This is a genomic window from Mucilaginibacter aquatilis (assembly GCF_009755275.1).
GTDB lineage: Bacteria > Bacteroidota > Bacteroidia > Sphingobacteriales > Sphingobacteriaceae > Mucilaginibacter > Mucilaginibacter aquatilis.
In genome coordinates, this window is record NZ_WQLA01000004.1 from 57,672 (window position 1) to 115,342 (window position 57,671).

General features: G+C 42.4%; 45 protein-coding genes (2 of these 45 cut by a window edge). 27 read left to right on the plus strand and 18 right to left on the minus strand.

Annotation, left to right across the window (positions count from 1 at the left end):
- From GO816_RS11225 to GO816_RS11255, 7 genes are all read right to left on the minus strand, one after another.
- On the minus strand, nt 1-1,848 hold the 5' portion of the coding sequence (locus GO816_RS11225; protein ID WP_157542026.1) for a response regulator. The gene continues 1,593 nt to the left of window position 1, outside the view; only the first 1,848 of its 3,441 coding nucleotides appear in the window; its start codon is at nt 1,846-1,848; the stop codon falls past the left edge of the window.
- A gap of 114 nt (nt 1,849-1,962) precedes the next feature.
- Nucleotides 1,963-2,340, minus strand: coding sequence for a DMT family protein (locus GO816_RS11230; protein WP_157542027.1), 378 nt, complete (start codon nt 2,338-2,340; stop codon nt 1,963-1,965).
- Nucleotides 2,341-2,352: 12 nt separating this feature from the next.
- Entirely contained in the window at nt 2,353-2,787 is a 435-nt protein-coding gene (locus GO816_RS11235) for a hypothetical protein (RefSeq protein WP_157542028.1), read from the minus strand.
- 48 nt (nt 2,788-2,835) lie between these two features.
- Nucleotides 2,836-3,165: a gliding motility protein GldC gene (gene gldC, locus GO816_RS11240; RefSeq protein WP_157542029.1), complete on the minus strand. Its 330-nt coding sequence runs from the start codon at nt 3,163-3,165 to the stop codon at nt 2,836-2,838.
- An 11-nt stretch (nt 3,166-3,176) separates the two neighbouring features.
- On the minus strand, nt 3,177-3,446 hold the full coding sequence (locus GO816_RS11245) for a hypothetical protein (protein ID WP_157542030.1): 270 nt from the start codon (nt 3,444-3,446) through the stop codon (nt 3,177-3,179).
- 12 nt (nt 3,447-3,458) lie between these two features.
- Nucleotides 3,459-4,802 (minus strand): DEAD/DEAH box helicase, encoded by a 1,344-nt coding sequence (locus tag GO816_RS11250; protein WP_157542031.1) that lies wholly within the window; start codon nt 4,800-4,802, stop codon nt 3,459-3,461.
- A 172-nt stretch (nt 4,803-4,974) separates the two neighbouring features.
- Nucleotides 4,975-5,502, minus strand: a complete 528-nt coding sequence (locus GO816_RS11255; RefSeq protein WP_157542032.1) for a DUF4142 domain-containing protein — start codon at nt 5,500-5,502, stop codon at nt 4,975-4,977.
- Between the two features lie 186 nt (nt 5,503-5,688).
- Here GO816_RS11255 and GO816_RS11260 point away from each other — a divergent pair, with 186 nt between their 5' ends.
- The 3 genes from GO816_RS11260 to GO816_RS11270 all read left to right on the plus strand — a co-directional run bounded on the left by GO816_RS11260 (nt 5,689) and on the right by GO816_RS11270 (nt 8,954).
- A complete protein-coding gene (locus GO816_RS11260; RefSeq protein ID WP_157542033.1) occupies nt 5,689-7,023 on the plus strand; it encodes a dihydroorotase in 1,335 nt (444 codons plus the stop codon).
- A 45-nt stretch (nt 7,024-7,068) separates the two neighbouring features.
- Nucleotides 7,069-8,076: a N(4)-(beta-N-acetylglucosaminyl)-L-asparaginase gene (locus GO816_RS11265; RefSeq protein ID WP_157542034.1), complete on the plus strand. Its 1,008-nt coding sequence runs from the start codon at nt 7,069-7,071 to the stop codon at nt 8,074-8,076.
- Nucleotides 8,077-8,165: 89 nt separating this feature from the next.
- Nucleotides 8,166-8,954: a copper homeostasis protein CutC gene (locus GO816_RS11270; protein WP_157542035.1), complete on the plus strand. Its 789-nt coding sequence runs from the start codon at nt 8,166-8,168 to the stop codon at nt 8,952-8,954.
- On the opposite strand, the gene GO816_RS11275 is transcribed toward GO816_RS11270, so the two are convergent.
- Entirely contained in the window at nt 8,922-11,756 is a 2,835-nt protein-coding gene (locus GO816_RS11275; protein WP_157542036.1) for a TolB family protein, read from the minus strand. The genes GO816_RS11270 and GO816_RS11275 overlap by 33 nt on opposite strands.
- 195 nt (nt 11,757-11,951) lie before the next feature.
- On the opposite strand from GO816_RS11275, the gene hscA reads away from it, so the two are divergent.
- Nucleotides 11,952-13,811: a Fe-S protein assembly chaperone HscA gene (gene hscA / locus GO816_RS11280; RefSeq protein WP_157542037.1), complete on the plus strand. Its 1,860-nt coding sequence runs from the start codon at nt 11,952-11,954 to the stop codon at nt 13,809-13,811.
- A 39-nt stretch (nt 13,812-13,850) separates the two neighbouring features.
- Here hscA and GO816_RS11285 read toward each other — a convergent pair whose 3' ends face one another.
- Nucleotides 13,851-14,480 (minus strand): WG repeat-containing protein, encoded by a 630-nt coding sequence (locus GO816_RS11285; RefSeq protein WP_157542038.1) that lies wholly within the window; start codon nt 14,478-14,480, stop codon nt 13,851-13,853.
- 200 nt (nt 14,481-14,680) lie between these two features.
- A complete protein-coding gene (xth, locus tag GO816_RS11290) occupies nt 14,681-15,451 on the minus strand; it encodes an exodeoxyribonuclease III (RefSeq protein WP_157542039.1) in 771 nt (256 codons plus the stop codon).
- 437 nt (nt 15,452-15,888) lie between these two features.
- On the opposite strand from xth, the gene GO816_RS11295 reads away from it, so the two are divergent.
- The 9 genes from GO816_RS11295 (at nt 15,889) to GO816_RS11335 (ending at nt 33,482) form a co-directional block, all read left to right on the plus strand.
- Entirely contained in the window at nt 15,889-17,736 is a 1,848-nt protein-coding gene (locus tag GO816_RS11295; protein WP_157542040.1) for a glycoside hydrolase family 13 protein, read from the plus strand.
- 161 nt (nt 17,737-17,897) lie between these two features.
- Complete coding sequence (locus tag GO816_RS11300; RefSeq protein ID WP_157542041.1) at nt 17,898-20,909, plus strand: SusC/RagA family TonB-linked outer membrane protein; 3,012 nt, start codon at nt 17,898-17,900, stop codon at nt 20,907-20,909.
- Nucleotides 20,910-20,934: 25 nt separating this feature from the next.
- Nucleotides 20,935-22,527, plus strand: coding sequence for a RagB/SusD family nutrient uptake outer membrane protein (locus GO816_RS11305; protein ID WP_157542042.1), 1,593 nt, complete (start codon nt 20,935-20,937; stop codon nt 22,525-22,527).
- Nucleotides 22,528-22,547: 20 nt separating this feature from the next.
- Nucleotides 22,548-23,294, plus strand: a complete 747-nt coding sequence (locus GO816_RS11310; RefSeq protein WP_157542043.1) for a SusE domain-containing protein — start codon at nt 22,548-22,550, stop codon at nt 23,292-23,294.
- A gap of 52 nt (nt 23,295-23,346) precedes the next feature.
- Entirely contained in the window at nt 23,347-25,812 is a 2,466-nt protein-coding gene (locus tag GO816_RS11315; protein WP_157542044.1) for a glycoside hydrolase family 31 protein, read from the plus strand.
- A gap of 89 nt (nt 25,813-25,901) precedes the next feature.
- On the plus strand, nt 25,902-27,524 hold the full coding sequence (locus tag GO816_RS11320; protein ID WP_157542045.1) for a DUF6377 domain-containing protein: 1,623 nt from the start codon (nt 25,902-25,904) through the stop codon (nt 27,522-27,524).
- A 10-nt stretch (nt 27,525-27,534) separates the two neighbouring features.
- Complete coding sequence (locus tag GO816_RS11325) at nt 27,535-28,728, plus strand: anhydro-N-acetylmuramic acid kinase (RefSeq protein WP_157542046.1); 1,194 nt, start codon at nt 27,535-27,537, stop codon at nt 28,726-28,728.
- A gap of 118 nt (nt 28,729-28,846) precedes the next feature.
- Nucleotides 28,847-29,581: a DUF6683 family protein gene (locus tag GO816_RS11330; RefSeq protein ID WP_157542047.1), complete on the plus strand. Its 735-nt coding sequence runs from the start codon at nt 28,847-28,849 to the stop codon at nt 29,579-29,581.
- A 193-nt stretch (nt 29,582-29,774) separates the two neighbouring features.
- On the plus strand, nt 29,775-33,482 hold the full coding sequence (locus GO816_RS11335) for an ATP-binding protein (protein WP_157542048.1): 3,708 nt from the start codon (nt 29,775-29,777) through the stop codon (nt 33,480-33,482).
- A gap of 58 nt (nt 33,483-33,540) precedes the next feature.
- On the opposite strand, the gene msrA is transcribed toward GO816_RS11335, so the two are convergent.
- Both msrA and GO816_RS11345 read right to left on the minus strand, forming a co-directional pair.
- On the minus strand, nt 33,541-34,029 hold the full coding sequence (msrA, locus tag GO816_RS11340; RefSeq protein ID WP_157542049.1) for a peptide-methionine (S)-S-oxide reductase MsrA: 489 nt from the start codon (nt 34,027-34,029) through the stop codon (nt 33,541-33,543).
- Between the two features lie 49 nt (nt 34,030-34,078).
- Nucleotides 34,079-34,762 (minus strand): DUF421 domain-containing protein, encoded by a 684-nt coding sequence (locus GO816_RS11345; protein WP_157542050.1) that lies wholly within the window; start codon nt 34,760-34,762, stop codon nt 34,079-34,081.
- 129 nt (nt 34,763-34,891) lie between these two features.
- Between GO816_RS11345 and GO816_RS11350 the strand changes: the two genes are divergently transcribed.
- From GO816_RS11350 to GO816_RS11415, 14 genes are all read left to right on the plus strand, one after another.
- The gene (locus GO816_RS11350) at nt 34,892-35,968 is read left to right on the plus strand and encodes a spore photoproduct lyase family protein (RefSeq protein WP_157542051.1); all 1,077 of its coding nucleotides are present in this window, start codon (nt 34,892-34,894) and stop codon (nt 35,966-35,968) included.
- Between the two features lies 1 nt (nt 35,969).
- Nucleotides 35,970-36,449: a DUF4385 domain-containing protein gene (locus GO816_RS11355; RefSeq protein WP_157542052.1), complete on the plus strand. Its 480-nt coding sequence runs from the start codon at nt 35,970-35,972 to the stop codon at nt 36,447-36,449.
- A complete protein-coding gene (locus GO816_RS11360) occupies nt 36,436-36,588 on the plus strand; it encodes a DUF2256 domain-containing protein (RefSeq protein ID WP_157542053.1) in 153 nt (50 codons plus the stop codon). The genes GO816_RS11355 and GO816_RS11360 overlap by 14 nt, the downstream gene beginning before the upstream one ends.
- A 114-nt stretch (nt 36,589-36,702) precedes the next feature.
- A complete protein-coding gene (locus GO816_RS11365) occupies nt 36,703-37,449 on the plus strand; it encodes an NUDIX hydrolase (protein WP_157542054.1) in 747 nt (248 codons plus the stop codon).
- A 222-nt stretch (nt 37,450-37,671) separates the two neighbouring features.
- Nucleotides 37,672-39,351 (plus strand): GMC oxidoreductase, encoded by a 1,680-nt coding sequence (locus GO816_RS11370; RefSeq protein WP_157542055.1) that lies wholly within the window; start codon nt 37,672-37,674, stop codon nt 39,349-39,351.
- 23 nt (nt 39,352-39,374) lie between these two features.
- Nucleotides 39,375-40,805 carry a Gfo/Idh/MocA family oxidoreductase gene (locus tag GO816_RS11375; RefSeq protein ID WP_157542056.1) on the plus strand — a complete coding sequence of 477 codons (1,431 nt, stop codon included), beginning with the start codon at nt 39,375-39,377 and terminating at the stop codon, nt 40,803-40,805.
- Between the two features lie 26 nt (nt 40,806-40,831).
- A complete protein-coding gene (locus tag GO816_RS11380) occupies nt 40,832-41,404 on the plus strand; it encodes a gluconate 2-dehydrogenase subunit 3 family protein (RefSeq protein ID WP_157542057.1) in 573 nt (190 codons plus the stop codon).
- Nucleotides 41,405-41,422: 18 nt separating this feature from the next.
- Complete coding sequence (locus GO816_RS11385; protein ID WP_232336557.1) at nt 41,423-42,574, plus strand: Gfo/Idh/MocA family protein; 1,152 nt, start codon at nt 41,423-41,425, stop codon at nt 42,572-42,574.
- A gap of 6 nt (nt 42,575-42,580) precedes the next feature.
- Entirely contained in the window at nt 42,581-43,636 is a 1,056-nt protein-coding gene (locus GO816_RS11390) for a sugar phosphate isomerase/epimerase family protein (RefSeq protein ID WP_157542058.1), read from the plus strand.
- A 6-nt stretch (nt 43,637-43,642) separates the two neighbouring features.
- Nucleotides 43,643-44,092 (plus strand): c-type cytochrome, encoded by a 450-nt coding sequence (locus tag GO816_RS11395; RefSeq protein ID WP_157542059.1) that lies wholly within the window; start codon nt 43,643-43,645, stop codon nt 44,090-44,092.
- 11 nt (nt 44,093-44,103) lie between these two features.
- Nucleotides 44,104-45,357, plus strand: a complete 1,254-nt coding sequence (locus GO816_RS11400; RefSeq protein ID WP_157542060.1) for a nucleoside permease — start codon at nt 44,104-44,106, stop codon at nt 45,355-45,357.
- A gap of 30 nt (nt 45,358-45,387) precedes the next feature.
- Nucleotides 45,388-46,272: a hydroxypyruvate isomerase family protein gene (locus GO816_RS11405; protein ID WP_157542061.1), complete on the plus strand. Its 885-nt coding sequence runs from the start codon at nt 45,388-45,390 to the stop codon at nt 46,270-46,272.
- Nucleotides 46,273-46,296: 24 nt separating this feature from the next.
- Nucleotides 46,297-47,169 carry a sugar phosphate isomerase/epimerase family protein gene (locus tag GO816_RS11410; protein ID WP_157542062.1) on the plus strand — a complete coding sequence of 291 codons (873 nt, stop codon included), beginning with the start codon at nt 46,297-46,299 and terminating at the stop codon, nt 47,167-47,169.
- 7 nt (nt 47,170-47,176) lie between these two features.
- Nucleotides 47,177-47,959: a 3-keto-disaccharide hydrolase gene (locus GO816_RS11415; protein WP_157542063.1), complete on the plus strand. Its 783-nt coding sequence runs from the start codon at nt 47,177-47,179 to the stop codon at nt 47,957-47,959.
- A gap of 95 nt (nt 47,960-48,054) precedes the next feature.
- Here the strand turns inward: GO816_RS11415 and GO816_RS11420 are convergent, their stop codons facing one another.
- The 6 genes from GO816_RS11420 to GO816_RS11445 form a co-directional block, all read right to left on the minus strand.
- The gene (locus GO816_RS11420; RefSeq protein WP_157542064.1) at nt 48,055-49,392 is read right to left on the minus strand and encodes a Gfo/Idh/MocA family protein; all 1,338 of its coding nucleotides are present in this window, start codon (nt 49,390-49,392) and stop codon (nt 48,055-48,057) included.
- A gap of 137 nt (nt 49,393-49,529) precedes the next feature.
- A complete protein-coding gene (locus tag GO816_RS11425; RefSeq protein ID WP_157542065.1) occupies nt 49,530-50,762 on the minus strand; it encodes a glucuronyl esterase domain-containing protein in 1,233 nt (410 codons plus the stop codon).
- A 79-nt stretch (nt 50,763-50,841) separates the two neighbouring features.
- The gene (locus GO816_RS11430) at nt 50,842-52,377 is read right to left on the minus strand and encodes a DUF4832 domain-containing protein (protein WP_232336558.1); all 1,536 of its coding nucleotides are present in this window, start codon (nt 52,375-52,377) and stop codon (nt 50,842-50,844) included.
- A 65-nt stretch (nt 52,378-52,442) separates the two neighbouring features.
- The gene (locus tag GO816_RS11435; RefSeq protein ID WP_157542067.1) at nt 52,443-53,639 is read right to left on the minus strand and encodes a SusE domain-containing protein; all 1,197 of its coding nucleotides are present in this window, start codon (nt 53,637-53,639) and stop codon (nt 52,443-52,445) included.
- A gap of 62 nt (nt 53,640-53,701) precedes the next feature.
- The gene (locus GO816_RS11440) at nt 53,702-55,348 is read right to left on the minus strand and encodes a RagB/SusD family nutrient uptake outer membrane protein (protein WP_157542068.1); all 1,647 of its coding nucleotides are present in this window, start codon (nt 55,346-55,348) and stop codon (nt 53,702-53,704) included.
- A gap of 18 nt (nt 55,349-55,366) precedes the next feature.
- Nucleotides 55,367-57,671, minus strand: partial view of a SusC/RagA family TonB-linked outer membrane protein gene (locus GO816_RS11445; protein ID WP_198171500.1) — the 3' portion only. Its footprint extends 716 nt past the window's final position; 2,305 of the gene's 3,021 nt are visible here — the last part of the coding sequence; its start codon lies beyond the right edge, outside the window; it ends in the stop codon at nt 55,367-55,369.

Consider the following 57,671-nt stretch of genomic DNA (forward strand, 5'->3'; position numbering starts at 1 on the left):
TGAAAGAAGGTTTTTGATGACTTGCTCAACCCTTACCTTATCAGTAAATATAATGTCAGGAACATTAGTTACCTGATTGGTGAAGCTTATATTTTTATTACCGGCAACTTCGGCAAAAAGCATCTCCATGTCTTTCAATATCTCAGACACACGGATGTCGTCATAATTTAAATCAAGCTTGCCCGATTCAATTTTTGATAAATCAAGGATATCATTTATAAGTGTAAGCAGATCATTACCGGCATTAAAAATTACGCTGGCATATTTAATCTGATCTTCACTTAAATTATCTGTCTTATTATCTTTTAATATGCGCGCTAAAACCAATATACTATTCAACGGCGTGCGCAACTCGTGACTCATATTAGCTAAAAACTCCGATTTGTATTTGCCGGTAGTTTCCAGCTCCGTAACCTTAAGGTTTATGGCTGCACGAGCTTCTTCAATAGCTTGATTTTTTTCTTCAAGCAAGCTGGCCTTTTCCTCAAGCTCGGCGTTGATGGTACGCAGCTCTTCCTGCTGAACGCGCAACTCCTCTTCAGAGGCCTGCAGCATTTCAGTTTTGTTCAGAAGCTCCTCATTAGTAACGCGCATTTCTTCCTGTTGGGCTTCCAGCTCCTCGGCCTGTTGCTGCGTTTCTTCAAACAAGTCATGCATTATGGTGCGGGCCTGCGCAGTATTTATTGCAATACCAATATCATCCGCCGCAGCTAAAATGTATTCTTTGTCAACCTCTTTCACCTCCTTTTGGAAAGCAACTTCCATTACGCCTTTTAGCTTTTTGTCAAAGAAGAATGGCACAATAAGGATTTCGGCAAGTTCCTGATCAATAATGGACGTTTGGAGTTTCAGTTTATCGTTCAAATTACCTTTGATAGTAGCCGATTTTTGATCTTGCGCTACCTGCCCCATCCAACCTTCAGACAATTTGATTTTAGGCTTTAATACACCTAAATCATGAAAAGCGTAGTAAGAATATAGGTCTAAGTTTTCGTCATTCTCGTTATAAAGGTATAGGGTTCCGCTTAGAGCGTTGGTATACTTGCAAACCTCATTTAATACATTTTCGGCAAGTTCTTTTTCATTTTGCTGCCCCTGCATCTTTTCGTTCAGCAAGCCTATGCCTGTGAGTAGCCAGTTTCGCTGTTCATTCTCAGCAAGTACTTGGCCCAACTCAGTATTTGTATCCTTAATCTCCGCCTCTATCTTCTTTTGTTGTTCAAACGTTTTTTGAATATAAAAGAATAATACAACGATGATGATCAAAAATATTACTGAGCCCGTAGTTATGGTTAAAATAGTTGAATAGGCCGCCTGAGTAGTTTGTGCCTTACCAATGGTTAACGAGCGTGTTTCAACCCTATTAATTTCGTCAATTGTTGTACGAATGCTATCCATTAACGCTTTACCGTTAATGAGCATATCATGAGCCACCATGTACTCAAGGCCTAGGTCGTCACGCTTTTCAACATTGGTTTTCATTAGCCCCAACTGGTTGTTGGTTAACGTAAACAGCATGTTTACGTTGCCTTGCTGGTCGGCATCGTTAATAACCAAACTCTCGAGCTTTGATAAGTTTTGACTGATACGTGGCAAGGCAGCGTTATACGGATCTAAAAACTTAAGCTTGTTCGTTGCCACGTAACCGCGCATACCGGTTTCAGCGTCAATAAGGTTTTGTAATACATTGCGTGATGTAGTTACAATTTCCTGGCTATGCTCTACAGATTTTTGATTATCTTGAAGCTGGTTGATGCTGCGGAAAGAGAATATACCGACTATAAATACCAGCACAATGGATAACGCAAAGCCAATTAAGACCTGCGTGCGGAAGTTTAACTTAAGCATTTTATAGGATAAGAATGTAATATCAGCCCTTGCGAGACTAACGAATCAAAGCTAACAATAAATCAAAATATGTTGAAATAAAAATCTTTTCGTACGAGGAATTACCTATAATAGTTACCACTTCTTGAAAACTACAAATACGGCAAGCATAATCAACCCAAAACCTACCATATGGTTCCAGGCAATTTTCTCGGTTTTAAAAAACAGCGTGGTAAATATCATAAAAATGGTAATGGTAAGTGCCTCTTGAATTACTTTGAGTTGTAATAAGCTAAAGGGGCCTCCCTCCTCCTCGAAACCGGCCCTGTTTGCAGGTACCTGGAAAAGGTATTCAAAAAAAGCCATACCCCAGCTAAGCAAAATCACCATTATAAGCGGAAGGTTTTTTGCCCATTGAAAATCTTTAAACCGCAAATGCCCATACCAGGCAAACGTCATAAACGTATTAGAAATAATAAGGAACAGTATTGTTTTTATTCCACGCGCCAGCATATTAAATCAATTTCATGACTTAACATCGGTTACTGTGGTTTGTTGCGTGAGCGGAAATCTTTCTTTGGGATTGGCAAGGATGCTTAAAACAGGACCGGCAAAAAGCAAGTACCAGCCCCATTTAAATTTTATTTGATGTGTAAAAAAACCGGCAATTCCCTTAAATGGTATGAAGCTGAAAAAATCGTGCACCTTTAACTGCGCTGCAGTAAATACCAATAACACCAATGCCAAACCTATCCACGCCACAAGGCGGGCTATTGAAAATTTGCGCAGTATAACGCAGGCTACGCCCACTACAGCCATTAATAAGACAACCATGGCAAATGCCTTTTCCAAACCGTACAAATTGTAAGTTTTTAAGCCAAAAGCGGTAATTAAGGGGCACCATGTACCGGCAAGCAGCAATATAAATCCAAAAAATGACAAAAACGATTTGGGCGACATACGTTTTGGGTGGCTGAGTTTTGTAAAAAGGTTTTTAGCAGTTAAAGATTACTTTGTGATTTCCATTTTTTCGGCAAAGTGAGCACAATAGTCGCGCAAATCTTCTACAATATTCGTTTCACCTGTAGCACGTAAAAAGCTATCACCCATAGTTTGCAACGTTTCAAAGAAAAACTTCTTCATTTCGTTAACCGGCATATCTTTAGTCCATAAATCAATACGCATGGTATTTTTATAATTATGATCCCATAAAGCCAGCATGAAAGATTTTACCGGAACAGCATCTTTGTTAGCGGCATCGGTAGACTCCCAGGTAATTTTTTCAGGAACGTTATTATCGTCAAGATCTACAATTAATTTAATCTCAGCTCTTTTCATTTATTCAATTATTATTTTACAAGTAAATATATAACCACTGTAAGCGCTATAAAGCTGCCTTCAATAAGCCAAAGGGTTTTTAAGTCTTTAAAAAAATTACGAAAAATCATATCCAGGAAAGCCGAACCCACCGCATAAACCAAGAAAACCAGGGCAATTGCGCCGGTAAGCTGCTGTGGCTGGTTATCAATAATACTTGCCGGTTTAAACAGCCATGTAATTAATGCCAGTACTAAAAAAAAGGCCGTGGCAAAGTTTAAGGGGGTTATTCTAATTTTCATTCTTTCGAAAAGTTATCTTTTACGCAAGGCCTTACCGCGGGTTGTTTTGGGTTTACCATGTTTTTTTGCCAACTGCTGTTTGTGGCCAAGCTTCGGCTTCTTCTCTACACGCTCTTTTTTCTCATGAAATGCCCCTTTAAAGTCAGGGTCTTCTCTGCGTTTCTGCAAGTCAATTTCGCGTGCCTGCTCCTGGCGTTCTTCATAAGGTGTTTCTTCAATGAAAACATCCTCGGGTATTTGCTGCACGGCAATTTGCTGCCTTATAAGCTTTTCAATTTTCCCAACGTAATACTCTTCTGCAGGGTTACAAAAGGTTACTGCTTCGCCACTTTGATGCGCACGGCCGGTGCGCCCTATACGGTGAACATAATCTTCAATAACAATAGGCACATCAAAGTTAATCACATGGCTTACATCGCTCACATCAATTCCTCGCGAAGCTACATCAGTAGCCACTAAAATTTTAATATCATCATTTTTGAATGAATTGATAGAGTTTATACGGGTGTTTTGGCCTTTATTGGCATGCAACACCTTAACCTGCTGATCATCATATTTACGAACTAAGAATTTGTAAACATCTTCGGCAGCATTACGGGTTTTAGTAAACACAATAAGCTTCTTAATATCCTCGTTACGGTCAAGCAGCTTTTTAAGCAGGTTAATTTTGGTTTTTACGTTAGGTACGTGAAACAGTGATTGCGTTACGGTTTGTGCAGGTGTAGCCTGCGGTGTAACTTCAATTACCGTAGGAAATTCAAGAAAATTACCAGACAGGGTTTGAACCTTATCAGACATGGTAGCCGAAAACAATAAATTTTGCCTTTTGCGAGGTACCACTTCCAAAATGCGGTTAATTTGCGGCATAAAGCCCATATCCATCATTTTGTCGGCTTCATCAAGTACGAGTACCTGTAATGGCTTGGTAACAATGTGCCCGGCAAGATAAAGATCCATAAATCTACCAGGTGTAGCTACAATTATATCAACGCCCTTTTTTATGTTTTCTATCTGGGTTTTAGGTCCCAAGCCTCCATATAGAATAACGGTACGCAAATCGGTATTGGCAGCAAAGCTGCGTATGTTCTCCTCAATTTGCATAGCAAGCTCACGGGTTGGAGCTAAAATTAGTGCACGTGCATCGTTACCCTGTGCATACTTTAACTTCATAATTATTGGCAACACATAGGCGGCAGTTTTACCTGTACCCGTTTGCGCAATGCCCATCACGTCCTGACCGTTTAAAATAGGCGGAAAAGCTTTTTCCTGTATCGGTGTGGTTTCGGTATAGCCGGCATCAGCAACAGCATTTAATATCTGCCGGTTAAATTTAAAATCATCGAAAGGTACGCCCATAGCGGGCAAAGATACGCTTTTAGTGAAGAAGTGGGAAAGTACTTGCTTACTGAGTTGGTCGTCAAGCAGTCATTTTACTGGCAAAAGCATTAGCTTTTATTATATGGAACAAGTATTTGCTCAAAAAAAGCCCGGGGCCCTACCAAAGCCCCAGGCAAATCAACAATTATTATTATTGTGCGTTTACGGTGGTGTTCAATTGGCGTGCTTCCTCTAAATGAGCTTTTAGCGTAGGCAGTTTTTCGCGTGCAAAGTTTTTCAGGTCGTCATCTTCAACGTTGTTTGAAGCCTGTTCAAATAAGTTTACTTGCTCCTCGTGCGATTGTACCATTAACGTAGCGAAGCCTTTATCAAACGCAACACCGGTTAATGGCATTAAACTGTTTAATTTTGTTTGATGTTTTTCAAGTAGTTGCGTTGGTACAGTGAAACCTTCGTTATTAGCCAAGGTAGTTAACTGAGTACTTGCTGTAGTGTGATCATTAACCATGTGATGACCGTAATTTTTCACCTGCTGGCTTACACCTTTTTGCTCCGCCATGGCACCAGCCTGAATTTCGAGCATGTTACCACTTGCTGCCTCATTTACAAAAAGCTGGTTCTGCATTTTCATGGCATCATCATCGTCATCATCAGAGCATGCTGAGAATGTGAAAACGCTTAACGCAAGCATTATTACTAAAATAAATTTGTTTTTCATATTGATTAATTATCTTACTCAATAAGCAATAAACGCAATTGATGTTTCCGTGCAATGGGCTTTCGGGTATTTATCGGGTAAGTATGGGTATTAATACCCTTCGGCCTGTCAAATAATTAAACAATAACATTCTTACGCATTCAAACTTTTAAGCAATAAATATCCAAATCTGCATACCTTTACCACATGTCATCTATTCTCATAAAATCTGCTACCGTAGTTAACGAAGGCCAAAAGTTTGTTGCCGATGTTTTAGTAAAAAATGGCTTGATAGAGCGGATAGACCATAACATTGACGCTCATGCCGATGAATTAATTTACGCTGAAGGGCTGCACCTGCTCCCCGGCGCAATTGATGACCAGGTACACTTTCGTGAGCCTGGTTTAACGCATAAAGCTAACATATACACGGAGGCGCGCGCAGCGGTAGCCGGTGGCATTACATCTTTTATGGAAATGCCCAACACCGTACCTAACACACTAACCCAGCAGCTTTTACAAGATAAATATGACATCGCCGCGCAAAACTCGCTCGCTAATTATTCCTTTTATATGGGAGCATCTAACGATAATATTGAAGAAGTTTTGCGTACTGATGCTCGCAATGTTTGTGGCATTAAGGTATTTATGGGTTCATCAACGGGTAATATGCTGGTTGACAATCCGCGAACTTTGGAGAACCTTTTCTCACAATCACCTATGCTTATCGCTACCCACTGCGAGGATGAGCAAACCATAAAAAACAACCTTGCACACTATAAAGAATTAATGGGCGATGACATTACTATTGATTATCATCCAAAAATTCGTAACACCGAAGCTTGCTACTTATCGTCATCTATGGCTGTTGAACTGGCAAAAAAACATGGTGCGCGATTGCACATTCTTCACATCTCTACCGCAAAGGAAACCGAGCTTTTTGATAATAATATCCCGTTAAAAGACAAGAAGATTACAGCTGAAGCCTGCGTGCATCATCTATGGTTTAGCGATGCTGATTACGCTACTAAAGGTAACCTAATAAAATGGAATCCGGCAGTTAAGACCGCTGAAGATCGTGACGGCATTTTAAAAGCTGTATTAGATGGACGCATAGACGTTATTGCAACCGACCACGCCCCACACACAATTGAGGAAAAAGCACAGCCTTATTTACAAGCGCCATCGGGCGGGCCGCTGGTACAGCATGCCTTACCGGCTTTGCTAGCCTTGCACCAGCAAGGCAAAATAACACTTGAACAAATTGCTGAGAAAACCGCGCATAACGTAGCCACCTGTTTCCAAATTGAAAAGCGTGGATTTATACGCGAAGGCTACTGGGCCGACTTAGTATTAACCGACCTTAATAAGCCTTGGGAGGTAACCAGGCAAAACACTTTATATAAATGTGGCTGGAGCCCTTTTGAAGGCACTACATTTCCGGCTAGTATTACTCATACTATAGTATCGGGCAACTTAATTTATAAACACGGTAACTTTAACGAGACAATAAAAGGTAAACGCTTAACATTTAACCGATAATTAGTATTTTCAAAGACTATTCAACGTTAACAACCTTCTGATTCAATGTACAATCGTCGTAAATTTGTTAAGCTTTCGGCCGTAGGGGCATCAGTGTCTCTCCTATCAAAAAATGTAGCCGGAAACGCAAAACCGGTTTCTAAAGCTAATAGCCTGCCCATAGTAATATCAACCTGGGGTTTTGGTGTACAGGCAAACCAGGAAGCCTGGAAAACCCTGGCAAAAGGCGGACGTGCTGTTGATGCCGTTGAGGCTGGTGTAAAAATTCCCGAAGCTGATTTAACGAATCATACTGTGGGCCGGTCGGGTTACCCCGACCGTGATGGACACGTTACACTTGATGCCTGTATTATGGATGAGAAAGGCAACTGCGGATCGGTTGCAGCCATGGAGTACATTGCTCACCCAATAAGTATTGCGCGGCTGGTAATGGAAAAAACGCCGCACGTAATGCTGGTTGGCGAAGGTGCCACGCAATTTGCTGTTGAACAAGGCTTTAAAAAAGAAAAGCTGCTGCTGGAAAGTTCTGAAAAGGCATGGAAAGAGTGGCTTAAGAAAGCCGAATATAAACCAACAATAAACATCGAGAACAAAAAGGGCCTACCTGGTAACGAGTATAATCATGATACTATTGGCATGCTGGCTATTGATGCTCAAGGCAATATATCTGGAGCGTGCACTACCAGCGGTATGGCTTTTAAAATGCACGGCCGCGTGGGCGATAGCCCTATTATAGGCGCTGGCTTATACGTTGACAATGAGGTTGGCGGGGCAACTGCTACAGGTGTAGGCGAAGAAGTGATACGCAACGTAGGGAGCTTTTTAGTGGTTGAGCTTATGCGCCAGGGTTACGCACCCGAAGCTGCGTGTAAAGAAGCCGTGATGCGCATTGTAAAAAAGAAGCCTGAAATTGCCAAGGAAATACAGGTTGGGTTTTTAGCTATCAATAAAAAAGGTGAGTATGGCGCTTTTGCGCTCCAGAAAGGATTCAACTTTGCGGTGTGCAACAAGGACAAACAAGATTTGTTAATTGACGGGAAAAGTTATTATTAACTTACGCTTATAATATTAACATTTACGCTATATTTAACTTATTAGTATATTAATAAGTAACAGCCTATATATCTTTTCGTCAATTTTATATGAATATTGCTCTTGAGGTTTGCGCTAACTCTGTAGAATCAGCCATTGCTGCCGAAAAGGGCGGCGCCACACGTATCGAATTATGTGACAACCTTCATGAAGGCGGCACAACGCCATCCTACGGACAAATAAAAGTTACTTTAAATAAAGTTAATATACCTGTACATGTACTGCTCAGGCCGCGTACCGGCGACTTTTTATACTCTGCTGCAGAGTATGAGGTGATGAAAGAAAATTTAAAGATGGCTGCTCAACTAGGCGCGCATGCTATAGTAACCGGCATGCTGCACCCCAACGGAACCATTGATAAAGTGAGGTGTAAAGAGCTGGTACAAATGGCAAAAGATGCAGGCATGAAAGCAACTTTTCACCGCGCTTTTGATCTTTGCGCAGATATGTTTCAGGCATTGGAAGAAATTATTGAAATGGGGTATGATTGTATACTTACCTCAGGCAGTAAAACAACTGCAATTGAAGGCGCCAGTAAGATAGCTCAACTCATACAAAAAGCAAACGGGCGTATATGCATAATGCCCGGCGGCGGTGTGAGCGAATATAATGTGAATGACCTGGTGCACTTTACCGGTGCCACAGAAATTCATTCATCGGCACGCAAAATTCGTAAAACGGGCATGCTTTATATGAATGAAAATATATTGTTAGGACGTAGCGTAGGCAAAGATTACGATATAGACGAAACCGATGCAGGCCGCGTACGCTCGATAATTGAAAAAGCTAACGAACCATACCCCTTGCTAAAAGATACTCAGGGGCAGTATGAGGCCTAACCTATTACGACCGTTTCCTCCAAACAAATCTTCATCCATCAAACGCGTATACCGCAGGCCAAATGTTATGGAGCTTTGATTAAACCATTGGGTATCAAAATATAGCTCTGCTCCTGCCGATTTAAAATCTGCTTTAAACGTTGTGCCGTTTCGGTAAAAATCAGTACCACGGGTGTAGTCATAAAATACACTTCCGCGCAGGCGCATAACGTATAATAAGTTTCCAAAGCCTGCATCAGGGTACGCTACCGGGAAATGATAGCTTATTCCGGCTTTGTATAAACGATATAAGTTATCAGCTGTATAACCGCGCGAAAACGGCAACTGATTAGAGAAAAAGCTGTAAGCCCTATCTCGGCGCTGATGAGCTGCATTAATTACAATACTGTGCGTTGGTAGTATACCAGGAAAATAAAAAGTACCGGATGCTAACCATTGATGCGCACTTAAGCTGTTTATAGTATTACGATAGCTCAGCGTTACACTTTGCGCAAGCCGCGGATTTATTAGTTGATAGGGCTTGGCAATTTGATTGTTGAAAGTGAATGAATTATTTAAGTAAGTATAATTAGGAAGTGAACTTCTGAATGCCTGTTGTTTAACATCATTCATACTTAAATTAACGCTGCTTGTGAAGGTAAGGCGCGTATAGTTTCTGCCACCGGCAAAAAGCAGTGGCACCTGAATGCCGGTTTGCAACCTTGTCTCGTTCCAGTTTACTTCAACTACATTGCGGTTGGCGTCAAAGCCGTAGTCGCGCCGGTCTAGCGTGTAATCAACCCTGCCAAACAGGTAAGGAAAAAAGGCGCCATAAGTAGTATTAAAACTTAATTGTTTATATCCTTCATTACGGTTATAACCAAAGGAAAGCTCAGTTTGCAGGGTATTCAAAATATTCTCTCCCATTAAAGATATACTGTAATCAGGGTCATCAATATTAGGAACCAGACTATGGAAGTTAAACGGATGAGTAAACTTCGGATACTTTTTTGCAGGCGTGTCAGCTGGAGCCGCCGATGTAATCAAGTTACTGGCCGGTTCATTTTTCAGTGATGCAATATTGAAATCAGGTAACTGCGATATTTCGGTAAATGGTTTCAAATAAAGATCTTTTTTATCTGCCTGGTGCAATTGATAACCAAATGCACTAAAACTCACCCACCCTACTTTATTTGTGCTTACAGCAGGCTGATAGTTGCCAATGTAATTACTAAGAGAGTCGCCTTGCAATTCATATACTTTACGGTCGGGTATGCTGATGGCAAACAGTTTGTCGTTAATGCCCGATGTTCCTGTGAAGTAAACTGTATCGCGCTGCAACACCGGAAATGCTTTCGGCGCTATGCCTTCGGGTGTAAGTTCGGTTAACTTTCCGCTTTCAACGTCAACTAACGCAATACTCATATTGCCCGATGTTTTACGGATAGCTGCAATAATCGAACTTTCAGAATAAAACTTGGGGTAAGTATAAAATAGCCCATTAGGATTGGGTACTTCTTTAATTAATACACCGTTAGCAGCATTTAATATATGTAAGGCATACTTGCCCGATGGCTGCACATCAACTGCAACAATGCGGCTGTTATCAGCATTAAAGGCCGGAGCAAAATACTTGGTTTTATGAGTAACATTTTGCTGATAGCCGGTTGCCACGTCAACTATTTTAAGCTCATTATATTCACGGTAGGTCCAGCGCGGATCAGGACGACGCGATGCATAAACAATCTTACCGTTGTTATACGTAAAGTAACCATCAACGGTAAAGTCCGATAGTCGTATTTTTCTTTCTTGGTCGCCTCGCCTTTCAACAAAGGTTGCCCGTTGCTTGTACGACGATTTCCGGTAGATAATAGTGCTGTCATCTACATAGGCAGGAAATTCCTGATTGCCGATAAAATGCTGATTGCTTTTGTATCGTGAGGCGCCTTTTTTTAATTCGGGACCTACCAGCTGCTGTTTGAAATAATTAAGCGCTGCGGTGCGATAGTCAGCGTAATTTTTGCCTGTGTAACGTTTTAATGCGCTTTGAAAAGGATAAACAAGTGTACGGTAAGCTGCTGCATCTCCATGAATTTTGCGCCAAACATCATCACCGTAAGTGTTTCTTCCGTAAGCAATCATCATATACCCTAACGGATACCAGTCGGGCACAAAGTCTAGATATGATCCGTTACGAAGCTTCATCCAGCTATAGTCTTTTCCGGCCGCCCATAAACTTCGATAGCCGTTGAAAAAGTAAGGTAGGCGGCCCCGTCCCTGGTTGGTTAAGTAGGTTTCATTATAAACGGCATCGCCCTCGGCAAACCAGTTTGGTACGGCAATACCATATCCCAAGGCCTGCCCGCCTTCTCCAAAAACAGCTTTTAAAAAAGCGGTTAATCCTACGTTGGAGTTATTGAATTGCTGAACGTGCCTGAATTCATGTATAGCCAGCTGATCGCCCACAGGTAAGCTACCTAATGAGAAACTGTTTTGTGCCGGTACAAGGTAAAACTCGCTTCTGAACGGTGCCAAACCAACGTAACCATTAGTAGTAATTAGCTGGTTTTGCAATACGATGTTTACTTTACGCTGCTTAAAGCCTATGGTTGGTTGGGTACTATGTTTGACATGATCAATTATGCCCGCTAACCGCCTTGCAATTGAATCCATACCCAACGGATATATTACCCTTGCCGCTGAATCATTGAGCTGATTCCATTTAAGTGAAGGTGGATTTCCGCCAAATTGCTGTGCATTTGCTCCCAACGCCATCAACACCAATGCTGCTATAAATACACCACAAAACTTAGCCTTAATCATTATGCGATGAAATTAATGAGAAATACGCATTAACGCAATGATTTATATAGGCAAAATAGGAGTCAACAATGTATGGTTGCAGTTGAGTACTTTACTCAATCATAGTATATACTTACATGCTGCAAAGCAATTCACACAAGTATGACAAGCCTTAAGCTAAAACTAGCTACATTTGCCGCTTGTTAAGCAAGTATTATGGCTAAAGTTTCCATCAACCTGGCAACGGGTTCATTGCAAAAGGAAGAAATTATTGTAGGAATTGATTTAGGTACCACCAACTCGCTGGTAGCATTCATCAACCCCGAAAAAAACCCGCAGGTTATAAATGACGCAGGCAAGGGAGTGTTAGTGCCTTCGGTTGTGCATTTTGATACCACAGGCACCATTACTGTAGGTAACGAGGCCAAAAATTACCTGGTTACAGACCCGCAAAACACTATATTTTCAGTTAAGCGTTTGCTGGGCCGCTCCTATGGAGATATTGAAAATTACAAAGATTTTTTCTCATATAAAGTAATTGATGACAACACAGAAAGCCTTGTTAAGGTTAAAGTAGGCGATCGCTTTTACACCCCTATCGAACTATCTGGCTTAATATTAAAGGAACTGAAAGAGCGTGCAGAACACGCCCTAAAAACGCCTGTTAACCGCGCGGTGATTACCGTTCCTGCTTACTTTAATGATTCGCAACGCCAAGCCACACGCGATGCTGGCAAACTTGCCGGGTTAGACGTTTTACGTATTGTAAATGAACCTACTGCCGCCAGCTTAGCCTACGGTATAGGGCTTAAGGCCGACGAAACTAAAACCATTGCAGTATACGATTTAGGCGGTGGCACATTTGACGTGTCTATACTGCAAATACAAAACGGCATATTTGAGGTGTTAGCTACTAACGGCGACACCTTTTTGGGCGGAGATGATTTTGACCGGGCTATACTTGAATATTGGATTGAAAAAAACCAGTTGAACCGTACAGAACTTGCTGATAACCGCGAGTTGATGCAGCAGCTGCGCTTAAAGGCCGAAGAAGCTAAAAAAGCGTTTGCACATCAAAGCCTGTTTAATGAAAAAATTAGCGATATATGGTGTACGCTAGACCGCACTACATTTGAAGAACTGATTGCCCCTAAAGTTGAGCAAACCATTAAAGCCTGTACCAATGCGCTTACAGATGCAGGCTTAAGCATCAACGATATTGACGAGGTTATTATGGTTGGCGGATCTACCCGCACCGCTTTAGTTAAACGCCGCGTTGGCGATTACTTTGGCAAAACACCGCATGATGATGTGAACCCTGATGAGGTAGTTGCCCTTGGTGCTTCAATACAAGCCGACATTTTAGCAGGTAACCGTAAAGACATTTTACTGCTTGATGTAACCCCTCTATCATTGGGCATTGAAACTATGGGCGGTTTAATGGATGTGATTATTCCGCGTAATTCAAAGGTACCTACTAAAGCAGGCAGGCAGTACACTACCTCTGTCGATGGACAGGTGAATATGAAAATTTCTGTTTACCAGGGTGAACGTGATTTAGTTAAAGAAAACCGCAAACTGGCTGAATTTGATTTGAAAGGAATACCGGCTATGCCTGCAGGTTTCCCTAAAGTTGATATCAACTTTTTACTTAACGCCGATGGCATATTGAAAGTGCAAGCCATTGAATTACGCTCTGGTACTAAGCAGGAAGTTGACGTGAAGCCTGCTTACGGTATTACCGATGACCAGGTTGAACAAATGCTTATGGACAGCATTACGCATGCTAAAGACGATGTGGCTCAACGTATGCTGATTGAAGCGCGTACCGAAGGTGAACAAATGGTTTATACCACTGAACGCTTCATAGAAAAGCACGGTGCACTACTAAGCGTTGCTGAAGTTAGCGGTACACACCAATATGTTGAGGCTTTGAAAGCTGCACTTACCAGCGGTGATAAAGACCTCATCCACAAAAAAATTGACGAGCTCAATGAACTTACCCGCCCTTATGCCGAACGCGTGATGGACCAGGCTATTGCAACAGCCATGAAGGGTAAGAGTGTTGATGAATAATATTAAGTAAAGCGTGCACATAAACGAGTGTGTGCGCTTTTACATCAAATCAAATTCTGATTTCCAACCAATTTGCTTTTGTATTTGTTCGAATGTAAAGATTCCCATTTTGAGTATCTGGCCTCTTTTATTAATGTAGCCTGCTTGCTTGCAATGAATTGTATAGTGCTTATCGCCATCATTAGCATGGCTTTCGCCGCCCCATAACACTTCTTCACATGCCTTTCCAACAATGGCTTTGCCTTTATAAAAACTTGTAACAGCTTCAAACTGGGGTTCAATAACAACTTGTCCCTTTTCATTGGCAAAGCCGATAAGTCCTTTGTTGTCAACTGTGCGTATCAAATTTTCGCGCAGTTCATCAGGTGATGGCTCGCCCTTACTTGTGTTATAAACTTCAAATAACACTTTTTCTCTCCTGTCAATAGCATACCAGCCATGTTTTTTTCTGAACCCTACTACAGCAAAGTGTTTAAAGCTATTTGTAAAGCAAAATGAATACTTGGCGGTGTCGAGTTTGAGAACCGTATCACCTTTAGCATTTACAAAAGCGTATCCATACCTATTTTTAAAAGTAGTGTCTTCACGTGATGTAAGCACATCCATTTTAGGCTGTGCAATTGCAATTGAACAGACAAAGCAAAAAAGCACTACGGCTAAATATTTCATTGTTGTACCGTTAAGTTTATTAATAAAACTAAAACTGCAAATCAATTATTCATTAAACTAACTATTTGCTTAACGCAGCCTATTCGCCTTTTTACCTACAACAGCTGCAATAAGTAAGATAACCGTTGAGGAAACTATTATAAATGCAAACATCAAATTGAATCCGAAGCCCATTAAGTTGACAGTTGCTTATATTGCATTTATTTCAGCTCAATCCAAACGGGTGCATGATCGCTGGTTTTTTCCCAGCCGCGTACATGCTTGTCAACACCTGCCGCTTTCAGTTTATCTGATACTTTCGGATTAAGTAAAAAATGGTCAATACGCAAACCGGCGTTACGTCCGTATGCATTGCGAAAATAATCCCAAAATGTATAAATGGTTTCTTCAGGATATAGCTTACGTATGGCATCTGTCCACCCCTGTGCAACAAGGTTTTGGAATGCCTCACGTGTTTCAGGACGGAACAAGGCATCATCCAACCAACGTTCGGGCTTGTAAACATCCTGCTCGGTTGGCATCACGTTAAAGTCTCCTGTAAGTATAACAGGCATATCCAGTTCAACTAGGCGTGCTGCGTGTTTCTGCAGCCGCTCAAACCAGCTTAATTTGTAATCAAATTTTGGTCCCGGTGCCGGGTTTCCGTTAGGAAGGTATAGTCCGCCTATTATTACATCGTTAACCATAGCCTCAATGTAGCGGCTTTGTATATCGTCATCGTCACCCGGAAGGCCTCGTTGTAACTCCTTTATCTCCATGCCGCGGGCTAAGATGGCAACACCGTTCCAGCTTTTTTGCCCGTGCCAAATGGCATTGTACCCTGCATCCTTAATGGCTTCTTCGGGAAACTTTTCCTGTGGCGCCTTAAGCTCTTGCAAACAAACTACATCGGGCTGCGCCTCGGCCAGCCAGCGAAGTAAAACCGGCAGTCGGCCGTTTACGCCGTTGACATTATAAGTGGCAATTTTCATATTGTAATAATAACATAAAACATTACAATTTGTGGGAGTTGATTGAGTAAATACACTCAGTCATTTATTTGAACAGTGGTTGTTCACACTAAGCCTGTTACTATGTTATCTAGGGATTTATCATCATGATTTAGTGAACATACTGCATGTAAAGTTAATTACGTTCAAAATGAGGTTAAATTTTACAGGTCCGTAATCTAATTATAACACTGTGTTACAGATATTTAAATTGCAAATTCCGTAAATTAATTTTAAAAACCACGGCAGCTTAATTCTTTTTTGCTGTTTCTGACTTTACTTTGTATTGCTGCAACGATTATTACTCAAAATCGTAAACAGCCATAAACCAATTATACACTTAGTTGAAATTCCGGTATCAGTAATTTGGATGTGCCGTGTTTTTTGACTGGAAAATAAAAACTATTAACTGACCTTAAATGAGAAGAATTGTACTCTCGCTATTTTTTGTTCTTTCTGTTTTACTTAGCCAGGCAGCTGAAATAACCAGAGTTGAGCCATCATCATGGTGGACCGGCATGGTTAACAAGCAGCTTCAAATAATGGTTTATGGCAAACAGATTGGGTTAAGCCGGTTAATTGTAAATTATTCAGGTGTAACTGTAAAAGAAGTTGCCCATACTGATAATCCAAATTATCTATTTGTTTATTTGAACATTGCGGATAACACCAAACCGGGCAACGTTAAGCTACAATTTAGACAAGGCAACAAAACGCTTACGCATAACTTTCCGTTGCTTGCACGTACAGCTACAGAAGGTGCAGCAGGTTTTAGTCAGGCCGATGTTATGTATCTGATAACTCCCGATCGTTTTGCAAATGCCAATGCGGCTAATGATGATTTAGATGGCGTTAAAGTAAATCGCGAAGACCCAAATGCACGCCATGGCGGTGATTTGGCCGGCATTGCTAAAAACATCAACTACATAAAAGATTTAGGCTTTACAACGGTATGGTTAAACCCCGTACAGGAAAACCGCATGCCTGGTGGCTCCTATCACGGCTACGCCATCACCGACTTTTATAATATTGATCCGCGTTTTGGCACTAACAGTGAATTCAAAACCTTGACGGCTAACATGCACAAAAACGGCTTGAAGGTGGTAATGGATATGATTTTTAACCACTGCGGAAGCTCACATTGGTGGATGAATGACTTGCCTTCAAAGGACTGGATTAATAATAACTCTGGCAAATATGTACAAACCAACCATGCTAAGTACACTTTGATGGACCCACACGCTGCTGCCATCGATAAAGATATTTTGATTAAAGGCTGGTTTGTTAAGGAGATGCCAGATTTAAATCAACGCAACAGGCACCTGGCTACTTATTTAATACAAAACAGCATATGGTGGATCGAATTTGCATGTATAGACGGTATACGCCAGGATACATATCCCTACCCCGACTATAAGTTTATGGCCCGCTGGTGCCGCGAGGTACAAGCCGAATATCCGCAGTTTAACATCGTAGGCGAATCATGGTATGGCCGGTCATCGGCATCATCTTGGTGGCAACAAGGCTCTGTATTGAATAAGCAAGGCAAAACCGGGCTTAAAACTGTAATGGATTTTCCGCTTACTTTCATAACCTCAGGCGCTTTTGATTATCACAAAGATGATCGCACAGGTGAAGGAAGTCCTTTTTACAGCATATACGAAGAGCTTGCTCAAGACTTTATGTTTCCTGACCAAAGCAACATTCTTACATTTTTAGATAACCACGATTTAGACCGCTTTGCCCGTGCAGACGACCAGGATCTTCGCCGCTATAAACAAGCGCTAGCCTTTTTACTAACCACAAGGGGTATTCCGCAAATTTACTATGGTACCGAAATTTTAATGGACGGTAAAAAAGCTAAAAGCGATGGCTACGTGCGTACCGACTTCCCTGGTGGCTGGAGCGGTGATAAAAATAATGCGTTTACCCCCGATGGCCGTAGTGATAAGCAAAACGAGGCCTGGAGTTACTTGCAAAAATTGCTTAAATGGCGTAAACAAAATGCGGCAATAGCAAACGGAAAGCTTGTACACTATGTCCCTGACGAAACCGGCGTGTATGTTTATGCACGTATAAGTGGCAAAAAAACTGTTTTGGTTATGCTAAATGGTAATAACTCAACCCGCCAAGTACCTATGGATAGGTATAAGCAAGTAGCCGGCAACCGAACGGAAGGCCTTGATATAATCACAGGCAATAAATTCAATATCACCAAGAGCATATCTGTGCCGGCCAGAGGGCAATTTATATTAGAATTAAATTAATCAATTATCCCCAATATGCATAGCAAATAACTGTACCTCAAACCTAACCAACCTAAACAAAAAACAATCGCAGTTTATGCAGGTAAGGCTTTGCCCTACCCCATTATTTCAAACCAATTTTATTTAACCAACAAGGTTTTACAGCAAAAAACAAAAGTTGTATGAGGAAGAACTATCTCAAAAATTATGCAATGTTGTGCCTGCTGCTCTTTATTTCGAGCTTTGCATTCGCACAAACCGGGGGCATAACCGGTAAAGTAATCGACGAAAAAGGCGAAGCTTTGCCTGGTGTAAGTGTTGTTATCACTGGCACTACTCAAGGCACCGTTACCGGCCCCGACGGTGTTTACCGGATAAGTAATTTAAAAACCGGCAGCTACACTGTAGCAGCGCAATTTATAGGCTACGAAAAAATAAGTAAAGCTGTTACTGTAAGCGCCACAGCTATGGCAACTGCCAATTTCCAACTAGCGCCCGATAACAAGGCTTTGGGGGAAGTAGTAGTTATAGGTTACGGTACGCAAAACCGTAAAGAAGTAACAGGTGCAATATCAACCGTTTCATCAAAAGATTTTCAAAAGGGTACTACAACCACACCTGCGGAATTGATTCAAGGTAAAATTGCTGGTGTATCAGTTAGTACCAACAGCGGCCAGCCGGGTGCAGGCGCTACTATACGTATACGTCAGGGTGCTTCGCTAAACGCCAGCAACGATCCTTTGATTGTAATTGATGGTGTACCAGTGAGTAACAATGCCATTTCGGGTGCTTCAAACCCATTGGCGTTGATCAATCCTGATGACATTGAAACATTTACCGTATTAAAAGATGCCTCGTCAACCGCTATTTACGGTTCAAGGGCATCAAATGGTGTAATTTTAATTACTACAAAAAAAGGCACTGCCGGTACACCACAGTTTACCTTTTCAACCAAAAATGCCATAGCATCAATGCGTAATAAAATTGACGTATTATCGGCTGATGAAGTACGCAACTATATTCGTAATTATGATGCTGCAAATGGTACCAACCGCTCATCATTTTTGGGTAATGCCAATACCGACTGGCAAAACGAAATCTATCAAAAAGCTTTTACATCTGATAATAACTTTAGTGTATCAGGCACTACCCACAAACTTCCTTACCGTGTTTCGGTTGGATATTTAGATGCTAACGGTTTACTTAAAACCGACCGTTTGCAGCGTACCACTGCAGCAATTCGTTTAAGTCCTAAGTTTTTCAATGACGCCTTAAAACTTGATTTTAACGTAAACGGAACTTATGCTAAAAGCCGTTTTGGCAATCAGGATGCCATTGGTGCATCAATTGCATTTGACCCTACGCAACCTGTTTACAAAACCGGCAGCCCTTTTAACGGCTATAACGAGTGGTATAACACAACTGCTGATGGCACTGTGGTGCTTAACCCTAACGCACCACGCAACCCGGTAGCACTGTTAAATGATAAATCAGACATATACAATGCCTACCGCAGCTTCGGTAATTTCACTGCCGACTATCGTTTTCCTTTCTTAACCGGCTTAAGGGCTAATTTGAATTTAGGTTACGATTTATCAAAAAGTGGTGGCAGCGTATTTGTTCCTGCTACAGCGGCCCAAGCCTATGCTAATGCCGGATCTAGCTACCAGTCACATCAAAAAAATTACAACACAACCGGCGAGTTTTATTTAAACTATGTAACCGATCTTAAATCAATTAAAAGCAATATCAATGCAACTGCCGGTTATGGTTACTACGATTTCCGTACGGTAAACCGCAATTATCCTCGCTACAACGCAGCGGGTGGCTTGTTAGCCGGTTCAACCCCTGTGTTTGCCTTTGATGTTCCGCAATACACGCTCGAATCATACTACGGACGTTTAATCTACACTTTTGACACCAAATACATATTTGCAGGTTCAATTCGTACAGATGGTGTTTCTCGCTTTTCACCAACCGAGCGTTGGGGTGTATTTCCGTCGGCTGCCTTTACCTGGCGCATTAGTGACGAGGACTTCCTGAAAACTTCAAAAACTGTATCTGATTTAAAACTACGCGTGAGCTACGGTATAACCGGTCAGCAGGATTTGGGTAACGATTACCTGTACCGCTATTTGCCTACCTACTTTGTGAGTAACAACGACTCTAAATACCAGTTTGGCAACCAGTTTTATAATATGTATACCCCATCATTCTATGATTCAAACTTAAGATGGGAAACAACAGCTACTACCAACGTTGGCTTCGACTTTGGATTCCTGAACCAGCGTATAAGCGGTAGCGTTGATGCCTATTATAAAAACACTAAAGACCTGTTATCATACATATTCCTGCCTGCAGGTACCAACTTTACCAACGGTTTGGTTACCAACGTAGGTAACATGGTAAACCGTGGTATTGAATTGAACTTAAACTTTGTTCCGGTAAAAACTCAGGACATTAACTGGACAGTGAACTACAACATTGCTTACAATCATAACAAAATCACCAACCTTTCTGCCACAGGTGTAAATGACAGCTCGGTAGGTAATGCAGTAGGCGGTATTACAGGTGGTACAGGTACAAATGTGCAAATACAATCCGTAGGTTATTCGCCAAATGCATTTTATGTATACCAACAGGTTTATGATCAAAAAACAGGCAAGCCGCTACAAGGCGTATTTGTTGATCAAAACAAAGATGGTGTAATCAACAACAGCGATTTATATCATTACAAATCGCCTTTCCCTAAATACATTATGGGTTTCAGCACCAACTTTAACTATAAAAAATGGTCGGCCTCTACTGTATTACGTGCAAACATTGGCAATTACATGTATAACAACGTTGCATCCAATCTTGGCACTCAAAATACCATCATTAGCACTGCAGGCAACTTAAATAATAATGCCAGCCGCGATTTGCTTAATACCGGCTTTACCAACAGCACTTATCTGTCAGATTATTACGTACAAAACGCATCATTCCTGCGCATGGATAACGTTGGGCTTAACTACAATTTTGGTAATATTTTTAAAGGACGCGGCTTAAAGCTAAATGTTGGCGCCAACGTGCAAAACGTATTCGTGCTAACCAAGTATAAAGGTCTTGACCCTGAAATATCAGGTGGTATAGATAACAAATTTTATCCTCGCCCGCGCACTTATACCTTGAGTTTAAACCTTGGCTTTTAACCCATAAAAGAAGAGAAGAGAAGAAATGAAAAAGAATATATGGAAAAATCTGGGTATTGCTGTTATAGTTTCAGCTGCCTTGGTATCCTGCAAAAAAGATTTAGACCGTACACCTACCAATGCTACTACAGCTGATGATGTGTACGCTACCCCAATAGGCTACAAGCAATCGCTTGCAAAGGTGTACGGCGCGTTTGCTTTAACCAGTAGCGTAGGTGCCGATAAATCAGATTTAGGCGGTATTGATGCCGGTACGTCTGACTTTATCCGCTTATACTGGAGTGCCCAGGAATGGACCACTGAAGAAGCTATTTGTGCATGGAATAATACAGATGTACCTGATTTCCATAACCTGAACTGGGGACCTAATAACACCTTGCTAAATGGTTTGTACAACCGTTGTATTTATCAAATTACGGTAGCCAATGCTTTCATTCGCGAATCTACAGATGAAAAGCTGGCCAACCGAGGCATTACCGGTGCCGATGCTGATAACGCACGTAAATACCGCGCCGAAGCGCGTTTCTTACGGGCTTATCAATACTGGGTATTGATGGATTTATTTGGCAATCCGCCTTATGTTGATGAAACAACACCTATTGGCAAATACCTGCCTGAGCAAATTACACGTGCCCGGTTATTTGCCTACATAGAGTCAGAATTGAAAGGTATTGAAAGTTCACTGGCAGCACCACGCCAAAACGAATACGGCAGGGCTGATCAGGCTGCCGCCTGGGCATTGCTTGCACGTATGTATTTGAATGCTGAAGTGTATTTAGGTAATGGAAATGCAAAATATGGCGATGCTATAACTTACGCCAATAAGGTAATTGGTGCAGGTTACACCCTAATGCCAAGCTACCAACGATTGTTTATAGCCGATAACAACCTCAATAACACCGAAACCATTTTATCGGTAAACTATGATGGTGTTAACACCCAAAACTACGGCGGTACTACTTATATCATCAATGCGGCAATAAACTCAGATATGAACCCGGCTAGCTTTGGTGTACCAAGTGGTGGCTGGGGCGGTAACCGCAGTACGCGCAATTTACCTTTGCTATTTACCGACCGTACCGGTACTACAGACAAACGCGCTTTGTTTTACGGCAATAACCAGGAGGTTAACAATGTAAATGATTTTACACAAGGTTTAGCCGTAACCAAGTTTAAAAACACTTTACAAAACGGTACAGCAGCACCATCAACCGGTGGCACTTACTGCTCAACCGACTTCCCATTATTCCGCCTGGCCGAAATGTATTTGATTTATGCTGAAGCGACACTACGTGGTGGCGCGGGTGGTAACGCAGCAACTGCGCTACAGTATATAAACGCTTTACGTACACGTGCTTATAGCGGCACACCTGCAGGTAACCTTACTTCAATAAACTTAAACAGCATACTTGATGAGCGTGGGCGTGAGTTGTACTGGGAAGGTTTCCGTCGTACCGATTTAATTCGTTATGGCCTGTTTACCTCGGGCACATACTTATGGCCATGGAAAGGCGGCATACGTGACGGCCGTGGTGTTGAATCATTCCGCACCCTTTTCCCAATACCAAGCAGCGATTTAAACAACAACCCTAATTTGAAACAAAACACAGGTTATTAATAAGCATCAGCATAATTATTATGAAGAAGATATTTTTTTCATTGATGGCAGCGGGCAGTGTAATGCTGCTCATGCTTGCATCCTGCAAAAAGGATGAAACAAAGGTTTATTCCTCATTAGGTAATGCAGGTAATTTAACCGCCTCAACCACTACACCTGCCCTGTCAAAGCCAACTGCAGAGAACACTGCCGTAACCTTTAACTGGCCGGCAACCCCGGTAAGCGGTTCGGCAGGTAATGTTACCTATACCCTGCAGGTTGATAAAAAAGGCAACAATTTTAAACTTCCACGCGAGATAGCAGCAGCAGGTACCACCACCGCAGTAAAAGTTGGCGATTTGAACAAAGCCCTGCTTAACCTTGGCCTTGTGATTGATGCACAGGCACAAGTTGAAGTAAGGTTAAAATCAAGCATTGCTCCAAATACCGATGCAGCTTATTCAAACGCAGTAACGCTTACCGTAATTCCATACTCGGCTGCGGGCTTTGTGTACCTGCCGGGTGCATACCAGGGCTGGTCGCCGGCTACAGCACCAAAGCTGGAATCACCTTTGGATAACAAGGTTTACGATGGTGTTGTAACCGTACCGTCAACGGTAACCAATTTTGAATTCAAGGTAGCTACCAAACCCAACTGGGATGAAAGCTTTGGCGGTGCAAGCGGACAATTAAGTGCAAGCGGCGCAAACCTTGTCTTTCCGGGAACGGGTACGTTTAAGCTTCATGTAGATCTTAACTCCTTTACTTACACCATAACTAAACAATAATGCTACGGGCAGTGCACCAACACTGCCCGTAATTCAAAAACCTGTTAAATACATGAAGATATTGAACAAAGTGCTCCCGCTAGCTATTTTAACAGTGTGTACAGCTGGTATAAGTTATGCACAAAACGTAGCTGTTAAAAGTGCAGGCAACGTGAGTAACGTGCAAATAAGCGGACAGCAGGTTAAATTAACCACGCAAAACGCATTTGCCGAAATAACGGTTTACAGCCCTTCGGTAATACGTTTGCGTATGGATAAGCAACCATTACAACCCGATTTTTCGTACGCTGTAATTACCAAGCCACAACCTAGCAAGGTTACTATCAATCAGGATGAGAATCTAATTAACATTGAAACAGATTCGGTTAAACTTGTGATTAGTAAAAAGCCTTACAGCGCTACCTTCTATACGCTGGATGGTAACATCATAAGCCAGGATGAAAAAGGAATGACTACATCATGGGTTAATGAATCGGTTACCACGTACAAGCACATGCAGGATGGTGAACGCTTTGTAGGCTTAGGAGAAAAGACCGGCAATCTTGATCGCAAAGGTAGCGGTTATACCAACTGGAACTCTGATACATTTGGATACCGCACCGACCAGGATCCTATTTATTCCACTATTCCGTTTTACATCGGCATACACCATAAGTTAAATTACGGTATTTTTCTTGACAACACGTTTCAAAGCGATTTCAACTTTGGCGCAAGCAACAACCGCTTTTCTTCTTTTGGTGCCCGTGGTGGCGAAATGAACTACTACTTCATCTACCACAAACACGTTGCTGATATTATAAGCTCCTATACCAATTTAACCGGCCGCATGAAAATGCCTCCTATGTGGAGCCTGGGCTATCAGCAAAACCGGTACAGCTACTACCCCGATACAGAGGTGTACCGCATTGCACAAACGCTACGCGAAAAGAAAATACCTGCAGATGGAATAACACTCGACATTCATTATATGGATAAATACAAAGTGTTTACCTGGGATAGAAATCGGTTTCCTGACCCGGCAAAGTTAACAGCTAAACTGAAAGACATGGGTTTGCATTTAACACTTATTGTTGACCCCGGTGTTAAGACAGAAGCGGACTACCCAGTGTATGAAGACGGCGTTAAAAACAACATATTTATAAAGTACGCCGACAGCACAAATTATACCGGACAGGTTTGGCCAGGCTGGTGTCACTTCCCTGATTTTACATCAGACAAAGGACGTACCTGGTGGCATGGACAGGTAAAAAAGTATGCCGACGTAGGTGTTGATGGTATTTGGAACGACATGAACGAGATTGCAACATGGGGCCAAAAAATACCCGATAACGTGTTGTTCAATTATGAGGGTAAAAACGTATCTCACCTGCAGGGGCACAATGTTTACGGCATGGAAATGGCTCGCGCCAGTTACGAGGGCTATCTGAAAGCTAATGGCAACAAACGTCCGTTTATGTTAACGCGTGCCGGTTATGCAGGATTGCAACGCTACACTGCAATTTGGACAGGTGACAACCGGGCCGAGGAAGACCATATGTTGTTAGGCGTACGCTTGCTAAGTAGCCTTGGCTTAAGCGGCGTTGCCTTTACCGGTATGGATATTGGCGGCTTTACCGGCAACCCTAATGTAGCGCTTTATTCCCGTTGGATGCAAATAGGCGCATTTAGTCCGTACTTCCGTAATCATACAGCTGTAAATACCAAGTCAGCCGAACCGTGGGCCTTTGGTGAGGAAGCGCTGGAGATTTCACGCAACTTTATAAACCTGCGTTACCGGTTGTTGCCATACCTGTATTCAACATTTTACCAAGCAACGCAAAGCGGCAACCCCGTGGTACGCTCATTGGCAATAGACTATACCTTCGATCCGAAGATTTATGAAACACAATTTCAAAATCAATATGGCTTTGGTAACAGTTTTATGGTTGCTCCTTTTGGAGGCGCTGATAGCTTCGGAGCAGTATACTTTCCTGAGGGTAACTGGTATAACCTGTATAATGATGAACGCATAAGCGGTAAACAGGAAAAGCTGACCAGAATTACTGTTACGAAACTTCCGGTTTTTGTGAAAGAAAGCAGTATAATTCCTATGCAATCGCTTATACAAAGCACTGCCGAAAAACCTACCGATACACTTACCCTACATATTTATAAAGGTAACCGCAACAACAACTTTGTGTATTATGAAGATGATGGCGAAAGCTATGACTACGAAAAAGGATCTTTCTATAAAAGGCTAATAACCTACAATGCATCGTTAAAACAAGTTGTAATTAATGAAGCAGAAGGCAACCGTGCGTCAAAGTTTAGATACATAGAAATACAACTGCACGGATTTGATGGAGTTGAAAAACTTAGCCTGAACGGGAAATCTTTAAAACCTAAAAAAGAATTTGTGTCACTTTTAATGCCTATCTCTACATTTGATCCGCAGGGAACGGATAATGTTGCAGAGGGAAGTAGTGTGCAAAGCTTAATTATTGATAATAATAAAGGCCGTATTGTACTAAGTTATTAACGAATTAATGCTAATAAAAGCCCTGCTGCAAAAGTTTGCAGCGGGGCTTTTGCATTTGGTATAATAAGTTCTTACCCATACTTTTGCGCATGTTTAACAGGTACGTATTAAGTTTACTTTGCTGGACGCTTGTAACGCTTGCTTTGCCGCAAATTAACATTGCGCAAAGTAAAGCGCCACTTATTGAGAGGCTTAAACAGGAAATTGCAAATAAGAAAAAATACGACCGGCAGAAAGAAGCCCTCATCGGCTCTTTGAAAAAACAACTTCAAAATACAGCTAAAACAAATACAGGAAGATCACTACAAATATGTGATGCTATATATGAGCTATACAGGTCGTATCAGTACGACTCAGCTTATGTATATGCCAATAAGTTTTTGCAGCTAAGTGAGGCGGCAAACCGCAAAGACCTTATTCACGAGGCTAAACTTAAAATTGCTTTTATTCTGTTATCTTCAGGCCTGTTTAAAGAAACGTTTGACAACCTTAAATCTGTTAACGCAAAACTATTAACCGATAGCGCCAGGTTTGAATATTATTCACTTTTAACGCGGGCAAACTACGATTTAGCTGCCTTCAACAGCGACACGCATTACTCACCCGGCTACAACACATCTGCCAACAAGTTTATTGATTCGGCTATAGCCTTAAGTAAACCTGGTTCATACGACTTTGAATACCTTTCGGGCTATAAAGCTTTGAAAAACAACGAGCGCGAATTAGCAGAAGCCACGTTTAATGCTTTACTAAAACAAAAACTCACACAGCATCAGTATGCCATTGCAACGTCAACCCTAAGCAACCTGTACGTTAACAACAATCCTCAAAAACGCACAGAACTACTGATAAATGCTGCGATAGGTGACATTAAATCATCAACCAAAGAAACGGTGGCTTTGCTATGGTTGTCTGAACAGCTTTACAAAGATGGTAACAGTAAAGATGCTTATGACTTTTTGCAACAGGCCATGGTCGATGCCGAATTTTACGGCGCACGGCTACGCCAGCTTCAAATAAGTACTGTACTGCCTATAGTAGCAGCTCAGCAGCTTAACTACTCGGAAACAGAACGCACGCGGTTCTTAACTTATCTTTTAATACTGACAGTGTTGGCAGCAGTTGTTATTGTAATAACCATTTTGCTATTCAAACAGTACAAGGCCCTTCAATTACAGGAAAAGGTTATTGAAGACAAGAATGCAGAGCTTAAGTCAATCAACAGTAAGTTACTGGAGGATGCAAAGATTAAGGAGGATTACATAGGCTATTTTTTTGACTCAATATCAAGTTATATTTCCAAATTGGAAAAGCTTAAACATTCGGTTGATACTAAGCTTACCCTTAAAAAGTATGATGATATAAGGTCAACCATAAACGATATTAACATCAAGAAAGAACGCGAACGACTATTTTATACCTTCGACCATGTTTTCTTAAAGATATTCCCAAACTTTATTAGCTCATTTAATGCGCTGTTTGAAGAAAAAGATCAGATTTGGCCGCGTGAACATGAGGCGCTAACCACAGATTTAAGAATTTTTGCTTTAATGCGTTTAGGTATTACTGATGTGCAGGCGGTTGCCAATATTTTGGAATACACTGAGAAAACGATTTATGTGTATAAAATGCGTATTAAGGCGAAAGCAAAAATTCATGGCGATGAGTTTGACCATCACATTATGAGCATTAAAGCTGTCAAAAACGTCTAATATCAATCCCATGAATTTTGATTTACACAAGCTTTATCAAATTGGCCAAAAACCGGTAAAAAAAATCATCGGCTTAATGTCCGGAACCTCTTTTGACGGTTTGGATATTGCGTTATGCGAATTTAGCGGTAGTGGCTTAACTACGAAGGTTAAAGTAAGCAACTTCATTACTAAAGGCTACGAGCCGGCCTTTAAAGAGGATTTAAAGTCTGTATTCGCCAAAAAAACCGTTGACTTAGAAAAACTTACATTGCTCAACGCTTTTATAGGCAACTATCATGCTAAGCTTATTAATGAGGCTTTAAAAGAATGGAAGGTTGGAAATGATTCCATTGATTTAATTGCCAGTCATGGCCAAACAATTTTTCATGCTCCTAAACACACCCACCCTAATAGTATATACGGCAATGCCACTTTGCAAATTGGTGATGCCGATCATATTGCCGTTTCAACAGAGATAATTACGTTAGGCGATTTCAGGCAAAAGCACATAGCAGCCGGTGGCGAAGGCGCCCCTCTAGCCGTTTATGGTGATTTACTTATTTTTTCTGACGATACAGAAAATCGTATAATGCTCAACATTGGTGGCATATCAAACTTTTCCTTTCTCCCTGCTGGAAAACCTGAGCGTTTCTTTTCTACAGATGTAGGTCCGGGTAATACCATGATTGATCAGTTTGTGCAAGCTCACTACCCAAGCATGTATTATGATGACGATTCACGTTTGGGGTTGAGCGGAAAAGTAAATGAGCAACTGTTGAATTCGTTATTGAACCACGACTTTTTTGCTGCCGAGTTTCCTAAAACTACAGGTCCTGAGCTTTTTAATGAAGCTTACTTGCAAAACGCAAAAGATCAAAGCGGCGTAGGGAAATTAACTAATGAGGACGTTATTGCAACGCTTACACATTTCTCAGCACACGGAATAATTAATGCTATTGAGAAAGCAACGGGCAATGTAAACGACTTTCAAATTTATTTAAGTGGCGGCGGCATGTACAACAAACTACTGGTATCGTTGATCGAAAAACGTCTCAATAAACAAATGAAGTCAACTGCTGATTTGGGCATACACCCTGATGCTAAAGAAGCGGTACTGTTTGCGTTACTTGCAAACGAAGCTGTATCGGGAAATTTAAGTAGCATGAAACTGGCAAACGGCATTCCCAACGTGAGTATGGGCAAAATTAGTTTCCCTCATTAACATAAATGTGTTAATATGCATTTTGAATTTAATATAATGTTACGCGAGTTTTAATTTTCGCTGTAGCTAAATCCTTTTTTCTTCTATTCTGTTATAGCCATAATTCAATAATCTAATTATGGCGCGCAAATTATTTCTTATCAATTGTATTTTTGCCTACCTCCTACTATCAAACAGCACTGCTAAAGCCCAACAATCTGTTGATCTTATAATGGACAACTTTACAAGTTCTGTTATATCACAAACCAATACGCTTCTAGCTAATTCAGCAATTGAAAGTTCAATGCGTAATGCCCGAAAGGGAAAATCAGCTAAGGCATTAGCAACAAAGGTGAATTTTAACTATACGCCAAATAAAGCCTTACAGCAAAAGGTAGTTCAGCAACTTGGAGATAACCTAAAAGCGCGCAACGCCGCAGCCGGACAGGCATTTTTCAATGCCTTGGGTCCAGGAAAGGCCGATTATAACCAACTATTTGCTCAAATGGTTCAACAGTCAGGATTACCGGCCAATAATGCCGCAACTGCACTGGCAGCCTATCTAGAAGTTGGTTATGTTGTTGTAAATAACGTTCAAAACACAACCAGCATAACTGCCGAGGTTGACAAAGCACTACAACGCCAAACAACAGCGCTGTTAAGTCAAAACAAACGTTTAACAACACCAACGGCAATTTCGCGCCTTGGAGAGGAATTAAAACTACAGGCAGTGGTACTTTACTTAGGTTGGCAAAGCGCCTTACAGGGTGGCCAGTCTGCACAATTTAGCTCGGGTATTGATCAGCAATTCAAATCCATGGGTCTTGATTTGACCAAAGTTAAATTGACGTCCAAAGGCCTTGTGAAAAAGTAAGAGTGTCAAAATTTAATAAATAATTCAACCACCTAACTAGTAGTAAAATTAAGTGTAAACGTAAAAAACATGCTGCTAATAGTATGGACACCTCTGCAGCCATCCGCTTTATGGCAACTATAATTTATACTTAAAAAGATTACCTTTACGCATCAACCCTCGTACATTATAGCCGACGGTACACAATTTTTTGATGGAGCAAAGTATTAACGAGAGCACGGAACAATTTCTTTCCGGTGGAGGAGAAATGGGTAAACTAATCCGTAGCATGGATTGGTCGAAAACAGCACTTGGGCCGGTAGAGTCATGGCCACAAAGTTTAAAAACATCGGTAAGCCTTTGTTTATCTTCCACATTTCCAATTTTAATAGCCTGGGGTCCCGAAACTATTCAAATTTACAATGATAGTTACCGCCCTATTTGCGGTGCCAAACACCCCGAATCAATGGGTCAAAACTTCAGAATTTGCTGGGAAACCGCTTTACCTGTTGTGGGTGATGCCTTTAGCCGGGGCGAACAAGGCGAGGGCACTTATATTAACGATCAGCGGATGTTTTTAGACAGGTATGGATACCTGGAAGAATCATGGATGACGTTTTCATTTGCACCTATACGTGATGAATCAGGTGGCGTGGGCGGCATCTTCCACCCTATTACCGAAACCACGGTAAAAATGCTTAGTGGTAGACGTACGCAAACCCTGAGAGAGTTAGGCGCAGCCTTAGGCAAAGCCAAAAATATGCAGGATGTTAATGCCATAACGTCCGACAAAGAAAGCGACTACCAACTTGATATACCTTTTTTAATGGTATATCAGTTAGACCATTCTACCAATACAGCACACTTAACTTCTGCTGCCGGGGTATCAAGTGCACCTCAGCTTGCTCCTTCCGTAATTTCATTAAATGATGTGAACGGCACGTGGCCCTTGCACAAAGCAAAAGCATCAGGGCAGATTGAACAGGTGAGTAATCTCACCGCTATTTTTGGTGATTATAGCTGCGAGCCTTACCCCGAGACACCTCAGAATGCTATGATTCTTCCGCTTAAAATAAGCGGACAGGACGACCTGTATGGTTTCATTGTAGCCGGTGTAAGCGCGCGCAGGGCTGTTGATGCTGATTATGTAAACTTCTACGAGCAATTATTAAACACTTACAATACCGCAATTTCTAACGTTTATGCTTATGAGCAGGAGCAAAAGCGTGCTGAAGCTCTTGCCGAAATAGACAAATCAAAAACTGCGTTTTTTAGCAACGTAAGTCACGAGTTTCGTACTCCGCTTACCTTGATGCTGGGCCCGCTTGAAGATTTATTGGCTAAACCCTCGTTAGGTGCCGATGTTAAAGCGCCGCTTGAGTCAACTCACCGTAACGCACTGAGGCTGCTAAAGTTAGTTAATAACCTGCTTGATTACAGCCGCGTTGAAGCTGGACGAGCGCAAGCCGCTTACCAGGAATTAGATTTGGCTGAGCTGACAACTGACCTTGCAAGCAGCTTCAGATCTATAATCGAAAAGGCGGGCATGGCGTTAGCAGTAGATGCCAAACCGCTGAAAAGCGCAATGTATGTTGACCGGCAAATGTGGGAGAAGATTGTGCTCAATCTCTTGTCAAACGCTTTTAAATACACCCTCGCCGGCTCCATTACGGTTGCACTTAAACAAGAAGGTTCATTTGCTGTATTAAGCGTCACCGATACAGGCGTTGGCATCCCTGCAAAAGAGCTGCCTCACATGTTCGAGCGTTTTCACCGTGTTGAAAATTCAGCCGGGCGTACCCATGAAGGTACAGGTATTGGGTTATCACTGGTGCATGAGCTTGTACACTTGCATGGTGGAGAAATTACGGTTGAGAGTGTTGAAGGTGAAGGCAGTACTTTTACTGTACGGATACCTACAGGAAAAGCGCATCTACCTCAAGACCGTGTTTTAGACTCGGCCAAAGAAACAGATTCAACTGCTTTAAAAGGGGCATTTTTACAGGAGGCTTTTAGCTTGTTACAGGAATCTACCCAAGCCCAATACAGGGCCGGAGATGACGTTGCGGCCGGAGATGTGACAGCACATCAGGATTTTTCGATAAGTAAAGATACCGTTATACTTATTGTTGATGATAATGCCGACATGCGCGCTTATCTAACTCGTTTACTGGAACCTTACTTTACCATTGCACTTGCCGTAAACGGCGCCGATGCATTGCAAAAAATCTACGAGCTAACCCCTGATTTGGTGTTAAGCGATATTATGATGCCGGTTATGGACGGTAAAGCCATGCTCGAACATTTAAGAAATAAGGTAGAGACCTCGCGCCTGCCTGTAATATTCCTATCGGCCCGTGCTGGTGAAGAAGCCCGCATTGATGGCCTTGAAGCTGGAGCCGACGACTATTTGGTGAAACCATTCTCCGCAGCTGAGCTTTTAACTAAAATACGTGCGCAAATTAAAATTAGTAAAACCCGCAATCATGCCGAACAGCAACTGCGTAACCTGTTAGTTGAAGCGCCCGTTGCCATTGCCATTTACCGTACGCCATGGCATGTAATTGAATTTGCAAACAAACGTATGCTTGAGTACTGGGGACTCACTGCCGAACAAGCGTTTAATAAGCCTATACTCGAAGCTATTCCTGAACTTAAAGCACAGGGCTTTGGCAACATTATGGATGACGTTTACAAAACCGGCGAAAGGTTTGTGTCTTCAGAGGTTAGTCTTAGTTTTAACAAGCTTGGCCGTAAAGAAGATAGCTATATAAACCTTACTATTGAGGCGCTTAAAGATGAACAGGCGAACATCACAGGGATGATTGTAGTGGCAGCTGATGTAACAGAACAGGTAGTTTCGCGTAGAGAGTTAGAAAAAACAACTGATACACTTAAACTTGCTTTAGATGCTTCAAGGCTTGGTACCTGGCGCACAGATTGGGGCACTGATAACCTTATTCTTTCGGATATTGCAAGAAGTACGCAAAGCTTACCTGTTGATGAAACCATCAAGTTCAGTGAAGCTATGGAAATTGTGGCACCCGAACACAAAGCGCCGTTGTTGCAAGCTATTGAAAACGCAGTAAGCGCAAAAGGGCGCTTTAGTTATGACTATCAAATTTTGCCGCCGGGTGGCACGAGGCGCAAATGGCTCAACACAACAGGTAAGGTGGAATTGGACGATAATGAAAACGTCATTGGTGTAATAGGAACCATTTTAGATATAACCGAATCTAAAGAAGACAGCCAGCGTAAAGATGATTTTATAGGAATGGTAAGCCATGAACTAAAAACACCTTTAACATCATTAAGCGGTTACTCGCAACTTTTACAGCTTCATGCCGGACGAAAAGACGATGTTTTTGCCAAAGAAAAATTGGTTAAAATATCGGCCCAGGTTAAGAAAATGAATAAGCTTATATCAGGCTTTTTAAATGTATCGCGCTTAGAAGCCGGCAAAATACATTTGAACATGGAAAGCTTTGACCTTAGCAAGCTCGTAAGCGACACTGTTGAAGATGCTGAAAGTGCAACCGGATCACATGAGTTGATTTATGAATCGTCGGGGCAATTAACCGTTCAGGCCGATATTGACAAGATTGAGTCGGTAATCTTCAATTTAATCAGTAACGCTATAAAATATTCACCCCGTCAGCAACAAGTATTTATCAAATCGTATACTAAAGATAATTATGCGGTAGTTTCAGTTTCTGATAAAGGTATGGGCATTAAACCCGATGATCAGGAAAAATTGTTTGAGCGCTACTATCGCGTGGAAAGCAATCAAATGCAACAGATTTCCGGTTTTGGTATAGGATTGTACTTAAGCGCCGAAATTGTAAAAAGGCATAAAGGCGAAATTTGGGTTGAAAGTGAACTCGGAAAAGGTTCAACATTCTTCTTTAAGTTACCATTGTAAATGAAATACAACAAAATGTAGCAGGCTAATCAAATCGACGCCTGCTGCATTTTATATATTACAGCTTCCAGTCGGGCCGTTCAAAGTGGCAGGTATAGCCAAAAGGATATTTTTGCAAATAATCCTGATGTTCTTCCTCAGCCACCCAAAAATCACTTACAGGCACAACCTCGGTAACAACTTTGCCCGGCCATTTGCCTGATGCGTCAACATCTGCAATTACCTGTTCGGCTATAGCTTTCTGCTCCTCGTCAATATAAAAAATTGCCGAACGGTAAGACGTTCCTATATCGTTACCCTGCCTGTTACGGGTTGTTGGGTCATGTATCTGGAAGAAATATTCAAGAATCATTCTATACGATATTACATCAGCGTCAAATGTAATTTCTATTCCTTCGGCATGAGTGCCATGATTACGGTATGTTGCGTTTGGCACATCGCCACCGGTATATCCAACAACCGTTTTAGTTACCCCAGGTTGTTGCCGTATCAGTTCCTCAACTCCCCAAAAGCAACCTCCAGCCAAAACAGCTTTTTGCGTATTCATAATTATAATTTTATCTTATTGTTCAACTGTTGTGCCGCGTTATCATTTGTCATGAAATTCGGCGTGATTTCAAAGCAGGAACCCACTCATCTTTGTCACATCTTTTGCATGTACCGCCATGTTGTCTTGTTTCAACGTTACCACAAAAGGTGCAAGCATATTCACCCTCTTTGTCTATTTTATTTGAGCGCAAACTGTATGGTTTTGGTAAAACCGGTAATCCGGGCCTTACTTCCTCATCTTCAAAAAAGAAAAAGCTTACCTGTCCGTTTGTTTCCAGTAATGCGGTACGTACCTGCCCAACATGTTCAATGCTCTGATTTCTCATTTCAGCAAAAAATTCATCTTTGGCAAACGTATTATCAGTCTCCTCCTGCAGGGTAAACATTCCATCTTCGATGATATACATTGGCTCGCCTTCCAAAATATTCTCAAAACGCTCGCTATTAGCCGCAATGTAAGTGAGTACTCGGTAAAACAATAAAATTATTCCAAACACCAACAATGAGGGCAGTATAGCTACATCTTTGGTGAACATGGGGTCACCGGCTGCCGATCCGAGCGCTATAATGATGGCTACCTCAAAAATGCTTAGCTGCCTAACCCCTTTTTTACCCGAGAGGCGTAAAAGAATTAAGATGAAGGCAAACATTACCATGGTGCGTATTACTATCTCAAGTGCATAGCTCCAGTCTAAATCATTTAACAATAACGTATGCCAGTCAATATTCATCGTAATTAGTTAAGTTTCATATTAGTTAACAACAGCACTTTGGTTGCATTGTTGTTGCAACAAGCAAATAGTTGTAACTATTATAGCGCAGCATGCCAACAATTTTCATACACCTAAGCTTTAGTATTTATGCTTCACGAAAAAACCATAGATCAGCTATTAACCATACACGAAATATATCACGAACCTAACATACGTGAGTTTGCACGCGGCCGAGAAATTTTAGCTAAATACCCGGATGCGAAATTGATTGAAGTACCGGCTCATAATAAAATTCCGGAACTGTTTGGCTTTGAAGGAGCGGTTGAAGACTGGCTGTGGAACAAAAAGAACGTTTTGATTTTGGGCAGTAAACACAGCTTGAGTGCAAGGCCCAACACCCGCAGCTCGCATTGGGTAGCGCCGTCGCAGTCAAACGGTTGTACTATGTCATGTTCTTATTGTTATGTGCCGCGCCGTAAGGGTTATGCTAACCCCATAACCATATTTGTAAACATTGAAAAGATAATGGGGTACCTTGAGCGCCACGCTGCCCGGCAAGGTAAAAAACTTATACCCGACTTAACCGACCCTGAATACTGGGTATATGAAATTGGCGAAAATGGTGACTGCAGCGCCGATGCCGCCATTTGTGATAACGTGAAAGACCTCGTACAGCAGTTTCGCAGCATCCCAAATGCTAAACTTACGTTTGCAACCAAATTTGTAAACCGGCAAATGCTTGATTATGATCCGCAGCGCAAAACGCGTATACGCTTTAGCCTTATGCCTCATCAAATGTCAAAGCTGGTTGATGTACGCACTACGCCTATAAGCGACCGTATTGCAGTAATGAACGATTTCAGAGAGGCCGGCTACGAAGTTAACGTAAGTTTTGCACCTGTAATTTATTATGAGGGCTGGCTTGATGATTGGCGTAGATTGTTTGACGAGATGAACGACGTGCTGGACGATGAGACAAAGAAAAAACTAGTTACTGAAATAATTTTCCTTACACACAACGAACAACTGCATGATGTAAACATGAACTGGCATCCTAAAGCCGAAGAAGTGTTATGGCGACCGGATATACAACAGGTTAAATATAGCCAAAGTGGCCAGCGCAATGTGCGGTATAAAAATAATACCAAACGTGAGTTGGTAAACGAGTTAGTAAATCTTTGTACCGAGATGATACCTTATTGCGGTATACGTTACGCATTTTAAAATGGATAAGCCAAGCTACCTCAATTTTGACATAAACAAGTATCACTGGAAAGCCGATATTGACTACAGGCTACACCCTGAACTTTACAAAGTTGGTAAGGGAGAACAAGGCGTGTTAATTTGTGAGCCATACAAAAGTGAAATTGGCAAATATTGGAGATTTAAGGATCAGGACATTGCCAACGAAAGCAGCCAAAAGATATATCAAATGTTTAAGGAGTATGTTAACGTAAGCGATTTTGTTGGCGCCGACATGGCGCGAAAGTATTTACAAATGGGCTATACCCGTGCCAGGCGTTACGCCAACTACAAAGGGGGCCTGAAATATGATAAGCAAAACAATTACAAACAACTGGAACGCGGCACCGGTGAGAATGAAAAAGCTGCAGCCGCAAACATTTTCTACGAAAAATGGAAGCTGGCCGAAGCAAACGACAATTACGCCGCTATGAAAAAAAAATGGAAGCATGAAAGGGGTTAAAAAGCAAAACCTACCAAGCAAAGTTTGTGCAGTATGCGGTAAACCATTTACCTGGCGAAAAAAGTGGGAACGGGTTTGGGAAGATGTCAAATATTGTTCAGACAGGTGTCGTGCCAATTCAAAAAAAGCAGTTGTTTAGTCTTATGCATATGTTGCTCACTACTATGTGATATTTATCGCTTTTGAAACGGTTTAAAGCTGTTTGAGCACCTTTTGACTTTGATTGCTTACAATTATTCCTCTTATTTGCAAAATGGACGTAATCGAATTATTTGAAAAAGGCAGTGAGCTTGCATATAAGTCGTGCATTCCGCATGTGTCTGTCGATTGCGTTGTATTTGGATTTCATCAATCTTCGTTAAAAGTATTGTTGCTTAAAATGAAGGGCTTTGATAAATGGGGGCTTCCAGGCGGTTACGTTAAAACAAACGAAGACCTTAACAACGCCGCTCACCGAATTTTAAAGGCCCGTACCGGTGCAACTGATTTATATCTCGAACAGTTCAATGTATTTGGCAACGTTGGCCGTTCCGAAGCTGATATGGCTCACTTGCCCCAAAGATTTTGGCAGCGTCAGCGTTTTGTTTCGGTTGGTTATTATGCATTGGTAAATTATGGCGAAATCACACCCGTTACCGATCGCATATCCGAGAGCTGCGAATGGCGCGATATAGACGATTTGCCCGAACTTATGATGGATCATAAAGAGATCATGAACAGTGCCCTTCATACTCTCAGGCGTAACATAAACTACACCCCTGTTGGTTTAAACCTGCTCCCGCGCGAGTTTACCATGCCTCAGTTACAGCGTTTATATGAAATCATTTTGGGTAAAGCGCTTCACCGCGGAAACTTTCAGCGTAAAATTCACAGTTTTAATATATTAAATAAGCTTGATGCTACGCCCAGCAAAAATGCACACCGCCCTCCTATTCTCTACAGCTTCAACACCGATCGCTACAATGAAGCTTTGCAAAACGGCCTAAAGCAAGATTGGTAGCCCTTTTAAAGTGAATTATATTCTTTGTAACAATCCGAAAATTAATTTGCAAAAGTAATGCAGGCTTTTATCTTTGTCTCTCAATGAGACATACTACTTCATTGTAAAGTTTTTGAGGTTTTATGTATTGTAGTTCGTCGCAATAAATTATTTCGATAAATTGCATTGGGTAACTTACCAATTTAATTACCAACACAACCAATTTTAGATTAACCTGCTTTTATGGCAACCAATACTTACGATGCAATAGTTGTGGGCTCCGGTATTTCCGGCGGCTGGGCAGCTAAAGAACTGACCGAAAAAGGACTTAAAACCTTAATGCTTGAGCGCGGCCGGAACATTGAACACATTAAAGACTATGTGAACGCCAATACCGCCCCTTGGGAATTTGCACACCGGGGTAACGCTACCCAGCAAATGAAAAAGGATTACCCGGTTATTAAGCGCGATTACGTACTCAACGAAACCAATTTAGATTATTGGGTTAACGAGCACGATAGCCCTTATATTGAGAAACAACGCTTTGACTGGTTCAGGGGTTACCATGTTGGCGGCCGCTCACTGATGTGGGGAAGGCAATCATACCGCTGGCACGATACAGATTTTGAGGCCAACGCTAAAGATGGTATAGCAGTAGACTGGCCTATCCGTTACAAAGATTTAGCGCCATGGTACAGCTATGTTGAACGCTTTGCTGGTATATCGGGTAATAAGGATGGTATTCCAATTTTACCGGATGGCGATTTTATGCCGCCTATGGAGCTCAACGTGGTTGAAAAAGATATCGCTGCCCGTATTAAAAGTTTATATAAAGGATCAAGGCATATGGTAATTGGCCGCGTGGCTAATATTACCAAGCCGCATGAAAACCGTACCAATTGCCAGTATCGTAATAAATGTTGGTTAGGCTGCCCGTTTGGTGCTTACTTCAGTACGCAATCATCTACCCTACCTGCAGCTATGCGTACGGGCAACTTAACCCTGCGCCCGTGGAGTATTGTTACCCGTGTTTTATATGATAAAGACACAAAACTTGCTAAGGGAGTTGAGGTGCTTGATGCGGAAACCAATAAAACTTACGAGTACTACGCCAAAGTTATCTTCCTTAATGCTTCAACAATCAATACTGCCGCCGTGCTTATGCGTTCGGCTAATGATGTATGGCCCGGAGGCTTAGGTAGCAGCAGCGGTCAGCTTGGTCATAATATTATGGACCATCACTTAAATGTAGGTGCATGGGGCCAGGTTGATGGTTATGAGGACAAATACACTTATGGCCGCAGAGCTAATGGTATTTACATTCCGCGTTACCGCAACCTTAACGGGGAAAAACGTGATTACATCCGCGGTTTTGGGTACCAGGGTTCGGCCTCACGCGAACGTTGGAGCCGTAATATACCTGAGCTTAGCATCGGCGCTAAATTTAAAGATGAATTAAGCGAACCGGGAGGCTGGAGTATGGGTATAGGTGGGTTTGGAGAGGTACTTCCATACCATGAGAACCGTATGTGGCTTGATAAAACCACTAAGGATAAGTGGGGACTATCTGTACCGGTTATTGATGCTGTTGTACGCGATAATGAAAACAAAATGCGTATTGACATGATGAACGATGCGGCCGAAATGCTTGAAGCAACGGGCGTTAAAAATGTAAACTCATACAATGATACAGCGGTATTAGGCCGTGGTATACATGAAATGGGTACTGCCCGCATGGGTCGTGATCCAAAAACATCGGTACTTAATGAGTTTAACCAGGTTTGGGATGCCAAAAATGTGTACGTGACCGATGGTGCCGCCATGACTTCGGCAGCATGCCAAAATCCGTCACTTACTTATATGGCACTAACTGCCCGTGCGGCAGATCATGCAGTTTCTGAATTGAAGAAAATGAATATCTAATACCTACCTCACAAAGCCTTAAAATGGAAGAGAATTCAGATCAAAAAAATGCTCAAACCTCACGGCGCAATTTTTTAAAAACCGGTGCTGTAGCAGCTGCCGGGTTTATGATTGTTCCACGCTATGTGTTGGGCGGAAAGGGTTTTACTGCTCCTAGCGACAGATTGATTATTGCCGGCATTGGTGCCGGTGGCAAGGGCGAAACCGATATTGCCAATTTTTATAAAAGTGGCAAGGCCGAAATTGGATACCTGTGTGATGTTGACGACCGGAGGGCAGCCAACTCTGTAAAGAATTTTCCGAAAGCAAAATATTATAAAGATTGGCGCGAGCTTTTTGATAAAGAGCACAAGCATATTGACGCAGTATCAGTAGCTACGCCCGACCATAACCACGCCATTATTACCTATCATGCTATGCAGCTAGGCAAGCATGTGTATGTTGAAAAGCCTTTAACCCATGATATTTGGGAGGCCCGTATGCTCACCGAAGCTGCCAAAAAATACAAGGTTGTTACGCAAATGGGTAATCAGGGTGCCTCAAATGATGGTACCAGGCTATTATCAGAGTGGTATGACGCCGGTTTGATTGGCGACGTGCACACCGTTTATTGCTGGACTAATCGCCCGGTATGGCCGCAGGGTATTTCTTGGCCGGGAACAGGCGCAACCATACCAAAAGAATTAAACTGGGATTTATGGCTGGGAACGGCACCTTATAAAACATATGTAGATAAACTGGCACCTTTCAACTGGCGCGGCTGGTGGGATTACGGCACCGGAGCACTAGGCGATATGGGTTGTCACCTTATCGAAGCTCCTTTCCGTGCCTTGGGTTTACAATATGTTAAATCAGTACAAGCCAGTGTAGGCAGTGTTTATGTGGATGAATTTAAGAAAGGTGTATTTCCTGAAAGTTGTCCGCCATCAAGCCATGTGACGCTTACATTTCCTAAAACCAATAAAACCAAAGGTGAAGTTGCACTTCACTGGATGGATGGCGGTATACAACCTGAACGCCCTGATGAATTAGGCCCTAACGAAAAATGGGGTGGCGAAGACGGTAATGGCACCTTGTTTATAGGTACTAAAGGTAAAATGTATGCCAGCACTTATTCAACAGCTCCAACCCTGCTTCCAAAATCATTAACCGAACAAGCAAAAGCGCCGCAAAAATGGGCCCGCGTACCAGGCGGATCGAACGGCCACTATACACAGTGGGTGGAAGCCTGCCTTGCCGGCTATGGTAAAAAAGAACTAAGCTCACCTTTTGAGGTTGCTGGTCCGCTTACTGAGGCCTTGCTTATGGCCAACCTGGCGGTACGCGGGCATGATTTACCCGGAGGCCAGTTCAAGTATGAGTGGGACAACAAGGCCATGAAGGTTAGCAACTTCAACGAGGTTAACCAATTTGTGAAACGCAACTACCGCAATGGTTGGGAATTAGAAGCATAACTATCGGATTATATAAGACATATTTTATGAACAGACGAGAAGCTTTAAACCGTGTAGCCTTACTGGTAGGCGGTTCAGTTATAGGAGCCGATTTCTTTTTATCGGGTTGCAAATCCGGGAGTTCGGTTGATACCGAAGATCTATTCAATCAGCAAACGCAGGCATTCTTAAACGAAGTAGCCGACACCATATTACCGCGCACTCAAACACCGGGAGCCAAAGATGCCAACGTAGGTAACTTTATGGCCGTAATGGTACGCGACTGCTATGCCGATGACGATCAAAAAGTATTTAAGAAAGGCATTAAGCAGTTAGAAGACGCTTGCGATAAGAAATTCAAAGTTGGCTTCATGGAGGCAACAGTTGAGCAACGCACGCAATTGCTTACCGACCTTGATAAAGAACAGGCTGCATATAGCAAAACAAAAGAGAAAGAAGCGCCAAACCATTACTTTACGATGGTTAAACAGCTTACCCTTTTGGGTTACTTTACCTCAGAGATTGGCTGTACAAAAGCGCAGCGCTACTTGCCGGTACCAGGCAAATATGATGGTAACTACCCGTATAAAAAAGGTGATAAAGCCTGGGCGCTAGCCTAAATAATATAAACATCTACTATGAAATTAAGATTAGGAATGATAGGCGGAGGCCAGGGCGCATTTATTGGTGCCGTTCACCGCATAGCCTCCCGTATCGATGATGAATACGAACTGGTTTGCGGTGCTTTCAGCAGTAATGCCGAACGCTCTAAAGCCAGCGGCATTGTGCTGGGTATTGATGAAGGCCGCGCTTATGCCAGTTATATTGAGTTAATTGAAAAAGAGAGTAAATTAACTGCTCATGAACGCGCACAGGTAATCAGCATAGTAACTCCAAATCATGTTCATTTTGAGCCTGCAAAACTTGCGCTCGAAAACGGCTTTCATGTAATACTTGATAAGCCGATGACGCTTACACTTGAGGAAGCAAAGGAGTTAAAAGAAATTTCTGACAGAACAGGTAACCTGCTTTGTCTTACCCATACCTACACCGGCTATCCAATGGTAAAACAAGCACGCGATTTAATTGCCGCTAATCACATAGGTAAAGTAAGAAAGGTATATGCAAAGTATCCGCAAGGCTGGTTGAGTTCTTTGGCCGAAGCTACTGATAATAAACAGGCATCTTGGCGCACAGATCCGTCACAGAGCGGCATTGCTGGTGCCATGGGTGATATTGGCACACACGCATTTAACCTTATTGAGTATGTAACGGGCTTATCTGTAAGTCATTTATGTGCCGATATTAATGTTGTAGTTCCCGGACGACGCCTTGATGACGATGGTGCCGTGTTGCTGCGTTTTGATGGCGGCGCCAGTGGAGTTTTAGTAGCCACCCAGGTAGCTGCAGGAGCCGAAAACAATGTACAGATAGGTGTTTATGGCGAAACCGGCGGCATAGAATGGCAACAGGATGATTTGAACTCACTTATTGTTAGATACACCGACAAGCCGGCCGAGATATGGCGCACTGGCGGCGGTTACACATCAACCGCGGCTATGTTTAACACACGCACTCCGGCCGGTCACCCTGAAGGATACCTTGAAGCATTTGCCAACATTTACCGCAATTTTGCTTTAACTATTAAAGCTATTGGTAACGGCGAACAACCTTCGGCTCAAATGCTAGACTATCCGGGCTTGAACGAGGGTGTAAGGGGTATGGCATTTATTGAGAATGTGATTGCTTCAGGAAAATCAGAACAGAAGTGGACACCATTTACCATCTAAATATCTATGTTAACAATTAAAGGACCAGCCATATTCATTGCACAATTTATTGGCAACGATGCGCCGTTTAATGATTTGAAATCAATAGCGCAGTGGGCTTCCTCATTAGGATATAAAGGACTGCAGTTGCCAACCGGCGATGCACGTTTTATTGACCTGCAAAAAGCTTCCGAAAGTAAAACTTACGCTGACGAGGTAAAAGGCATTGTGAATGAAGCAGGTTTGGAAATCACAGAACTTTCTACTCATACGCAAGGACAGTTAGTGGCTGTCAATCCGGTTTATAACGAATTGTTCAACGCCTTTGCCCCTGCCCACTTGCACAATGATTTTAAAGCAAGGCAGGAATGGGCTGTACAGCAAGTAAAACACGCTGCAAAAGCATCACAAAATTTAGGATTGCAGGCAAGTGTAACCTTTAGTGGTGCACTTGCATGGCCATTTGTTTATCCATGGCCGCAGCGCCCGGCCAATTTAGTCGCAGACGCATTCGACGAATTAGGCAAGCGTTGGAAACCCATTCTGGATTTTTATGACGAATGCGGCATTGACCTTTGTTACGAACTACATGCCGGTGAAGATCTTCATGATGGCGTTACATTTGAAATGTTTCTTGACCGCGTAGGTCAGCACAAACGGGCCAACCTGCTTTATGATCCATCTCATTTTGTACTGCAATGCCTCGATTACTTAGCGCATATTGATATATACCACGAGCGCATTAAAATGATGCACGTAAAAGATGCGGAGTTTAACCCTACAGGTAAACAAGGCGTTTACGGAGGCTATCAAAACTGGGTTGACCGGGCTGGTCGTTTCCGTTCATTGGGAGACGGTAAGGTTGATTTCAAAGCGATTTTTAGCAAAATGGCACAATATGATTTTCCGGGCTGGGCAGTATTAGAATGGGAATGCGCCCTTAAACACCCAGAAGATGGCGCGCGTGAAGGAGCAAAGTTCATTGCCGACCATATCATACGCGTAACCGACCATGCATTTGATGACTTCGTATCGTCAGGCGGTAACCCCACACTTAACAACAACTTATTAGGAATACAATAATCTATCATGAAAAAAACGTTTTTTTCTTTTGCCATTGCTTCAGTTTGTTTGGTTGCAGTTTCATGCGGCGGCTCAACATCGGGCGATAAAATTAGCACCGATACCACTCACGGAACCGACCAAAACGCCGTTGCGCAAAACCCTAACGCCGCACAAGATACCGCGGGCAGCATTGGTACCGAAAACACAGCTACAAGTGTGGCTACTAACTCTAAAGGTGCAAGCCTTATTGCATCATCAGATTGTTTAAGCTGCCACAAGGAACACGATAAACTGGTTGGACCATCATACGCCGAGGTTGCTGCAAAGTACACCAATGCCGATATTGATAAGCTGGCCGACAAGATAATCAAAGGTGGTTCGGGAAGTTTTGGTGAAGTACCTATGTCACCCCACCCGGCTGTTTCTGTTGACGATGCCAAAGAAATGGTTAAATATATTCTTATGGTTAAGTAGTAGCACTTTATATGGACAATAAGATTAGAATCCAGCTTTCGGTAATGATGTTCCTTCAATTTTTTATTTGGGGAGCATGGTTTGTAACGCTTGGTACCTATTTGCTTACCGACTTAAAAACCAATGCTACCGAAGTTGGCGTAGCTTATCTTACCCAATCAATTGGAGCTATTGTTGCGCCGTTTATTATAGGCTTAATTGCCGACAAGTATTTTCCGGCCCAAAAAATACTGGGTGTACTGCATGTAATTGGCGCAGTAATGCTTTGGTTTTGCGGTACTGCACCTAACTTCAACGCGTTCTATCCGTATGTTTTGATTTATATGATCATTTACATGCCAACGCTGGCGCTGGTTAACTCGATATCATTCCGTCAAATGACTGATCCAAGCAAGCAGTTCCCTCCCATCAGGTTCTTAGGAACTTTAGGCTGGATTATTGCCGGCTTTGCCATTGGTTGGTTGAACTGGGAAAAAAGTGGTTCGCTTGATCTCACCTTTAAAACCGCTGCAGCAGCTTCCCTCCTGCTTGGTTTATTCAGTTTTACGTTACCAGCAACGCCTCCTCTAAAAAAAGGAAGCAAAACATCTGTCAGAGACATATTAGGCCTGGATGCTATTGGCTTGCTTAGAAACTCTTCTTACCGCATTTTCTTTTTAGCATCTGTAGCTATATGTGTACCCCTTGCTTTCTATTACAATTTTACTAACCCGTTTTTAAATGAGGTAGGCATGAATGGTGCCGCAGGTAAGCAAGCTTTTGGTCAGGTATCGGAGTTAGTATTTATGGCCTTAATGCCTTTGTTTTTTAAACGCTTAGGTGTTAAAAAAATGCTGGCTGTTGGTATGCTGGCCTGGGTATTGCGCTATGCGCTTTTTGCTTACGGTGATACCGGCGCTAATTACTGGATGTTGATAGGCGGTATTGTTATGCACGGAATCTGTTATGACTTTTTCTTTGTAACCGGTCAGATTTATACCGATGAGTTAGCAGGAGAACAATTTAAAAGTGCAGCCCAAGGTTTTATAACACTTGCCACCTATGGTGTAGGTATGCTCATTGGCTTTACCATATCAGGGCCAATTGTTGATGCACACCAAACAACCGGAGGATTACATGACTGGCAACAAATATGGTTGATACCTGCCGCTATTGCCGCAGTTGTACTAATACTGTTCCTGCTATTGTTTAAAGACCGTAACAGAGGTGTACAATTAGAGTCGCCGGCGCCTGACAAGTTCATGCCTGCAACCGATGCTATTTAAACTTATATCCAATTATAAAGTCAATATAATATGAGTACAGATCGCCGTTCGGCTATTAAAAATATTGTTGCCGGTACTGCCGCGCTATCAACAATTGGAGCATTTGCCAATATGGATGCCGTTGCTCAGCCTTTACAAAAAAACATGCCGCTTAAAGGAAACATTAATCACTCAGCATGCCGCTGGTGTTACCAAGACATACCGCTTGATAAGCTATGTATTGAAGGCAAAAGAATAGGCCTAAGTGCCATTGATTTGGTTGGCCCCAAAGAATGGGACACGCTTAAAGCACATGGTATACACTCATCAATGTGTAATGGCGCCGAAATTAATTTAGTGGACGGCTTTAACGATAAACAGTTCCACGCCCGCCTTATTAAACAATACAGTGAAATGATTCCGCTGGTGGCAAAAGCAGGTTATACTAATCTTATTTGCTTTAGTGGTAACAAACGCAACAAGAGCGACGAAGAAGGCTGGGCAAACTGTGCAGAAGGTTTAAAACAACTGATGCCGTTAGCCGAAAAGCATAAAGTGGTTTTGGTGATGGAATTGCTAAACAGCAAACTTAATCATCAGGATTATCAGGCCGACCGTACCTGGTGGGGTGCCGAGCTTTGTAAAAAAGTGGGTTCGGAAAGCTTTAAGCTACTTTACGACATTTATCACATGCAAATTGATGAAGGCGACGTAATTACAAACATTAAACAATACCATCCATATATCGCGCATTATCATACCGGTGGTGTACCCGGCCGTCATGAAATTGATGAAACACAAGAGTTGTTTTATCCGGCTATTATGAATGCCATTGTGGCAACAGGCTTTAAAGGGTATGTAGCACAAGAGTTTGTGCCTACAGGCGATAACAAATTGAAATCATTGCAAAAGTGCGTTCAAATTTGTGACGTATAGCATGATGCTTTATTTGAATTAAACATGACCAATAGAAGAACATTTATAGCACAAGCCGGCTTAATAAGTGCAGGGCTTGCATTAGCGCCTGAGTTACTAATGGCTAAAACTAATAAGGTTGCCGGGCTGCAACTATATACTCTACGTGCCCAATTACCAAAGGATGTTAAAGGTGTTATAGCAAAAGTAGCCCAAGCAGGTTATAAAGAGGTAGAGGTTTACGGCTACAGTAAGCAAAATGGATTTTGGGGCTTGTCGCCGGTAGAGTTTAAAGCTTTGCTGACGCAACACGGACTCACCTCTCCAAGCGGCCATTATGGTATGGATAAGCTTTTAGAAACCGGCAGTATGGATGAAGTAAACGATGCTATAGCGGCAGCTAAAGTGTTAGGACATAAATATGTTACCATGCCTTACATCAATATTAAGTTTCGCAAAACTGCTGCCGATATTAAAAGCATTGTAACGAAGGTGAACACTGCAGCCGCGCATATTAAAAAAGCGGGCCTTAAAATGGCTTACCATAACCATGATTTTGAATTGATATCTGTTGAGGGTGTGACTTTGTATGAGGAACTATTAAAAGGCACACAACCAGGTATGCTCGATTTTGAAATGGATTTATACTGGGTTGTGCGTGCCGGTAACGATCCTGTTAACTGGTTTAAAAAATATCCGGGCCGTTTTAGTATGGTGCACGTAAAGGATATGGACAAACAGGACAACAAGCTCAACACCGAGGTTGGTTCAGGTTCTGTAGACTTTAAGCAAATATTTGCAAATGCAAAATTAGGAGGCATAAAGCATTACATTGTGGAACAGGAAAACTTCAAGATTGACCCTTATGTAAGCATTGCTCAAAGCAGTAAATATCTATTAAACAATCTTTTAAGCTAATTTCAGTATGAAACTATCATATTTTGTGATGCTACTTACAACCTCTACCCTTTCTTTAAAAGTTTGCGGGCAACAGCAGGCCAAACCTCAAGATACAGAGTCATGGACGCCCGTACCGCCAAAGGTTGAAGTTGGTAAAGCAACGCCAATGCTTCCACCTCCTTCAGATGCTATTATACTATTTAATGGCAAGGGTTTGGATGAATGGGTATCAAATGCTGACAGAAGTCAACCTGCCGCATGGAAAGTTCAAGGCGATGCAATGGTAGTTGACAAATCGAAAGGGAACATAGAGACCAAACGCTCATTTGGCAGTTACCAGCTACATATTGAGTGGAAAATTCCTGCCAATATTACAGGCGAAGGCCAGACCCGTGGCAATAGCGGTGTTTTTCTGGCATCGTTAGGTAAAGGCGACCCTGGTTATGAGCTACAGGTTTTAGATTCTTACGAAAACAAGACCTACGTAAATGGTATGGCCGGCAGTATTTACAAGCAATTTGCACCGCTGGCAAATGCTGCGCGCAAACCCGGTGAATGGCAAACCTATGATGTTTCCTGGAGTGCTCCTGTATTTAACGAAGACGGAACTATTAAACAACCGGCAAGTGTAACTGTTATTTGGAACGGAGTTGTTGTACAAAACAACACAGTGCTGCTTGGACCAACACAATACATTGGTAAGGCGTCATATTCGATAAAGCACGGTAAAAGTCCAATAAAGTTACAGGCGCACGGCGATAAAAGCGAGCCTATCAGCTTTAGAAATATTTGGATAAGAGAAATTTAATAAGCTGATGTATAACTCTTAAATACAGCGAAGAATGTTCTCGTCGCTGTATTTGAAAAAGAAAAGCGGATTACAAATAGTAATCCGCTTTTCTTTCATAGCTCAGGCTCCGGACCGCGCCAGGTATTTTTGCTTCCCAAGCCTTTAATCTTTATCGGCTTACCTTCTTTAGCCGATTGATAAATTGCCTCCATCAAGATATGGTCTTGCAGGCCTTCTTCGCCGGGTGTAAACGGTTTCTTATTTTTCAATATACAGTCTGAAAAATGATCCATTTCTGCTCCAAACTGGTCAATTTCGGCTATGCCCAGGTCTTCCTGGCGCTCAAGCATACCATCGGCACGTGCGGTTTTTAACTTTTGCCCTTTGTAAGCATATGCTTTATCTAAATGTAGCCATCCCTTTTGGCAATTAACTCTGTAGTGTCTGCTTTCATGCACATCGTAATGCGTGGTACAGCTTGCATAAATGCCATTGGCAAAACGCATCTGCCACGATACCATTTCTTCAACTTCGGCAAAAAGTGGATTGCCGGGTGTACTATAACTATATGCAAATACCTCTTCCGGTTCTGCATCCAAAATAAAGCGAGTGGTGTTGAGGCAGTACAAACCAATATCGGGTAATGCTCCGCCCCCGGCCAGTGCCTTTTTATGTCGCCAATGATCAACGTTGGCCGTGCTTTGAGAGTTTGATGCCTCAACATACTTTACTAAACCAAATTCTTTTGCTGTTAAAATTTCGCGCAGCTTACGGTTATGCGGCTGATAGTGTATACGATAAGCAATCATCAGTTTAACACCTGCTTTGTTACACGCAGCAATCATATCGCGGCATTCATCAGCGGTATTAGCCATTGGCTTTTCACATAATATGTGTTTACCGGCTTTTGCTCCTCTAATAACAAATTCCTTATGCAATCCGTTTGGCAATACAATGTATATTACATCAACATCTTTATTGTCCTTTAAACGGTCGTAGTTTTTATAGTCGTAACAGTTTTCAGGACTGATGCCGTATTGCTGAGCCACCTTCTTCATCTTATCAGGACTAGCGCTTACTAAAGCCGCAAGCTTTGATTTTTTGCAATTGTTAAGAGCCGGAAGCAACTCCTCCAGGGATAGATGTCCCAACCCAACTATGGCATAGCCAATGCGCCTGTCGGGAGGTAGCGGTGTAGGTGTTGGTGCCGATTTCTGATCTGCGTCAGATTTCCACTGCTCCAACACAATCGGTTCCTCCAAACTGGGTGGAATATTAGCCGGTGGCGACAAAGCTTTTTTATTCGTGGATTGCGCATAGGCATTGTTATCAACCAATCCATTTAAAGCTACAGCGCCTGCAGCACCTGCTATTATTGATTTGCCGGATAGGGACAAAAACTGTTTGCGACTTATACCATCAGGCTGAACTTCGGTTTCCTTGTTATTCATGCGATATTTGTTAAACGTAGCAGCTCCAAGCCAGTACAGAATTTAGTCACAGCCTGGGTACTAGTACGCTTTTGTATCAACTGTATTTCAGCACGAATTGTTCGCAACTGAGCTGGCAAAGTTCAAGTCTTCGGAAATTATTTTTGGTAGTGATAATTGGCAAACTCAATAAATCTCTCCCAATCATAAACGTTAAGGTCATGCTTGCCCGTGCGGAAATGATAGCCAATAGTTGACTTGATGATAGGTGAATTTACAGCAGGAGGCTGTGGCGGTAGTGCTGTGTTTGATTTGTATAAATTGTATACTGGTAAAGCGTTTATAAGTGCAAGGTATGATCCTCTCGGGTCGGCCCACCGGTCTTCAGTTGCATTGGTAGTATAAACCGGCCTGGGAGCAATAAGAGAAATTAACATATGTTGATCAACAGGCAGCTCATTCACCTTTGTGCTGTAATCTTTGTAGGTATCGGCAAACCAATAGCCAAACTGTTTAGTAACCAAACTTATTGTTTCGCCATACTGCCTGCGTGCCAATGAAGCTCCCGTACTACCCGAACAACTGCTGAATATTAAAGCAAAACGCTGGTCGAGCGCACCTGCCCACAACGAAGTTTTTCCTCCTCTAGAATGGCCAACCAAGGCAACCTTTTTTGCATCAATGTCTTTGTCAGTTTCCAGGTAATCCATTACTCTGCTGGCGGCCCAGGCCCAGGCACCAATAGCTTTCATACCGTTCTTTTGGTTCAACAGCTCTGGGTATAGTTTATCAAGCACGCCGTGTTGGTAGCTATCTTTCCTGTCGGGTGCCGCATCACCTACATGAAATGCTGCAATGGCGTAACCCTTTTCAATTAAAAGCTCGGCAGGCCAAAACGTGCTTTTTACGGCGCGCAATGGGTCGGTATTACGCTTGCTACGGTTATTAATCAACAAAAATAAGGGCGAAGGCTTATTACGTTTGTTTGGCACAAACATTACAACTGGAATGCCTATTGTATTTCCCTTATTCCAGATGTGAACGATGATTTCCTTTGAACTTGCAAGCCCGTTCATAGCTGTGTCTGTAGTTTTAGTAACCTCAAACCTAATGCTGTCAAAACGTGATGGTGTTTGGCCATAAACATTATTTTTGAACAGTTCTATTATCTCCGCCCGTCTTGATTTCTCCCACATTGCCTTATTTTTCACGGGTAGACCTGTGGTGGTAACTAAAGGATCGGGCAAAATATATTTAGGAACGGCTTCCTCGTCGTAATTTACTATTTCGCCCATAAACTTATCTGTTTTTTGAGCGTACGTACTGTTGCCAAATAGAACCAGCAAGCAAACAGCAATTTTAAGCGTTGATGTGATTTGAAAGGTTTTCATTTTAAGGTTTTACTTAAAAAGCGCTTTATGTAAGCTTGTAAGCAAACACAAAACGCTTTTTATCATCAGTAAATTAGGTTTATTTTATTTGAACGTTCATAAGTTTTAACCAGCCGGCAGTAGTCATATCACCGTTTACAGCAAGCCGTATACCTGGCTGGTTCTCTTTTTGAGCATCAATAATAGCAACTGCCCAAGTGTAAGTTCCGGCAGGTAAATCGGCCTTGGCTTTCAGCTCATACCTTGCAGGCGTGCCTTTAAGCCAGGTAGATGGTTCGGCTTTCTCATCAACAAATACCTTTTTTACTGCGCCCGCAGCATCAAGTAATGCAAAGGCAACTTTGTACTTATAATTCCATTGCGGAATATTGTTAGGAAAATAGCCCCACCCCATATTACGCCAGCGGTGAGTAATAGTGCCTTCTTCGCCGCTTTTTAAAGTCTCGGGCAAGTAAACCTGGTCAGGGTATAAACGGTAGCCGCCTTCGGTTGTAAACCTCTGCACTAATGAGAATGACTTGGTAAACCAGCTATCAATTTCACCTACACGAAAATCCATCATGTTAACAGCAGCTTCGGCGGATGCATCAAACTCGCCCTGACGAACGTCTTCCGGATGGTTTTCCCGGTATTTCCCACTAGGATCCGTCCAGTAACGGTGGGTACCTGTAGTTATCCAGCCGCCTTCCATAATAACCGGGCGTTTAAAGTTCCAGGTTTTGGTAAACTGCTTCTCCCAGCTTTGGTAGTAGTCTGTCATACCAAACGCATCTTGCCGTAGGCTGTAGCCCTTATTAATGGCTTTAACCAGTAACCTATCGCTGTTTGCATTTGCAGCCCCCCAACTTGCAGGGTGACCAACCAAACGGTGATAGTTAATAACCAAAGGCACCTTTGTAAATTGCTGACTGTACAAATCAGTAACCCAATCAAAAACCTCTTCTTTAAGCTTCTCTGTGTTTGGGGTAACAGCTGCACCAATTTGTTCGTAAACCACATTGTGCGCTTCGCCCCATTTGCCCAAGCCGTAAGCATCAATAAATGATGTTTTCTTAGGATCATTAAAGTCCTTAGCAAGCTCGGTTATAAATTTTGCGTAATACTGTTTAAAAACAGCATCCTGCGGGTACGGCGTTCGGCGCGCAGGGAACGATGCATTTTCAAGATAGAATTTGGCACCAGCATCAAACACGAATTGAGGAGTATTCAAGCCCTGGTCGCGGCCATCAACTACAATACGAAAGGCTATTGGCAGGCCTCTGTCTTCAGCGCCCTTTATAAGTTTTCCTAAGGCCGAATTCGGATCGCGCCAAGCGTATACGCCATCGGCTGGGTTAAGTTTAGCCCAGCTTGTACGTATATAGCAAGCCGATGCGTAATCAGATGCCTTTACTGATTTTCCTAAATCAGGAACATAAAAGTTCAGATCCCAATAATTAGCATTGTCGGCACCGGCATACATTACCCAACCGTTAAGCGGGTTACGAAACACGGTGCTGCGGTTATAATTGGGTTTTACCAGTGTACCTGATATGGGTTTAGCGTCGTTATCTGAATCTTTTTTGCACGCTAATGCTGCTACACATAATAAGGCGGTAGTGAGTTTTAAAAGCATTAGATTATAACTTGATTTTATCATTTTGAGTATCGTATTTAAGTATAAATCACACTTAATTTTCCTTATCTCCTGTCTGCCAGTATGGTCATGTTACGCAGGTCGAAAATTATGATATTAGTACCCGATGGAATGGTATAATAAGAGTTGCGTTGCGCACTGGAATTACCTCCCGCTAACGGAGCTACCGTACCCACGCTCAAGGCTAGTTCCTGCGAAGTTCCGGTTGAAGTTAACGGACAGCTGAATGCGTACGCCAAATTTTTATTATTATCATTACCGCCATATACTATAAACTTGGTTTTGCCCACACGGCCGCCGGTGTACACCAAAATCTGCGGATCGGCCACACTCACCTGGCAATCCATTTTTATAGGTACTAAAAAACTATTTATTTGTCCGTGCATCCATAGCTCATTAACAGTGGTGCTGATAGGCGTAGCTGCATTGCCCCACTGTACAATTTTTGGCTGCAAGGCTTTTGCAGGTGAATAAATGGTTGCTGTAGCTTTAAGTAAGTTAACTACCACCCTGTATTCGCCCGCTGTTTCAATTTTCCAACCAAATGGGGTTTCGCTTAAGTTTGTACCAACTGTGGTACCATCTTTAAGTGTGCTGCTACCATCGGTAGCTGTTATATAGTTTGTTTTACCATTTGTTTCCACCGGAATTTGTAGTTCGCCAGGTTGCAGGTTTAATACAAATGCGTATTGATTTAAATCCTCAATGGTTTTTTGCATTTCAACACGGTTGTTACCGGGCACAGCGGTTCCGCCTACAGATACCTTTTTAGGTAACACATTTATCCTCACCGTACGCACTTCAGGTGCTTCAAAAGTAGCCCCGCCTTCCCATTGAGCCACTACCCTAAATTCGAGCGTGAATGGCTTGTTGGTAGCAACCTTCCATTTTTGGTTTGCCCAGTTCAACAGTTGCGCCGAGGTGAAACTTTTGGTAAAAACACCATCATCCTCATAGGTCATAATAGCGGTTGACGAACCGAAGTTATTACCAAGTACATCGAGCTTGGTAATGTAAGTGACCATGTGATCGTCTGACTGATTACGGGCCTTATCCCAATTGAATGTCAGTATATCTTTACCCGGATCGTTCTCGTCTAGCGTTATATTCTCTGATGAAACCTTAAGTTCCAATGTCTCCTGAACCTTTTCAATGTCATTTATTTCGTGCTTACATGCCGTTAGGCAGGCAATCATGAATAAAAGGCTCCACGAGTTAAATAAATATTTAACTTTTTTCATGCAGTTAATGCTTAAATTAATTATTGTGATTGGTTTTTAATATCAGTATACCATGACCTACTCTACCTACCATAGCCTGGGTTTTGCGGAAAAGGAGCATCGCGGTTGGCATCAATTATGGTTTGTGGTATTGGCCACAATATATTGTTTGATGTTATTTTATCGCGGATGGCGCCATTGTATGCTTTTACCCTATCAACCAATTTGTTAGTACGTACAAGTGTAAATCTGCGGCTCTCCTCACCTGCCAGTTCACGGATGCGTTCATCAAGTAAAAAATCCATGTTCATCTGTGCACCTGTAACGGTTGAAGCGCCTGCTCTTTTACGTACCTCATTCACGGCATCAGCTGCTTTTTGCGGATTGTTTTGCCCCAGGCAAGCTTCAGCAAGCAGCAAATAGGTCTCTGCTAAACGAAACTTCATGCGATCTTTATAGCTGCCGGTTAAGCTTAAGTTTTCGGCACGACCGTAAAAGAATTTGGTTATAGTTGGGAACAAGCTTTTGGTAGAAAACCAGGTTTGCTCGGTTATACTGGCTTTTTTACCATTTAAAGCAGCATCATTTGGGTTGTTATAGTACCAGTTGCGTTTAATATTGTAATTAGAATTACGAATATCTGAGGCCTCAAAAATACCTGCCACATTACCAGATGCATTGGTGCCATTAGTACCTACCCACCATTTCATCGGTACCAATTGAGCTAAACCACGGCCACCTAATGTGTCGGCCAAAACGAAGCCGCTAATGTCGGGGTATTTTGGAATCCAGGCGCGGCGGGTCCAATCGTCGGAGTTTGTACCACCACCAATAGCATTAAATTCAAACTGCAGCACCCAAATGCTTTCGCGGTTACCGTTCTTTAATCTGTTTTGATTGTTCTCTACAAACAAGTCACTGAATACATCTCCGGGCTTGTCTTTACCTGCACCAAAACGAGTTTTCATGAGGCTGTAGTTGCCGCTGTTTATAACTGAAAGTGCTGCTTGTTCAGCCAGCTGGTACTCGCCCTGCATGAGGTACATTTCGCTTAGCAGGTGATTGGCAGCCCATTTAGTAACCTTACCTTCTTTAACCTGATCAGGATTTGCCGGCAGGTTCTCTGCTGCAAACTTCAAATCATCAACAATATGACCTATCACTTCAGCTTTCGGCGTGCGTGTAAAGTTCAGCTTAAAATCATATAGAATGGTTTCAACATAAGGTACATCACCATAAAGGTAAACCAGCGTGCGGTAAGCATAAGCTCTAAAAAATTTTGCCTCGGCCTGGAAGCGTACCTTATCAGAGGGCGAATCCCAGTTGGTGTTTTTTTCTGAATACACCAGCATTAAGTTGGCCGATGAAATTAAGCTGTAAGCCCAATTCCAATATGAACCAACAAAGCGTTCGGCCGGTGTGAGTGTTAAGTTTGCAAATGCCATTAATGAGGCATCGCTGTTTATTACGTCGGCAATATCAGTTGCGGCCTGTAAGGCTTCATAAGGGCATGCACCATTATGTAGAAAGGCGCCGCCCTCACCAAAAGTGTTATATTCTGACCGGGTTAGTGCGTACAAACCTGCACTACCTACCTCAAAACCATATGTACTTGTAAATGTATTTGTTGGAGCTAGTTCAGTTTTCAGCTCCTCATCTAAAAATTTTTTACACCCGCCTAATGAGATGAGCACAATAAGCGTAAAGCTTGCTTTTATAAATTTATTCATGTTACGTGTGTTTTGCCGTTAAAAATTTACGTTTAAACCAAACATCAGTAATCGTGCGGTTGGATATGAGGCCATCCAGGTATTGTCATAATTGAGTACCTGCCTAATGTTAGAGAAAGTGTAAAGGTTGTTTACACTCAGATTAGTTTCGATACCACTTACGCCTAGTTTTTTCACAATATTTTGAGGTATGCGGTACCCAAACGTTATGTTTTTAACTTGAACATAGTTTACCTTTTTGTAGAAACCGTGACCAAAGCCGTTATTGTACCCCGGAGATACAATGGTTGCACCTGGGTTTTCAGGAGTCCAGTAATTAGCATTATGCACGTAATTGGTTATTCCAAATGTCCACGACCCTAGGTTGGCCATGTTATCATCACGCCATACACCAAAGGTTCCGGTGAGCAAGGCTGATAAATAGAAGTCTTTGTAAGTGAACCTGTTTGCTAACGATGCCGTGTAGCGGGGCATTCTTGAGCCGATTATCTTACGGTCGGCGGCGTTAATAAAACCATTACCATCAACATCCTCTAACTTGGCCGAACCGGGAGCAGCACCGGTTTGTGCTTCACGCTGACTGCCATTTGCATCGGTATAAAAATACTGGTCGCCACGCTGCCATATGCCAACCATGTTATAATCGTAAAATACACGTAGCGGCTTTCCTATAAACCAGTTATTATTTATGTCATCAAGCCCATCGCCACGCAACTCTATAATTTTGTCCCGGTCAAATGAAAAAACAGCAGTTGTGTTCCACTTGAAATTTTTGTTGTTGATGTTTGTCGTATTTAAGGTTAGCTCTAAACCCTGGTTTTGGGTTTCGCCAACGTTGTCCCATATACGGCTGTAGCCGTTCATGATGGGCACTGTACGGGTCATCAACAAATCTTTTGTGCGCGAACGGTAAAAGTCTAGGCTACCGCTTACACGGTTGTTGAATAGTTGAAAATCAACACCAATATTTCCTGTATAAGTGGTTTCCCATTTCAGGTTAGGGTTACCCACACCATCGCCTGCAAGATACGCGGTGTTAACGGCGGTACCGCCATCGCCCCAGATGTATTTAACGTTTGAATACAAACGATCAAGCGTGCGGTAAGGCGTAATAGCTTGGTTACCATTAGCACCATATGAAAGGCGTAATTTTAACATGTTTAGCCAGCTAACCTTATTCTTCAAAAAGCTTTCCTCGCCAATGTGCCAGGCTAATGCAGCTGATGGGAAAAACGCGTATTTATTGTTAACCCCGAATACTGAAGCACCATCAGAACGACCTGTAAGTGTGGCTATATACTTTCCTCTAAATGAATAATTTAGTCGCCCCATGTATGAAAGCAATGCAGTTTCAGACAAGCTTGAGGTATTAGATATATTACGCGCAGCTGTGTTCATCATAAAATAGCTCGTTTCGTCGGTTACGAAGCCTTCGCCAGTTTGTGATGAGCCTGTACTTTTGGTTTGCTGCATACTGAAAAGTCCGGTGGCATCAAAGCGGTGCTCACCTACCTGGCGTTCATATTTCAGTATGTTCTCCCAGGTGTAATCATTATAATGATTGTTGCTGATGGTTGCCCGCCCGCCTACTAAGCCGGCCTGCTCCCGACCGTCGAAGGTATCGCGGCCATAATATGTTCCTGTAAAACCGCTACGGTAATTAAAACCGTAATTTGACCGGAACGACAAGCCTTTAACCGGTAGCAAAATATTTGCGTAGCCTGAAAGGAAGAAATTACGGTTAATCCGGTCCTGATCGGCATTCACATTACGCATCGGATTTACTATCAGTGAGTATTCCATTGGTTCGGGAATATAATAACCCGATGCATCTATGTACTTACCATAGGGACTTTGCTTAATAGCATGCTCGATGTTAGGTTGCACACCGCCATCGCTACGCTGGGTAAACTGTGTACCAATGCCAATGGTAAGCCATTTGTTAAAAGTTTGATCAATGTTGGCTGTGATGTTGATACGGGTAAGTTTAGAATTGTAAACAACCCCATCTTGCTTTAAAGCAGCCGCCGAAGCCAAATATTTGGTACTCTCGGTACCACCCGAGATGCTTAATTGATGATCGGTAGTGATAGCCCGCCGGAAAATGTAGCTCTGCCAGTCGTTAGTGATGCCTTTTAAATAGTTATCACGCTCCGACACTGATATTATTCCACCTGCAATTGGGTCAAGCGCATCACCACTGTAATTTTCCCTCAAACGGCCAATATCCTGCTGAAAACGAATAAACTCATTTGGTCCCATCACGTCTATGCGCTGCATAGGCTCGGCCACACCTACCTGGCCACGGTATGTAACCTGCGGC

Excerpts from the sequence above, each read along its gene's own strand:
- GO816_RS11410 (WP_157542062.1), top strand. The coding sequence starts at position 46,297 with ATGACCAATAGAAGAACATTTATAGCACAAGCCGGCTTAATAAGTGCA.
- GO816_RS11440 (WP_157542068.1), bottom strand. The coding sequence starts at position 55,348 with ATGAATAAATTTATAAAAGCAAGCTTTACGCTTATTGTGCTCATCTCA.
- gldC (WP_157542029.1), bottom strand. The coding sequence starts at position 3,165 with ATGAAAAGAGCTGAGATTAAATTAATTGTAGATCTTGACGATAATAAC.
- GO816_RS11380 (WP_157542057.1), top strand. The coding sequence starts at position 40,832 with ATGAACAGACGAGAAGCTTTAAACCGTGTAGCCTTACTGGTAGGCGGT.
- GO816_RS11335 (WP_157542048.1), top strand. The coding sequence starts at position 29,775 with ATGGAGCAAAGTATTAACGAGAGCACGGAACAATTTCTTTCCGGTGGA.
- GO816_RS11415 (WP_157542063.1), top strand. The coding sequence starts at position 47,177 with ATGAAACTATCATATTTTGTGATGCTACTTACAACCTCTACCCTTTCT.
- GO816_RS11275 (WP_157542036.1), bottom strand. The coding sequence starts at position 11,756 with ATGATTAAGGCTAAGTTTTGTGGTGTATTTATAGCAGCATTGGTGTTG.
- GO816_RS11295 (WP_157542040.1), top strand. The coding sequence starts at position 15,889 with ATGAGAAGAATTGTACTCTCGCTATTTTTTGTTCTTTCTGTTTTACTT.
- GO816_RS11285 (WP_157542038.1), bottom strand. The coding sequence starts at position 14,480 with ATGAAATATTTAGCCGTAGTGCTTTTTTGCTTTGTCTGTTCAATTGCA.
- GO816_RS11255 (WP_157542032.1), bottom strand. The coding sequence starts at position 5,502 with ATGAAAAACAAATTTATTTTAGTAATAATGCTTGCGTTAAGCGTTTTC.
- GO816_RS11315 (WP_157542044.1), top strand. The coding sequence starts at position 23,347 with ATGAAGATATTGAACAAAGTGCTCCCGCTAGCTATTTTAACAGTGTGT.
- GO816_RS11375 (WP_157542056.1), top strand. The coding sequence starts at position 39,375 with ATGGAAGAGAATTCAGATCAAAAAAATGCTCAAACCTCACGGCGCAAT.
- GO816_RS11365 (WP_157542054.1), top strand. The coding sequence starts at position 36,703 with ATGGACGTAATCGAATTATTTGAAAAAGGCAGTGAGCTTGCATATAAG.
- GO816_RS11265 (WP_157542034.1), top strand. The coding sequence starts at position 7,069 with ATGTACAATCGTCGTAAATTTGTTAAGCTTTCGGCCGTAGGGGCATCA.
- GO816_RS11230 (WP_157542027.1), bottom strand. The coding sequence starts at position 2,340 with ATGCTGGCGCGTGGAATAAAAACAATACTGTTCCTTATTATTTCTAAT.
- xth (WP_157542039.1), bottom strand. The coding sequence starts at position 15,451 with ATGAAAATTGCCACTTATAATGTCAACGGCGTAAACGGCCGACTGCCG.
- GO816_RS11270 (WP_157542035.1), top strand. The coding sequence starts at position 8,166 with ATGAATATTGCTCTTGAGGTTTGCGCTAACTCTGTAGAATCAGCCATT.
- GO816_RS11420 (WP_157542064.1), bottom strand. The coding sequence starts at position 49,392 with ATGAATAACAAGGAAACCGAAGTTCAGCCTGATGGTATAAGTCGCAAA.
- GO816_RS11385 (WP_232336557.1), top strand. The coding sequence starts at position 41,423 with ATGAAATTAAGATTAGGAATGATAGGCGGAGGCCAGGGCGCATTTATT.
- GO816_RS11360 (WP_157542053.1), top strand. The coding sequence starts at position 36,436 with ATGAAAGGGGTTAAAAAGCAAAACCTACCAAGCAAAGTTTGTGCAGTA.
- GO816_RS11395 (WP_157542059.1), top strand. The coding sequence starts at position 43,643 with ATGAAAAAAACGTTTTTTTCTTTTGCCATTGCTTCAGTTTGTTTGGTT.
- GO816_RS11305 (WP_157542042.1), top strand. The coding sequence starts at position 20,935 with ATGAAAAAGAATATATGGAAAAATCTGGGTATTGCTGTTATAGTTTCA.
- GO816_RS11310 (WP_157542043.1), top strand. The coding sequence starts at position 22,548 with ATGAAGAAGATATTTTTTTCATTGATGGCAGCGGGCAGTGTAATGCTG.
- GO816_RS11350 (WP_157542051.1), top strand. The coding sequence starts at position 34,892 with ATGCTTCACGAAAAAACCATAGATCAGCTATTAACCATACACGAAATA.
- GO816_RS11330 (WP_157542047.1), top strand. The coding sequence starts at position 28,847 with ATGGCGCGCAAATTATTTCTTATCAATTGTATTTTTGCCTACCTCCTA.
- hscA (WP_157542037.1), top strand. The coding sequence starts at position 11,952 with ATGGCTAAAGTTTCCATCAACCTGGCAACGGGTTCATTGCAAAAGGAA.
- GO816_RS11235 (WP_157542028.1), bottom strand. The coding sequence starts at position 2,787 with ATGTCGCCCAAATCGTTTTTGTCATTTTTTGGATTTATATTGCTGCTT.
- GO816_RS11400 (WP_157542060.1), top strand. The coding sequence starts at position 44,104 with ATGGACAATAAGATTAGAATCCAGCTTTCGGTAATGATGTTCCTTCAA.
- GO816_RS11345 (WP_157542050.1), bottom strand. The coding sequence starts at position 34,762 with ATGAATATTGACTGGCATACGTTATTGTTAAATGATTTAGACTGGAGC.
- GO816_RS11435 (WP_157542067.1), bottom strand. The coding sequence starts at position 53,639 with ATGAAAAAAGTTAAATATTTATTTAACTCGTGGAGCCTTTTATTCATG.
- msrA (WP_157542049.1), bottom strand. The coding sequence starts at position 34,029 with ATGAATACGCAAAAAGCTGTTTTGGCTGGAGGTTGCTTTTGGGGAGTT.
- GO816_RS11300 (WP_157542041.1), top strand. The coding sequence starts at position 17,898 with ATGAGGAAGAACTATCTCAAAAATTATGCAATGTTGTGCCTGCTGCTC.
- GO816_RS11325 (WP_157542046.1), top strand. The coding sequence starts at position 27,535 with ATGAATTTTGATTTACACAAGCTTTATCAAATTGGCCAAAAACCGGTA.
- GO816_RS11370 (WP_157542055.1), top strand. The coding sequence starts at position 37,672 with ATGGCAACCAATACTTACGATGCAATAGTTGTGGGCTCCGGTATTTCC.
- GO816_RS11320 (WP_157542045.1), top strand. The coding sequence starts at position 25,902 with ATGTTTAACAGGTACGTATTAAGTTTACTTTGCTGGACGCTTGTAACG.
- GO816_RS11245 (WP_157542030.1), bottom strand. The coding sequence starts at position 3,446 with ATGAAAATTAGAATAACCCCCTTAAACTTTGCCACGGCCTTTTTTTTA.
- GO816_RS11355 (WP_157542052.1), top strand. The coding sequence starts at position 35,970 with ATGGATAAGCCAAGCTACCTCAATTTTGACATAAACAAGTATCACTGG.
- GO816_RS11390 (WP_157542058.1), top strand. The coding sequence starts at position 42,581 with ATGTTAACAATTAAAGGACCAGCCATATTCATTGCACAATTTATTGGC.
- GO816_RS11405 (WP_157542061.1), top strand. The coding sequence starts at position 45,388 with ATGAGTACAGATCGCCGTTCGGCTATTAAAAATATTGTTGCCGGTACT.
- GO816_RS11430 (WP_232336558.1), bottom strand. The coding sequence starts at position 52,377 with ATGCTTTTAAAACTCACTACCGCCTTATTATGTGTAGCAGCATTAGCG.
- GO816_RS11425 (WP_157542065.1), bottom strand. The coding sequence starts at position 50,762 with ATGAAAACCTTTCAAATCACATCAACGCTTAAAATTGCTGTTTGCTTG.
- GO816_RS11260 (WP_157542033.1), top strand. The coding sequence starts at position 5,689 with ATGTCATCTATTCTCATAAAATCTGCTACCGTAGTTAACGAAGGCCAA.
- GO816_RS11250 (WP_157542031.1), bottom strand. The coding sequence starts at position 4,802 with ATGGGCGTACCTTTCGATGATTTTAAATTTAACCGGCAGATATTAAAT.